Consider the following 41,301-nt stretch of genomic DNA (forward strand, 5'->3'; position numbering starts at 1 on the left):
GATCTCTGGTTTACCGTCTCCTCCCTCCACTTTGTCTCGGGGCTCCTCCAAAAGCGGTCCCACGCGGCCGGTTTTGCCGCTGGACCCAGTCGAGGATGACGCGAACCTCGTCGGGTATCCGCTCTTCCGGGTTGGTCCGGCGCTTGGAGTTGAAGGCCCACTCGCGCAGCGCCGTACGCACCCTGACCGGGTCGAACTGCTTCGGAGGCGTCCGGAGCAAGGCGACGGTCGCGGAGGTCATCGCCTTTGCCACGTTCTTCCGCTGGTTCGCAGAGAAATGCGGCCAGGACTTGTCGACGAACTCGACCGCGAAGTCATACCAGTTGCTATCCGCCGCCTTGCTGGAGTACGAGATCGGCATACCGGTCTCGGCGCTGAAAGGCTCGCCACGCTTGACTGCGGTCAACAGCTCGGAGCGTCGGGCATCCGCGAGTGCCTTGGTCGGGTATGTCTTGCTGTGCTTCTTCGTGCCAACCTTCCAGACTACCTTGTAGGTGTATCCGTTCGCTCGCGTCCGGCGCTCGATGTTGTAGATTCGTACGTCAAACGTGCCATCAATCAAGAGGCATCCTCACAATCACTAAGCCAGTTTTCGAAATCGCTGCGCCGTATCCGGAGACTGCCGTTGGGAAGTCGGATACAACGCGGCCCTCGCCCCTTCTGCCGCCAGTCATAGAAGGTGGATCGAGATATCCCCAGCTCCTCACACACGTCATCGACTGTCAGCTTTGCCCCGGGCCGCACCGCTACCGCCACGCCGTCACCTCGCAGACCCCGAGTGCAGGGCTCAGCGACATCTCGGAGTGGAAAAAGGCAGGGGGTATCCCGGATCGACGCATGGCAGGGTTTCCTTGCTGGGAAGCGAGAAGCGACAGGAGCGCGGCAGCATCACCTCGCGCGGTCGGCGCAAGGACTGCCGCCCGCCGGCGGCACGCGCTGCCTACGGCAAAGGCGCCGTAGCAAAGCTGCCCCGCGCCTCCTCTTGCCAACGCGAAGCTGCCTGCGTCCGCCCCGACTCCACCGCCAAGCGCAGCCGAAAAGCGAACACCTCAATAGTCGCGACGATCGCCGGTTTGGCTAACCGGCGATCGTCGGCTATGTTGCGCGCCCCGTCACGTACCCGACGTCTGCTTGGGCTCACCATCGGGAGGGGGGAAGAAGGTACGACCGCAAGGCTCCAGGCTCGCTGTCCGCGGCGACCACTAGAAGACCGTCGCCCGCGCAAGCCGGTCGAGATTCACCGTGCCGCGGCGCTCGGCAATTCCGAGGGCCTGTGCCACGTACGCAAGGACGACACGATTGCCCCGGTACCCTCGGTGCAATAGGTCTTCGCCGAAAAGGCCAGCCGCACAGACGCGGACACAGAGTCCGGTGGAGACCGCAAGGTAGTTGCCTGCCGCCTGATCGAACCAAGCATTCAGCCCTCCGAGGGCAAAGAGCACGGGTGGAGTGAAGCGGGCAGATCGGATAGCGGAATCAGACAGGAAGACCTCCGAACTAGCAGCCACACGAGAGGACCGATCCTCGCGACGCGTAATTCCGAGCAGTTTCGGAATCCGGATCGCACTCGAACGGAGGCACCGGCTGGCCTGGTGTTTTGCGGGACGTTGTACGTTGACATAGCCCTGACGCAACTATCCAGTTTTTCGGCGCGCATCCTTGTCTGCCGTGGGCGAATCCCTAGCTCACGATGAGGAGATGTAGATAGTTACGACCCTTTGGCGCGGGTATGCCGCCCCATCTCGCATTCGACCTTGAGGCACCGGGACAACACGACACATCCTCGTCCCACCCATGAGGCTCGATCAGGGCCGTACCCATTCTGGTTGCGGCAGAGCCTGGCAGCTGCACGCCCACGGAACGCCGCTGGATAGGGTCGGGTTACCCCCGGCTTGAGAGGCAGTGACATGACCGACATCGTGATCGCGCAGACGACCAGCGACGACGAGGAGGTGGCGAAGGCGCTGGCCCGGGGCGCGGTTGAGAGCAAGTTGGCAGCCGGCGTTCACATCGATGCGCCGGTCGCCGCGTACTACTGGTGGGAGGGCAAGATCGCGGCAGCGCAGGAGTGGCGGATCTCGTACATGACCACAACAGACCGCCTCCCAGCACTGGAAGCCTGGCTGCATGAGAAGCACCCGTACGACGTCCCCCAGTGGATCACGCTGCCCGTGACCGGAGGGTCGGAGACGTACCTCTCCTGGGTTGCTCAGGAAACAGCTCCGGGCTGAGTAGCGCCGAGCCCGCCGTACGGTGGCTTTCGCTGCCCAAGATCGTCCGCGTCGCCCATAGAGAGGCGCTTATGCTGCGAACTGTGCAAGGTGAAGGGCTAGTTCTTGTTCGCTGGCTGGGAGGGACGCGGCGATGGCTGACGCGCGCTCCTTCCCCATCGTGTTGGGTTTAGCCTGAGCCGCTACGGCGAATTGACGTGACACGTAGACGCCTTGGTCGACGTCGCCGCCGCGCAGAAGAGCTGAAGCAAGATCACCGAGAACCACGACGCCTCCGTCCGGAAGCTCCCTTCCGAGGCGGTCGAGTGCAGTGTCAGCTGTGGACGCGAGTTCGGGGCGCCCCAGCTGGCCTATACGGAGAGCACCAACGAGTCCATACGGTGCGGGGTCACAAACCGGACCTACGCCTGCTCGCTCGTGTGATCCGCGAAGTCATAGACGAACCGCGCCCGCTCCAACGCCCTGAGCGCCTCCGTCTCATCGCCGACCGCCGCAGCTTCTTCGGCATGCCTGCCGAGGACCCAGGCGGCAGCCGTTGCGTTGCCATGGCCTCGCACGTCCCTTGCAGCCGGGGAGAGGAGTTCAGCCTTCGCACTCGGAGTCGAAATGCCGTAGCTGGTGTAGGTCAAGGCCAGAGCTCGGAGTGGAGGGTGTCCAGCGGTCGACGCGCACTGCGACGTGACCTTGTAGTAGGCGTCGGCTTTGCCATGCTCCCCCAGGTCCCAGGCCACCCATCCGGCCAGGGCGGCGGTCTCCCCGGCCGCGATGGTGAGCGCGCGTTCGTACTCGCCGGCATGAGGTAAGGCCGCCGTGATCGCGTCAAGATGCGACTCAACCGTGTTCTGCAGCCGCCGGGCGCTGAGGCTGAGTTCCTGAACGTGCAGATCAGCGGCCCGATCGATGAGCGCGATGGCAGCGACCCTATCGATCTTGGCCCCCTTGCGGAGAGCGAATGCGAGGCGTCCCCAGGGCTCGGCAGCTGTGCTCACGCCGATCGCGGCGCCCCCCAGCAACGTGCGGCGCTTCACGACGTCCTGGCCCTCCCCCGCCTTGGCATGCCCTTTTCTCTTCCGAGTGCGGGCTGCCCTGGCCTCCCGCTGCAGCTCCTCGAAAGGGACACCGCAGGCCACCGCAATATGGCCAATCGTGTGGCTGGTGGGAATAGTTTCAAAGTTCTCATAACGGCTGATCTCTCGGCGGGTCACTGTGTCGCGGCCGGAGACAACGTTGATCGCCTCTGCCTGCTCCTCCTGCGTCCTGCCCGCATCCTGCCGAAGCCGGAGGAGCAAGTCAGCGAACGGATCTGGCATGAGTCTGACCTCTGTCGGTGGGCGGAATCCAATCATGGCCTCAATTCCCCCTCCCGTTTCCCCCCTTGACAAGTTTTTCCCCCTCCCGCTTCCCCTGGTCCGAGGCTGAGGCACACGGTGCGATGAACCCATGACGATGTTCCGCAGGGTGGCACCGATCCCGCTCGCGAGGGGGACCAACCTGGCGGGCAGCACTTGGCCCAGGAGTGGGCGACCCTGCAGCGCAGCCAAGCCGTCAGGCCATGACTGGCCCTTTACACACCGTCGTATGGCGGGGCGCTGGCGCTACCAAGCGTGGGAGCCGCTGATCGATTCCGGACACCCCAAGGAGGCGTGGTGATGACCTGTTCCGTACACGCCTGCTCGCAAGGCACGCTCAATGGGCGCCGCCTCGCACGATTGATCAAATCGGGTCCCAGTGGTACTGCTGCCTCAGCGTTCGGCAGCGTCTCGCCAGTAGTCGGCCAGCATCTCGCTCGGCCAAGAGGGCTGAGTAACGGGGCCGTGAGGAAGCATCTCCTCGAACACCGCCACCAGATCCACCACCGCTGTTCCCTCATCTGCGTCGAGATCGGTCACGTGCAGATCGCGCCCGTCAACACGGAGAAGCCGAGGAAAGGAGGTTGCCAGCCGGGCGGGCCGGCGGTGGTTGTGGTGTACGAAGGTCCCCGTTGCCGGCCAGGCCGGATTGTCACGGGGGCTGCGAGCGTGGAGTGCAACGTCGTCGGGGGACCCGAAGTTGAAGAACCAGGTGACCTGGAGATGGGAGAAGTCTTCGATCCCCTGCAGCGTCTCCACAGGGTAGGTCGGGTGCAACCGAATGATCGATTCCACGCCGCCCTTGAAATCATCGAGCCGCCCGGTGTGGCCTCCAACCACGGTGGCGATCACAGGCACTTCGATGGACGCTGCGGACACGGCTTTCCCCTTCTCGGTTTCGAGCAGAGCGGGAGGCACGGCTGCACCGTGCTCATCCTCGCCACCACGGTGCCGTCAGGCTACTCGTTCGAGTACCGCCTTGGCTCGCTCGTCGATCTCTGCTGCTGCGTGGATTCCGCGGTTCCGGAAGGGAGACAGCACACGGCGCATGTTCACGACGGCTTCACGGGCTCTTCCCGATTGGACGCCTTCCATTGCGTCCAGGGCTTGGGCCCACGTGTGGCAGGCTGCCTCGACGTTGCCCTGCTTGGCCTGGACGGTGCCCATGTAGCCCAGTGTTACGGCGTGGGTCCGGCTGAACTCGGCCTTCCTTGTCAGCACGCTGTTATTGAACTCGCGGAGCGCTCCTTCGAGGTCGCCGAGGGTCCACAGGGTGCGTGCCGTCTCGTGAGCCAGCGACGCCTGTTGGAAGAACCAGACCCGGTGGGGATCTTCGTCACCGGGCCGAGCGGCAGCGAGGTCGTCCTCGGCACGGAGAAGGGCTGCAATCGCCTCGCGTTTCTGTCCGTCAGTCGCGAGACTGCGTGCCTGTACGACGCCGAGCAGCGCGCGCTCTCGGGGTGTGGCCAGGGTGTATCGCTTTCGGTCCACGGAAGCCGCCGAGAGTCTCACTCCTGCCCTGGGGTGGCCCAAGTCGGTTGCCTGATGGGCCATGGCGCGCAGAATGTGACCCGCCAGCGGGGCTTCGTCGGCTTCGGCAGCAAGCTTCAGGGCAAGGGTGAAGTAGTGGCGCGCTGCCTCGTGTTGAGAGGCGTCGAAGCTCATCCACGCGGCCACATACACGGCTTCGGAGGCGGCAGCGAGAAGGTCTCGGCGTGTCTCTTCGCTCGTGAAGACCCCACCCACGTATCCGGCGACGTCATCGAGGATGTACTGCCGCAGAGCTGTACGGCCGTCCATCCCGCCATGTCGTTGGTCTCGCTTCGAGAAGAACTCGGTCATCTCGCGGACGGCGATGACCTCGCTAGCGCCGATCCGACGGCTGGTCGCCGCCGGACGGGACCTGGCTCGCTGGGGGGCGTCGTCCCACCACTGCTGCCCTGGCAGCACCAGACCACCTACCGAGTAGGCAGCCCCAGCCAGCAGTTGGCGGCGTTCCAAGTCCACGTCGCTCCTCCCCAGATCCACCAGCGCGGTCAGCGTATCGACGCGCCATTCGGATGCCGGGGCGGCCTCGGGAGTCGATCCCGAGAGTCCAATCTCCGCCAGCGTGACCGGGCGTTGCAGCCTCCGGGACAACGTCTCACACAAGATACGGGGCGCCCTGCCGGTGGGGCGGGTTCCGGAGATCCACATCGCGATGTGCGAACGGCTCGTGCTGAACAGTTCGTCCGCGCCAACCTCCGCCGCAACCCTGACTACCGCTGCGGCCACCTTGGGCTGCGACCAGCCGGTCTCCGCAATCACAGCGGCCAGTTGTTCGTTCCTGCGTGCCATCCTGCGTCCCCGTTCACAAGAGAACAATCTTTGACGGGTTTGACGGCATCAAGGACCGGCCGGGGATACCAACTCGCCGTCATTCACGGTTCGCTCAAGGCCAACGAAACCACCATCTGCCTTTGCCCGGGAGGAAATCCGGTGAAGACCAGCCACACGTCTGGTGCCGACGCCAGGACCCATCCCAGCGCCTCGACAACCGCTACCGCCGCCTCAGAGGCGAAAGAGGGCTGGGAGCCACCGTCCGCCGAGGGACGCGCCGTCAGGAGCCGGGCATGAATCAATCTCAGGCCCAAGACGACTGGGTCGACTCCCCCGAGCACCAGAAGAGTCTGACCCTGGCCGCTGACGACCATGCTCCTCGGATGGCCCGTTCCTTCACACGGGACGCGCTCAGCGCCTGGGGGATGGACGACCTCCTGGACGATGCCGTGCTCATCGTCAGCGAACTCACCACCAACGCCGAGCGCTATGGCCGGTCCAGCGAGGCTCCCGCGAGAGACCGGACCACGGGACAGGGTGAGCGCGACGAGGAGATCACGCTGACGCTCATGGTCCAGGCGGATGTGGTGACGATCGAGGTAGAGGACAACTCGCCTCACGTCCCGGTGGAGCAGGCTGCCGACGAGGACTCGATCAGCGGGCGCGGCCTCCACCTCGTGTCGGCGACGGCCGACAGCTGGACCACGTGTCCCACCGAGGACGGGACCGGCAAGCGGGTGCTCGCCTTCATCAGGCGCCCCGAGCCGGCTCCCGCTTCCTGAATCCTCGTCATCCCCTTGATCTCATTGGAGCCCTCCGTCATGCCCCCTCAGCTACCTTCCCTGACTTCGTCCCCCGCGACGGGGAGCAGCGCCGACGTCGACTCCGAGGGACCGCGCAGCCTTCTCCTGGACTTGGACGGGGTCCTCGTCGACACACTTCCCGTGATGGAGAGCGCGTGGCACGCGGTGCAGGAGGCCCATGGTCTCGATGTGCCGTTCACCGCGTACCAGGAGCATCTCGGCCGCCCCTTCGACGCCATCATGGAACGTCTCGGCCTGGCCAACGCCGAGGCGATTCACCGGACATACACCGAAGCGTCAACGGCCGTGGCCCACCTGGCCCGAGCGTTCGATGGCATCACAGACGTGCTGCTCGCCGTCGCTGCCGCCGGCTGGTCGCTCGGGGTCGTCACGTCCAAGCCGCTGGTCCGGGCAACGCCTCTTCTCGCGGAGCTGGGCTGCCCGTTCGCCGTGGTTCGCGGGCCCGACGGGCCGGGGCGCGGCAAGCCGGCACCGGACCCGATCCTGCTCGCCTTGATCGAGCTCGGCAGCGATCCGGCCAAGGCGACATACGTCGGCGACATGGCGGTCGACCAGGAGGCCGCACACCGAGCCGGCGTCCCCTATATCCACGCGGGTTGGGGATATGGCCGTCCGATCGGTCCGTCCACCGCGGTCGCCGAATCGCCCAGGGAACTGTTACACCTCCTCGGCGTCACCGCCGCTCCGGCCCCGTTCATCGAAGGGGGCCTGGTGTGAAGGCAGTTGGGCACAGCGCACTCGGCCTCGTGCAGACCGGTGCCGCGGGCCAGTCGTTGTGGGCTTTGGTAGGAGAGGGCTCTCTCGCCCACATGCGGGCGGAGCAGATCACCACTCGGGACCTGCAGGCTCTGCCACTGAATTCGGGCGAGGTAGACGAACACGTCGACCGGATCATGGGTGCCCTTGAGACACACGGCGCGCACCTCGTGGCGACACCGGGCGGTGCGAACTGGCTCCACGTGCAGCATGTGCCAGCCCGGCGCCTGGTGGCGCAGCTGGTACGCAAGCTCTCGGCGCTCAGTGCCTGGGAACCGTTCGCGAAGGCCCCGGGCTCGATGGCACTCGCGCCGTACGAGGGGCTCGTCGGGGTGCGGTCGAGCAGCTCGCGGGAGTACCGGTCCTACACCGTCAGCTGGTCCGGTGTGGCCTTCGTACTAGGCGCGGCAGCCCCGCACAACCCACTGCGGTCCGCGCCCTTGCGAACCCTTCCCGCTCCCGAGGTGGCCGCTGCTGTCCCGGCTGTTTGCGGGAACTTGAGCAGTGACGTGGTGGCGCTGTCATGGTCGTCGCGTCACGCGGCCACTCTGCTCCCCGTGCTCGACGTGCTCGCGCGTGACGGGCGAAGGAGCCTTCTGATCGACCTCGCCACCGATGCGGCGGAGCGGAGTCCGGCTCCAGATTCCGAGAACGTGAGACTGTGCTCGCCGCCGGATGGACTCTTCGGGCTGAGCGGTGCCGTGGAAGGGCTGCCGTCGACGGACGGTGCCGTCGTGCGGGTGAAGGAGCACAAGGTCCTGCTGGACCGGCTGCTCCTGCTCTTGTCGGTGCTGCTGGAGACGAGCGGGGGTTGCACCCAGCCGTCGTGGCGCTCCGTTGTGGAAGCGGAAGCCTGGCTGGACGACGTCCTTACCGCTGCCCGGCCGCACACTCTGCTGGTCAGCAACGACACCAGCCCGCTGGGAGCGCTCGCCGTGCACGCGGCTGAGCGCCGCGGCATCAGCACGGTGCACGTTCAGCACGGTGCGTGGACGGCCGAGTCGGTCGCGTGGCCTGCCCTGCACAGCCGTCACATCGTCGTCATGGGAGAACGCGACGTCGCCCTCGCGAACACCTGGGCGCGGCATCCTGTCGCCGAGGTCCACGTCCTGGGCCAGCCTCGCTTCGACGGCCTGTCTCATCTCGACCCCGAGACCCAACGGCGTTATCTGGAACGGCTGATGACCGCCACCACAGGGAGGGAGCCCGAGCGGATCGCGGTCTGGGCCTGTCAGCCCTTCGGTCCTGACCGACTCCGTGCCCAGGCCGACATGCTCATGGACGGACTCCGTGGAGGCGACGGCGACTGGGGACTCGTCATCGCCCCCCACCCCGCGCAGAGCGCCGACGCGTTCTCCTCCCTGACCCGGCAGAACGGCGGACCGCTCGTGGCCGTGGCCGACCCACAGGTCGGGGCCCGGGGGTGCTTTGCCGGTGCCGATGCTCTGGCCAGTGCGTACTCGACCTGCGGTATCGAGGCGGCCCTCCTGAACGTGCCAGTCCTCGAAATCGGCGCGGTCGGCGAGCGCACCCTCGGGCTGGCCGACCACGGCCTCGCCTCGCGCTGCACCAGTGCCGGGGAGGTCGCCGACGTTCTCTCCGCGCTGGCCCGGCCCGGCCAGCCCGTCGCCCTGACGGTGCCGGATGCGGTGTGCCGGTGGCGCGGCAGCAGCGCTGCCGACATCGCGTACCTCATCCTCGGCCGCGCCGACACCGCCGCGCGGCCTGCCCCCGTCCACCACGATGCCCCCGGCGCTGATCGCACGCAGGCGCGGGGCGAAGGAGTCCGTGCCCGATGACCCAGTTGACCGGCGACAGCGTCGCCGAACTCTTCGCCGGGGCCGTCACCCTGGCCAAGAGCGGCGTGAAGGTCGCGCCGCGCGGCATGGCGACCCGCGAGGTCCTCGACGTCCACATGCTGCTGACCCAGCCCCGGGCCCGTCTGCTGTCCGCGCCGCCGTCAAGGATCCTCAATCCGGCGTTCGCGGTGGCCGAGACCGTCTGGCACCTCTCCGGCTCCGATGCCGACTGGATCTTTGACTACAACGCCCGGTTGAGGCAGTACGCCGATGACGGCGTACTGCGGGGCGCGTACGGGCCACGGATGCGGAACTGGGCAGGGAAGGTCGACCAGTTGCGCCAGATCGTCGAAATCCTCACAGCGGATCCCGACTCCCGCCGGGCTCTGATCCAGCTGTACGACCCTGCCCTGGACGCCGCCGGGCACAAGGACGTGCCCTGCACGCTCGGCTTCGGCTTCCACCTTCGCGCCGGCCGCCTCCATATGACGACCACCATGCGCGGCCAGGACGTGTGGATCGGCATGCCGTACGACCTGTTCTTCTACACCGTCCTCCACGAGCTGGTCGCCGGGTGGCTCGGCGCCGAGCTCGGCGACTTCCACCACCACGTGGGTTCCCTGCACATCTACGAAGACCATCTCGACCAGGCCGACCAGCTCACCTCGCTCACCGCGAGCGAGATCATGCCCGACCTCCGCACCCCCTGGTCGGGCTTCGACGAACTGCTCCGGCACGTCCAGGCCCTGGACCTGACCGGGCATCCGGGCTGGGACGCCATGACCGCCACGATGCGCAGCTACCAGCTGTGGAAGAACGACCTGCGCGACGCGGCGCGGCGCCAAGCGGAACAGGTCGACGGCCCTCTCGGCCCGGCGCTGACGTCCTGGTACGGCGAGCTGAACCGCCGCGCCGCATCCTCGTCCGCCCGCACCACGGCAGGGGCCAGGTGACAACCGCCATGGACCACACCCCTGCCGTCGTCCTCGGCCTGTGCTCCTACACCCATGACTCGTCCGCCGCCCTGCTGGTCGAGGGGGAGCTGGGCGGATTCGTCGAGGAAGAGCGTTTGTCCGAGGACAAACACACCAAGGCGTTCCCGCAGCGTGCGGTCGACTGGCTGCTGAAGGAAGCCGGACTCACCCCCGGCGACGTGGACGCCGTCGCCTACAACTTCCATCCCGCCCACTACCTGGTCGAGTCCCCGGCCGCGCTGCGCCTGGCTCTGTCGGCGACGACCCGCGAGCGGGCGCTGCCCAGGGCCCACGGGTTCGCCAAGGTCGGGCTGCGTACCCAGCGGCGCGTCGGCGCCCTGGGCCGGCTGTTTCCCTCCGCCCGCGTGGTGCCGGTCCTCCACCATCGGGCCCACCAGCTGGCGGCCTTCTCCTGGTCGGGGTGGACGGAGTCCGCGGTGCTGGTCGTGGACAGCCTCGGAGAACGGCAGACCACCACCATCGCCCACGGCCACAACGCGCTGCGCCCGCGCACCCGCACCCTGGAATCGCTCTACGACCCGGCCTCGCTGGGCTACGTGTACGGCGCGGTCACCGAGCATCTGGGATGGCGTCGCGGTGATGAGGAAGGCACCGTGATGGCGCTCGCCGCGCTCGGCGACCCGAAACGGTTCCGGCACCTGTTCGCGCGGGCCGTGCGCACCACGCAGAGTGGTTTCTACGTCGACCCCTCGTATTTCCCCCCGCGCACGCTGTCCTCCGGCTACCCGCGGATCTCGCGTCGCTTCCTCGCCGAGACGTGTCCTGCGCGCCATGCGGCCGAGCCGGTCCTGGACGTCCATCAGGACCTGGCCGCGGCCCTCCAGGAGCGCACCGAGCAGGTCATGCTGCACCTGGCCCGCCGAGCGAGGTTGATCACCGGCTCGCGCCGGCTGTGCGCGGGTGGCGGGGTTGCCACGAACTGTGTGAGCATCGGCCGGATCATCGAGGCCGGCATCTTCGACGACGTCTTCGTGCCGCCTGCCCCCGGTGACGCCGGCACGGCGGTCGGTGCCGCGGTCGCCGTGCACATCGACAGCGGCAACCAGCGCCCCTTGTCGGGCATCGCGCGAAGCTGCTACCTCGGCCCGTCCTTTGAGAACCAGCCCCTCGACCTCACCGCCTGGCCCGGGCTGCAGCAGAAGACGCTAGGGATCGAGACCGCCGAGTTCCTCGCCGACCAGCTCGCCCACGGCATGATCGTCGGCTTGTTCCAAGGCCGGGTGGAAGCCGGCCCCCGCGCCCTGGGTAACCGCTCCATCCTCGCCTCGCCCCTGGAGCCGGGAGTGGTGGAACGGCTGAACGCGACCGTGAAGTACCGGGAGCCGTTTCGGCCCTTCGCCCCGATGGTGCTGGCCGCGCGCGCCAAGGAGTTCTTCACCCTCGGTCAGGAGGCCCCCTACATGTCGATGGCCTCCGGCGTCACGGACACCGCGCGCGAGCGGGTTCCGGCCATCGTCCACGCCAACAACACCTCCCGTCTGCAGACCGTCACCGCCGCGCAGAACCCGTTCATGCACGCGGTGCTGACCGCCTTCGCCCGCCGCACCGGGGTCCCGGTGCTGATCAACACCTCGCTCAACATCAAGGGCAAGCCGATCTGCGGGACACCGGCCATGGCCCTGGACTGCCTGACCGGCTCCGGCCTGGACGCCCTGCTGCTGGAAAGCCGGTGGATCACCAAATGAGGATCGGGTACAGCTTCTGGGGCTTCCTCGGCAACGGAATCACCGACACACCCGACGGGGGCCGCAGCCACCGTCGCCCCTTCATCGACGCCCTCCGCGCCCGCGGGCACGAGATCGTCTTCCTCCAGGCCAACCGCGACCTGCTCGAAGCAGGCGACGACCTCGGCGGTGCCTACGTTTTCGACAACGGCATCCCGGAAATCGACGTCCTGCTCCTGGAGTGGCGCTGGCTGATCAGCGGACGCAACACCAGCGTATGCGGCACCGAGGGGCACACCTGCGACCTGCACCGCCAGGGCGAACTCCTCATGCACTACGCCGTACGGCGCGGCATGCCGACCGTGATCTGGGACAAGGACCGGACACTGCGGATCGACAGCATATGGCGCCGCGCTCCGCGGACCGCCGTGTGCGAAGCCGCCCTCGCCCCCTCGCCCGGGGCCCACCGCCTGCTCTTCCCCGTCGACGACCAGCTCCTGGCCCAGGCGGATCCGCACGCGCTCGCCACGGCACCCCGCGACCTCGACCTCGGCTACGTGGGCAACCAGTACGACCGCGACCACCATTTCGACCACTACTTCGCCCCGGCCGCCGCCCATCGCTCACACCAGGTCGGCGGCAAGTGGACCCGGACCGAGCGCTGGCCGCACGTCCACTTCCTCGGCCGGATCCCCTTCCCACAAGCCCACGAGCTGTACAGCAGGTCCCTGGCCACCGTCCTCATGCTGCCCGAGCGGTACGCCGTCGTCGGGCAGATGACCCAGCGGATCTTCGAAGCGGTACTGGCCGGATGCCTGCCCCTGGCCCCGGCCGACATCCTCCGCGCCGAGCAGTTCGTGCCCGCCGACCTGATCGTGTCCTCCAGCCAGGAGGTGATCGAGCGCCTCGCCTTCCTCCGGCGGATCGCCGGCAGCCAGCAGCACACGGATCTGATCGCGGCCTGTCTTAACCACCTGGACCTGTTCCGCCTGAGCAGGCAGGTCGACGCCCTGGAGACCGTGCTGAACACGATCGTCGCCCCCTCGACCGAGCGAGGAGCGGCATGATGCGACAGACCACCCGGGCCGCCGTGCCCGGGTCATCCGAACGCGTTCCGGCGGCCCGTCCGCTCGGGCGCCCGAGCGACTCTAGGCTGGAGCACCATGGAGAAGGTCGCCATCGTCGGCTGCGGGGGCAGCGGCAAGTCCTACCTGGCCCGCACACTGGGGAAGATCATCGACGCCCCGGTGACGCACCTGGACGCCGCGTTCTACGACGACGAGTGGACCGCGCTGCCTACGGAGAAGTTCACCGAGCTGCAGCGGGAGCTGGTCGCGCAGCCGCGATGGGTGATCGACGGCAACTACAACTCGACGCTCCAGACGCGGCTCGAAGCCTGCGACACCGTGGTCCTGATGGACGTGTCCACGATTTCCGCGCTGTACGGGATCTTCTCCCGGCAGCTCCGGCACGGGGCCGGGCACAAGGGCAACGGGGTGCACAACCGTATCCACTGGGGTGTGATCCGGTACGTGGCGACGTACCGCCGCAAGATGCGCCCCCGCGTCATGGCCAAGATCGACCAGTTCGCCTCCGGTCGGGCCGACGTGGTGTTGCTGGCCAACCGGCGCCAGACGCGCCGCTGGCTGCAACAGGTGGCTGCCGAACGCAGCTGAGCCCTCCGCGCCCGCGAGGGGAGGGCGCGGCATGACCGAGGCCAACCCCTTCCTCGATCCCGTGCGGCAGGCGGAGCTCTACGGGGAACCCTCACGCCTGGCCGGACGGTCCAACGCCCTGATGCGGGCCAAGACCTCTGGCCGTCCCGTACCGGACACGATCGTCCAGCTGGTACGCGCCCACCACGGACGTGCCGACCGTCTCGGTGTGGTCCTCGACGTCGGCTGCGGTCGCGGGACGAGCAGCAAGACCCTCGCCGAACTCCTGAGCCCGCGCCGGGTCGTCGGCCTCGACGCCTCCGCGGCCCTGATCGGGCAGGCCCGCGCACGCACTCGGCGTCTGCCCGGCGTGCAGGTGAGCTTCCTCCAGGGAGACTTCCACGATCTGCCCCTGCCCACCGCCTCGTGTGATCTGGCAGTCGCCGCGTTCTGCCTCTACCACTCCACCCGCCCGCAGGCCGTGGTCGGGGAGATCAACCGTGTACTGGGCCCCGGCGGACTGGCCGTGCTGGTCACCAAGTCCCTCGACAGCTACCGGGAGTTGGACCACTTGGTCGCCGCATCCGGCCTCGACCCGAGGGCCGAGCACCACGAGAGCCTGTACATCTCCGCGCACAGCGGCAACCTCGCCGACCTCGCCGCCACCGCGCTCGACGTCGTGAACACCGAGGACGAGGAGCACCTGTTCACCTTCGACGGTCACGACCACGTCGCGGAGTACGTGGCCACCAACCCGAAATACGAACTGGCCCCCGGCCTGTACGGCAACCCGCAAGCGGTGGCCGCCGTCCTGCACGAGTTCCTGCCGGACCGGCCGGTCACCACCCACTCCACCATCACCTACATCGTGGCCAGAGCGGGGGGAGGAGCGGCGTGACAAGCGGGCATTTCACCAAGCACTACACCGACTCCTCCCGGGTCGCCGCCGCCGTTCGCCACCACTGGTGGCTCACCGAGCACGCACACCCCCTGCATCTGCCGATGCTTCAGGTGATCCGGTCGAACAGCGTGACTTATCAGTGGGTCAAGGGGCGCCCGGCCCGACCAGAGGACCTGCCCCGCCTGGCACAACTTCTGGGCGACGCCGACGGCACCGCCTGGGCCAGCGACCTCCAGACAGCCGACCTGCACGTACCGCATCGCTTCGACGACGGAACCGAGTTCGCCGACTACCTCAGCCCGCGCACCGCCGCACTGCGAGTACGGCTGGAGCAGGGATACCTGCCCAACAAGGCCGCCCTGCACGCGATGCTGTCGCTGCTGGAGAAGACCGCAGAGGGACCGGCCGTCTTCTACAAGGACAGCAACCCCCGCAACGTCCTGATCGCCGAGACGGGCGTGTTGTTCACCATCGACACCGACGACCTCACCCTGGCCCCGGCGGCGTACGACCTGGCGAAGCTGGTCCTGACGCTGCAGCTGACGTACGGGCCTCTGCGGCCCACAGTCATCGACGCCGCCCTGGTCCTTTACAACGAGGCCGCCGCACGCCACGACGTCACGCTCGGTGTCACGGACCGTGAGCGTCTCGACGACTTTCTCGCCCTGCACGCCGTCCTGACCGCGCCGTACCTGGGGCGCAACGGCTACCTCTACGGCTGGCCCGCCGACTGCCCCCGACCCCGAGGCTGATCATGATCACTACCGAACTTGTCTTCGTCCGTCACGGCGAGGCCCAGTGCAATGTCGACGGTCTGGTCGGCGGGCCGCGGACCTGCACCGGACTGACCAACCGCGGATACGACCAGGTCGAGCGGGCCACCTCCCGGCTCGCCGCCGAGCACCAGGAGCAGCCGTTCGACGCGCTCTACTGCGGACCACGCCTGCGCCTGATCCAGACCGGAGAGATCTTCAGCCAGGCCCTTCGCCTCCCCCTGACCATGGACGAGCGGCTCGACGGGCCTGTCCACGGCGATGCCGACGGCAAGCCCTGGCCGGAGGTGAAAACCGCCGCGGACGGCGGACCGCACGCCCACCCCGACACCCCCTGGGCGCTGGGATCCGACACCTGGAACGGGTACCTCGCCCGCGCCGGCGACTTCCTGTCGCAGCTGATAGACGAACACGAGGGCGACCGCGTCCTGTTCGCCACGCACGGCGAGACCGTGATCGCCGCCCACACTCTGCTCCTGGGCATCCCCCTCGGCGCTCCGGCGGGCTTCAGCGTCACCCACGGCTCCCTCACCTGCTGGCAGCACCACCGCAACCGGCTGGACCAGACCCGTTGGATCCTGGACCGGCACAACGACACCTCGCACCAGCTTCTCCCGGCGACGGAGGCGGCTTCGTGATCACGGCCTCCGTCGATCCGCGCCTCGAACTGGCCCGTCACACGCTCGGCGCCGTCCGCGTCCTGCCCGATCCCGGCCTTCCGCCCAGGCTGCTCCAACTGATAGATGGCCGGGGGCGACGGTACTTCGCCAAACAGCACACCGCCCGCACCCGGTACGCCCAGGAGGTCAAGGCGTACGGCACCTGGGCACGCCACCTGGCCGGGCATGCACCGGAGTTGGTCGGCTGGCACGACAGTACGCACACGCTGCTGGTGACCGCGCTGGACGGCACACGGGCGGACGCCGTGGCCCCGGGCTCGCCCGACGAGGAACGCGCGCATCATGAGGCCGGCCGTATCCTGCGGCTGCTGCACCAGGTCACCCTCATCCCGCGCTCCGGAGCTGTCGGCCCCGAACTGGCGCACCGCCTCGCCCACTGGATCGGCCGTGCCGAGCAGGCCGGCCTCATCACCGCCGACGAGCGCGGACTGCTGTCCGCGCATCAAGAGGTTCTGGCGAACACGCTCATGGACAGCGCTGTGTGCCACCTCGACTACCAGCCCCGGAACTGGATACTGGGCGAATCGTTCGGCCTGTACGACCTGGAGCACATGCGGCGCGACGCGCGGATCAGGGACTTCGCCCGTCTGGAGTTCCGCCGCTGGCAGGCAATACCCCCGCTACGGAACGCCTTCTACGCCGGATACGGCAGGCATCCCACCGACACCGAGCAGCGTCTCCTCGAATCCTTCGGAGCCATCGAGGCGATCACCGCCCTGGTCCGCGGACACGAGCAAGACGATCTCGCCCTCCTGGCCCACGGCCGCACCGTGCTGGCCCGGCTGCACTGACCCGTCAACACCACCGCTTCTGGAGACACCCCGTGACACAGCAGCTGAGCTCGCAGCACACCCCCGTGCCCCGCCGCGCCGTCGTGACCGGCTCGGCCGGCTTCATCGGCTCCCACCTCGCGCACGCCCTCGTCCAGGCCGGGACCACCGTCATCGGGGTCGACCGCCGCGACCCTGTTATGGACCCCATTGCCGCGGCCAACCTCGGCCCTCTGCTGTCGCTCCCGGGCTATGTGCACATCACCGCCGACCTGGTCGGCTGCGCCATCGACCCCCTCCTGATCGACGCGGACGCCGTCTTCCACCTCGCCGGCATCCCCGGAGTGCGCCCCTCCTGGGGACCGAAGTTCACCGACTACGTCGCCTCCAACATCCTTGCCACCAAACGGCTGTTGGACGCCGCCGCCCGCCTCCGCGTCCCCCGCCTGGTCGTCGCCTCCTCCTCCAGCGTCTACGGCACCACGGACGGCGGCCACAGCATCGAGACCGACCACCCGCACCCCGCATCGCCGTACGCCGTCACCAAGCTCGCCGAGGAACAGCTCTGCCTCGCCCACGCCGCGCAGCCCCACAGCACCATCAGCGTCGTCGCCCTGCGCTACTTCACCGTCTACGGCCCCCGCCAGCGCACCGACATGTTCACCCACCGCGCCCTGCTGACCGCGCTGACCGGACAGCCGCTGCGCCTGTACGGGGACGGCCACCAGCGCCGGGACTTCACCTACATCAACGACGCAGTCGCCGCGACCATCGCTGCGGCCACCACACCCGACGTCCACGGAGTGATCAACGTGGGAGGCGGCTCCAACGCCTCCCTCCTCGAAGTCGTCGGCATCGCGAACAGCCTGACCGGCCGCGACATCGACCTGCGCCACGAAAGCCCACGCCACGGCGACGTCCTCATCACCCGCGCCCACCCCGGCCGCGCCCACGAGGTCCTGGGCTGGAAGCCCCAGGTCGACCTTCCCACCGGCATGCGCGCCCACATGGAGTTCCTCGCCTCCGAACCCGCCGTGTACGGCCGAGCCGCCTAACCGGCGGAAGTCTGAAGGGAGTTGCTGTGGAGAGTCCTGAGCGAGCGCGGCTCGACGCCTTCTTCCGGCACGTCACCGAGCAGTTCCCCGCCGCCGGTCCGGTCACCTCGCTCATCGTCACGCACCTGCTCTCCGAGCGGCCGGCGTTCCTGCGCGCGATGGCCGCCGCCTCGACGATCGCCGCCGTGCTGCCCAAGCCCAAGTCCATCGACCAGCCCACGCTCGAAGCGGTCCAGGGCCTCTACCCCGTCCACGACCTCAGCCGGGAGCTGTTCGCCGACTCGACGCGTGCACTGGACTACATCGAGGAGGCCGCAGCCGGGCAGGACCTCGTCCTGGCGGACATCGGCGGCTACTTCGCCCCCGCTCTCAGCACGCTCGTCGAGAAGTTCTCCGGCCGCATCCTGGGCGTGGTGGAGGACACGGAGAACGGGCACCAGCGGTACGCGGCGCTCGACCAACTGGAGTGCCCCGTCATCTCGGTGGCCCGCTCACCGCTCAAGGACTGCGAGGACCACCTCGTGGGCAGGTCCATCGTCTTCTCCACCGACGCTCTGGTCCGTGCCCGCGGCGACATCCTGACCAGCCGCAACGCCTGCGTCCTGGGCTTCGGCAAGGTCGGCCGCTCCATCGCGCAGACCCTGCGCGGGCACGACCTGCGGGTCACCGTCTACGACAAGGACCCCATACGGCGCGTGCAGGCGCATTCGCACGGTTTCCGGACGACCGCGACCACCGCCGAGGCGGTCCGGGACGCCGAACTCGTCCTGTGCGCCACCGGGAACCTCGCCCTGCGCCAGCGCGACTTCGAGGCGCTGCGCAACGGCGCCTACCTCGCGTCGGTGACCTCGTCGGAGGACGAGCTGGAACTCGCGTCCCTCCACGAGCTTTACCAGCGCGTCCCGGCGGGAGAGCAGCTGACGCGCTACGAGGTCACCGGTCACTACTTCTACGTGCTCGCCGACGGCGGCGCCGTCAACTTTGTCCACGGAGCGGCTGTCGGCAGCTACATCCACCTTGTCCAGGCGGAGATCCTTGCCGCCACCGCCGCTCTCAGCCACGGCCGCTTCCAGCCCGGCCTGCACACGATGCCCACCACCGACCGCCAGGCCATCGCCGGCATCTGGCTCGACCACTTCGACAGGTGAACTCCATGCCGCCGTCCCCCGACCACATCCGGGCCACCGCCCAGGCGTACCTCAGCCGCCACCCCGGTGAACAGTCGCTTCTCGACTCGCTGTTCACCGCTCTGGACGACATGCAGGATCCCACGCACCGCAGGAACTTCCCTGCTCACGTCACCTGTAGTGCCATCGTCCTCGACGCCACCGACCGCGTGCTCCACATTCATCACAACGCGACCGGCAAGTACCTCGCACCCGGCGGACACGTCGAGAAAGACGACCAGGACCTCGTCCACGCCGCCCTCCGCGAACTCCGCGAGGAGGCCGGGATCCCCCATGACGCGGTCACCCCGCTCCCCGGGTTCGAGGCGGTTCCGCTGGACATCGACGTGCACGGCATCGACGCCAACCCCGCCAAAGGCGAACCGGCACACCAGCACGTCGACTTCCGCTTCGTCTTCCGGCTCACCGCGCCACACGCGGTGACGCTCCAGACCGAGGAAGTCAGCGGCTACGACTGGCGGTCGTTCCAGGAGACCGCCGCCCCGACCGTACGCGCCAAGTTGGCGCTCCTTGCGCGCCCTGCGCGTTCCTGACACGCCGACCATCCGGGGGTTTGCCATGTCTGACGCTTCACCAGCACAATCGCGCACCGTACGCCGCCACGTAGCGGTCATCCCCTGCCGGTGGGGGGCCTCGCGCTTCCCTGGCAAGCCGCTGGCCCTGCTCGGAGACAAGCCTCTGCTGTGGCATGTGTATCAGCGATGCCTGGAGGCCACGCGTCTCGACGGTGTGCTGGTCGCGACGGACGACGAACGCATTGAGGCTGCCTGCCACCGTCTGGGGATCGAGTGCATGCGCACCCGAGAGCACCTCACCGGCACCGACCGTGTCGCTGAGTGCGCCCAGCGCGTGCCTGCTGACGGCTATATCAACGTCCAGGGCGATGAGCCGTTCATCGCGCCGGCCGCGATCGACGCTGTCTCCGACGCTCTGCACCGTCTGGCGGCCGGCACCCTCGCGGTGAACGCCTACACGGAACTGGGCGATGCCGGCGCCGTCCTGGACCACAACGTCGTGAAGGTCGTGCTGACAACAGGGGGAGATGCCCTGATGTTCTCGCGCCAACCGATCCCCTATCCGCGAGCGGCCCGCCCGACGTATCTGCGGCAGCTGGGGCTGTACGGTTTCACCGGTGAGGCTCTCCGGCAGTTCCGGCAGCTCTCACAGGGGCCGCTGGAGCAAACCGAGGGCGTGGAGATGCTCCGCTTCATCGAGCACGGGCTCGGCGTTCGGATGCTTCGGGTCGCAGACGCGGGCATAGCCGTTGACACGCCGGAGGATCTCGTACGGGCTCTCACCATCCTGCGCAGCCGTGCGCACGACCCTGCTCCGGTCCCCAAGCTCGCCTCCCACCAGGTCACCGTGCAGCAGTAGGCGCATCCCGGTATTGATCACAGCCTGAATTGTCGAGCGACCACGGGACCGCCAGCCCTGCCGGGTTGACTCCACCCGGAGGAGAGCGAGAACCGTCCGGTCACCGGATGCCCCGCTCTCCGCGATGGCCAACTCAGGACTTCGACCAAGGCGATGGTTTCACCCTCGCGCAGTGAAAGGAAATTCATGCGTCACCCGACGCTCCTCGATGCGATCCTCGATAAGCGAGGGTGGCGGCGCTACGAGGTATTCGTGACGCAGCTTGCCAGTGCTGGAGCCAGGGCGGCCAAGCATTATGAGAATCCGCGTCTGGCCAGGGTGAAGAGTGTCACCAAGACCACGTACGGGCGGTGGTGCGCCGGTACGCAGGAACCGCGTGGTGACACGGCCACTGTCATGGAGTTCTGGTTCGGGCACAGCGTGAAGGAGCTTCTCGGCCCGGCACCGGAGCGGGAGTTGGTGCTCGCCAGGAGCCCCCATGACGCCTCCCTCGCTGCCGCGCACCGGCTGGACATCAGGTTCGACACCTCGTTCCTGTCCGTCGCGGCACCTGCGCCAGGAGCCGGCGGGGTGTGGCACATGGACGGCCTGCGGATCCTGGATGGGACGTCTGTCGCGGTCCAAATGTACGAGGCAGCCCTCCAGCCCGGCTCGGTAGTGATTGGTGCAGAGGACCTTGAGCACCTGAGGTACTTTACTCGGTCCACGCGCCGGGCCTTGCTCCTTGGATCCCTCGGTGCCCAAGGAGCCGACGATCTCTATGCGTTGGATGCGGCGCACGCACGCCGTCAGCTTGCGATGCCTGTGCAGCGGCTACCGATTCCCATGCCGTACCGGCTCGATGAGTTGACCTACGCTCTGCTGTGGGCCTGCTTGAACCTGGACGACAGTCTCCTCGCGGATGACGCTGCTCTCTACAGCGAGCAGCAACGGCTCGACTTCCATCTTGAGCAGGGCCGCTCAGCTGCGGCCCGAACTGCCTATTCGGATCTTTCTCAGGTTGGATCCCTGTGGCTTGGGTCGCATGCCTGCGCTGCGTTCGTCGAGCGGCATCTGAATATCGGCGATGTAAGTCCTGTTATGTGGTCGCGGGCCCAATTCGGGGAACAAGCCGCAGGATGGCTCCTGTTCCGCGAGCGCCACCGTGTTCTTCAGTCCATGCGTGACCGCTCCGCGGGCCTCGAAGGCACACCCGGATGCGCGCTGTGCGTGCCTGAATCCGCCGTGCACGGCAGCGAGCCGTATGAACGGCTGTTGCTGCTTCTCATGGTCGCGTTGATGGAGTCGTACGGCCTGACCGTCTGGGTCTGCACACAAGAGGACTACGCTCGGCTCCCGGAATTCCACCTGACCTCGGACCGGCGGGTCATTGTGGCCGACTGGCTCGGCGCCGACGCCGTATGGAACGTGGAGAGCATCGAGGGCACGGGTGCGACCGACGCCTTCACCCAGGCGATCAAGCATGCGCAGACAGGCACTATCGCCGACGGGGCCACGCCCGCCGAGCGGATACACGCGTTCGCCGACTACCTCGGCCTCGGCCAGGACTGGAACCGACTGATCGAGCGCTGCCGCGAACTCGGTTCATGCGGCACCGCCGGCCTGCTGCGGGCACGAAGCCGCCTGATCCACACAGCGGAAATCGACCGGGTACTGCGCTTTGTCGGAGAGTTCGACCTCACCTCCTGAAGCGCAAGCCCCACCATGACCCGCGGCACCACTTGGCACCAACAGAGCCAACGATGTGTACGGCGCCCCCTGCACCCGGAATAGGTGCGGTGCAGCGCGGCGTACTCCGCAGCGGTTGATCGTGCACTCTCATCGCCGTCGTACGCAGCAGCTTGCTGGCCGCCCCTCTCCCGCACAGCCTTCGGTTGAATCTGTGCCCCGGAACAGGGACGTACGGACATCGGGCGCCTCGACGAAGGCAGCGAAGCTGCAGAACACTCCGAGCAGGCCCGGTAATCAAGCGCCACCGCCGACACACGCCCTGCTCCCGTCCTCACGGGAGTCATCCAGCCGAAGGACACTTCCGCCCAGCCGGGGAAGTAACTCCGGCACCACATCCGCATCGTTGCCGTGTCGTCCCGGCCATCTCACTCTGATCCGACACGCCGATTTATTCGGAAAGCCCGAATGCGGCCCGGCCGGGCGTCCACGTGCACCTTGAAACGACTCACGAACGACTGCTCCAGGTGTAGCGACGACCGGTTGAATCGAGCAGGCTCTTCGTTACTCCTGATGCCGTTGGGAACAGGCTTTCCTGCGGGGCCATTTGGCTGTTGCCGAGGAGACATGTCGTTCGGACCTCGGCGGCGTGGCGGCGTCCAAGTGTCGTCCGCCGGACCCTGCCCGGTCGGCACTTTGATGCCGTCAGCAAGTCCGGTGCACGGCAGAGAGCTTCCTCGGCATCAGGCTGGTCAGCAATGCGTCGGCACCGCGCCGGAGCTCAATCCATCCTGTCGTTTCGAGGACATCGATGTCTGCATTCACCTCGCCCGCTGCCGACTCGCCGGGCCCGGTACGCAAGGGAGTCCGGCACCGCCGGATTCGCAAGGATCCAGCCCCGGGAGCCCGGGAGCTGCGCCGCCGGTTGATCTGGCTGGCGGTCGCTCCTACGGGCTCCGTGCTCCTGCTGACGGTGGTCGCCGGCCTGTACATCAGTGGGGAGCCCTCCTCCCCGAAGGCAGGCACCTTGGTAATCGCGGGACTCGCAGCGGCTGGCACCATCGCACTCGTGGCGGCTTGCTACCGCGCGTCCACCGTTGCCAGGGAAGTCGACGGAGAGACCCAACTCGTCGCGGAGTGGCTGGAGTACCTGGACAAACAAGTAGCCGCAGGTGGCGAGGAGGCCCGTCTCGGGGCGGTCCGGTTGCAGAGGGGGCAGCGCCCCGTCGTGACCGCTGCCGTGTCTGCCATTGAGGGCGACCACCCGTTCGCCCAGCTGGCGCGTGACCTGCATGCCTACCGGACAGTGGTGGGAAACGCCATGACGCAGGCCGCAGGCCAGCGTGTGCAGGTCTTCGTCAACTTCTCCGATCGGCTCAAGAGCCTGGGCAACGCGGCACTGGCGAAACTGGACGATGTGGAGCGGGACGTCGAGGAGCCCGACCATCTCGCAGCCCTGTACAGCGTGGATCACGACATCACCCGCATCAAACGGGCGGCAGAGAGCATGGCGGTGATGGGCGGTGTCCCGTCTTCACGCGCCGAGGGCCCTCAGTCCATCAAGGCCGTGCTCCGGCTGAGCATCCAGGAGATCCACACCTACACGCGGGCCAAGGTGGTCACGGCTCCGGTCGCCTACCTTCCCGGATATGCCGTGGCCTCGGTGACCCACCTGCTGGCCGAGCTGTTGGAGAACGCGACCGCCTTCTCCAATCCGTCCACCCGGGTAGACGTGAACGCCTCGCTCGTTCCTTCCGGACTGCTGGTCGAGATCGACGACAAGGGCGTGAGCATGGAGCCCGAGAGGCTCACCGAGATGAACGCCTTGCTCGCCGACCACGAACACTCGGACGTCGGCGCGCAGTTGATCACGGCGGGCCAGAACGGACTGTTCGTCGTCGCATCCCTCGCCCGCCGCTACGGCGTCACCGTCCAACTGCGGAAGAACATGTACGGCGGCATACAGGCAGCGGTAATCGTGCCACGCACGCTCTTGGAGGACGGCCACCTGGAGGTCTCCGAGCTACAGCGGCAAGCCTCTCGCACGCCGGTGCCCCGTAGCCCCGCATTCCGACCGCAAGCGACAGCGCCTGCCGGTCAGAACTCCGCGGCCTCAGCCGGTCAGGACTCTGCCGCCCACCCGCCCACGTCGGCGGATCGGCCCGCCCGCCACGCACCTGGAGATGTGGTATCGGGTCCTCCGGAGACGGCCACCCTGTACCTCGTCGACAGCGGTACGCACAGCGGAGCCAGGGCGTTGCGCCCACTTCCCGTACGCCCCGACGATCTATCGGCCCCCGAGACGACCGAACCGCTGGAACCCTCCCCAGCCGGCGCTGTGCGGCGCGACGCGCCTCCGACCGAACACAACTGGCAGCTGGCCGCGCAATTCACGAGCGGATGGCACTCGGCGCCGGATGAAGGCGGGGAACCCGAGCACCCTGCCCCCGCCAGCTGACCCCCCACCCTTTGATCCAAGGAGAAGATCACAGTGACCTCGGACACCTCGACCGACGGCAACGGCGGCCTGGACTGGCTGCTCTCCGACCTCGTCGACCGCGTGCCCTCGGCGACCGCCGCCACGGTGTCGTCCTCGGACGGCATGCTCAAGCACTACTACGGCATCAGCAAGGACGACGCGGACCGGCTGGGTGCGCTCGCAACCGGAGCCTTCTCACTCTGCGGCCAGGTGAGTTCGCTCCTGCCGGATGCCAAGGGCGGCTTGGGAATCCAGGTGATCATGGAGACCGAGGCCGGAATGATGTTCGCCGCGCGAGTAGGCGCCAACAGCGTGCTGGCGGTACTCGGTACGAAGGGCATCGACGTGAGCGTGATCGGCTACGAGATGCGGATGCTGGCCACTCGGGCCGCGCCGATCCTGGCTACCGCGGTGCGGACCGCAGTGGCCGGCTGATGCCGGCCGCCGAGCACGCTCCACAGCTCTCCGGCAGCGGTCCGACCAGGCTGCGTCCGTACGCCGTCAATGAAGGCCGCACCCGCCCACGTCTGGACCTGGAGCGCACCACGCTGGTCAAGGCGTGCCGCACCGCCCCGCATCCGCCCCAGGGGGCGCCAGAACGTTCGGACGCCTTCGCGCTGTGCCGGACCAAACTCACGATCACCGAGATCGCCGGACGGATGCGACTGCCGGTGCAGGCCGTCAAGGTCCTCGTCGCCGACCTGATCACCGAGAAATTCCTGATGGAAATCCCGGCCCAACAAGCCGACGCCAAAGACCCGGACACCTTGAGGAGAGTCCTTGCAGGTCTCGAAGCCCTCTGACCAGCCGCTAAGCCAGTTGAAGGTCGTCATCGCCGGCGGTTTCGGCGCGGGCAAGACCACCCTCATCGGCACGACGAGCGAGATCGAGCCGATCTCGACCGATGAACAGCTGACCGAGGCCGCGATCGGCACGGACAAGATCGACGGTGTGGAGGGCAAGACCACCACCACGGTGGCCTTCGATTTCGGCCGCATCAGCCTCGACAGCCAGAACCTGGCCCTCTACCTCTTCGGTACCCCGGGGCAGGAGCGCTACCAGTTCATGTGGAACGACATCGTCGAAGGCGCCATAGGCGCTGTGGTCCTGGCCGACACCCGTCGTCTGGAGGACTGCTTCGACTCCATCAACTACTTCCTGAGGCTGGGCCTGCCCTTCATCGTCGCCGTCAACCTGTTCGAGGGTGCTGATCGCTACCCGCTCGATTGGGTTCACACGGCACTGCGCCTTGAGGCAGGCACACCCGTCGTCGGGTGCGACGCCCGTGACTCCCGTTCGGCCCGACATGTGCTGATCACCCTGGTCAAGCACGCGCACGCTATCGCCGTCCGCGCACGCCACTCACCTCCTTCCCCCGCCCGGAGACAGCATGTCTGACCTCACACGTACCCAGCGCACCCTGCACGCCCAGACTCCGCATCGGATGGCACGGCTGTACCAGCTCGCCCTCGCCGACCGTCCCGACGAGGAGTTCGACCGCTTCACCAAGAGCCTGGCCCGTGATTCAGGGATCCCCGGGGCACTGGCGATGTCCAACGCGATTTCGGACCGGCAGTTCTTCACCGGCATACACCTGCCCTCGGCAGACGAACTCGGCTCCGTCGCCGAGGCCGAGGCCCTGGCCGCCGCCGTGGGACGGGTCATGCCGCTGGAACACGGCTACTGCCCCGAGACGCTGGACCGGACGAAAGCCCTGATCCTTCCCGACGTCTGCATGAAGCCCGACTTCGCGGGCAACGATGTCGTCGACCTGGTCGGCATCCGCACGTACATGGGTATCCGGCTAATGGACAAGGAGATGGGGATCCCCCTCATGACGATCTGCGTCGTCGGCCGTGATATCCGCCCGATGGAAGACGGCCGACGGATGCTCGCCTACATGAAGGAGCGCGGGGCGCAGGGCCAGTACCTCCTCGACCGGCGCATCGACGCACTCTCCTGATTCACGACGGCGCGGGGGCAGCGAACCGCTGGGACCACTGCGCTCCCGCCGTCGCACCCCGCGCCAGGCGGGCCAGCCGCAACCGCTGCACATCAGAAGTCCCGGCCGGCGCGAAAATCGGCTGGGCATCGCGGAAGAACCGCTCCAGCGGCCGGTCGGTGAACAGCCCGCACGCAGCGTGCACCTCCAAGGCCAACCGCGCCGACTTCACGCCGAGTTCGTAGTTCATCAGCTTCGCCGTCATCAGCGCACCGTCGCAGGCCAGGCCGCGATCCTGCATGTCGGCCGCTGCATAGGCGAGGGTCCCCGCCGTCTCCAGGTTGGCGACCATCTGACCCAGCCGCTGCTCCACGGTACTCAACTGGCTCAGGGGCTGGCCGTAGCGCTCGATCTCGTCTGCGAAGCGCAGGGTCTCCTCCACGGTCGCCCGGTGCACACCGAGTGACACCGCGGCCAGATTCGCCCGCCCGTACAGGACGCTGGAGGAGTCGGCCACGTCCTCGCCTTCGCCCACCCTCCCCAGCAGGTTCTCCTCCGGCACCCAGACGTTCTCCATGACCACGGTGCCGAAGGAGAACCCGTTCAGCCCGAGGGCCGGCACCTGAGGGCGTAGGGAGACGCCGTCGCACTCCTTCTCCACGAGGAATGCCGACAGGTCACCTCGCCCCGAACCAGTTCGTACGACCACGCAGTGCAGGTCGCCGACGTGGCTGTTGCCCACGTGCGCCTTCTCCGCGTTCAGCAGCCACCCGCCCCGTCTCCGGCGGGCCCGCCCCTGGATTCCCGCGATCTGGCTTCCTGAGACCCGCTCGGTCACCGCGATCGTAGGAAGGCACTCTCCTCGGCAGATGGCCGGGAGCCAGCGGGCCTTTTGCTCCGCACTGCCGTAGTTGATGATCATGGCGACCGGGATCAGTGACGCCTGGACCGCGGCTCCCATCGCCCCACAGGCACGGGCGAGTTCCTCGATGACGATCGTCTTCGCGAGATAGCCCGCGCCCATCCCGCGGTAAGCCGGATCGACGGTCACGCCGATCCAACCTCGCCGGGCAGCCTCCCGGATCAGCTCGTCATCGACGCTCCGGGTCTGCTCCCACACAGGTATTCGCGGCAGTACTTCGGCCTCGGCGAACGCCCGGACCTCAGCCCGCAGCTCATCGTGGCGCTCCGTGGTGACGCGACCGAACACCAACGACCTCCCTCGACAGGCCCCGACGGCCGCAGCCCGCACGTACGACGGCGTACGTCGGCCACGGCCTCGGGGGCCGACTACCGTTCCCACGATGCCCGCCGACCCGGCGACCGGCCCGGGCGGACACGGCCCACGCAGGTCGGCGCCGCTCATCCGGGCCTCGTTGGTGATACCGCGCTACCACCGTGACGATTTATCGCCTTCGTTGCACCACCATCGTTGAATCGTTCAAGTGTCGTTTCGCCCGGTGGGCCGATCTCGCAGCATCCCTGGCGAGGCGGAAAGTAGTAGTTTGCCGGGCTCTTCTGAACAGCGCTTCACCCAAACGACCGCCGAACGATCCCACTGCCGCGTAGCAGCGATAAGGACCTTCGGCCAGAGTTGTACCGCCCCGGGCAGCCGTGCTGACGCACCGGTCTTCGGTGCACGCGCTCGGCGTCGCGGTTGCCCTGGGGCACTTGGGAAGTCCCGCTTCCCGTACGCCGGTGGGGCGGGTGCCCGCCGTCCGGTGTTCCCGGGATTCTGCCGGGAATCACGCCCCGACATCGGTGCCGCGCAGGGTTCGGCTTGCCCGGTAACTGCTCCGCCGCCAAACAGCCTGGATGTCTCCCCGCTCGACAGAGCGTAAACGCTCGTTCAACGGTCCACACGCTTAGGGAAGGTCATGTCAACTGCTCGGCGAATCAAGGTCGTCAGCTGCAACTTCGAACTCAACGGCAACGGAGACTACGAGAAGTGGCTGGCCATGCAGCAGCGGCTGGCAGGGCTTCGCCCGACGATCCTGTGCCGTCAGGAGACCTTCGGCTATGCCCCGACCGGGCGCGGATCCACCCTGTTCGGTGAGTCCAAGCGCACCACGAAACTCGCCGGCGACCTCGGCCCGGGCAAGCACGCCACTGCCCTGTACTACGACCCCGCAGTGTTCGAGCAGATCACCCTGTGGGACACCGAGTGGCCCGGCTGGCTGCTGCACCCCACCGCGATGACCCTCCGCCTGCGCGGTACGCGGGACGTCGACGTGGTGGCGGGCTGCGCCCACCTCTCCTACAACTCACCCAGCAAGCGCAAGGCCGAGGCCGAGGACCTGACGCGGCTCGCTGATCGTGTCGAGGCGTACGAGAACGAGCGGGGTGTGGGGAAGAGGAAGCTCCCCGTGCTCGCGATCGGGATGGACTGCAACAGTTACATCGCCCCCGACCGGCTCGTCCCCGGCGAGCTGCCGGTTCCCCGGCTTGACGAGATCAATGACCTGCCGCACCGGGCCCATCGCAGCTATGAGGTCGCTCCCGGACAGCGGGTGATGGATTCCGAGCCGGACCGCATTCTGCTGACCGCGGGTCTGGAGGACGTCGCCCGGCACACTGCCCTTTCGCCCGGCGGAACCGGCCTGGCGGCCGTCGCGCCGACCGTGGATGCATGCGACACGCATGGCCCGGCACACCGTGTGGACCGCGTCTACACCACCAGCTGGCTGCTGCCCGCCGTGGTGGACGTCGAGGTCGTCGACATGTCGGGCTTGAGCGATCACCACACGGTGGTCGTGACGTACAGCCTCGACACGGTCATCGATCTCTACCATGACCGTTTCGCTCTCACCGACTGATCTATCCCCGCCGGAGCCGTCCGGCCCCAGGACCGCCAGTTCCGTCCGTGCCCCCCGTCGCGGGCGGAGCTGGCCTCCCCCTTTCGCCACACATGCCGACAGACCGCACCGAGAGCGCCCGACAGCGAAACTCATGACCCTAGCCTGCGAACACCTCAACGACCTGCCTGGTGATCCGGCCGGCGCCACGACCGTGGCGCCGCCCGCCGGTGCGCCGGTTCTCCTGGAGGAGGACCTGACGATCCTTCGTCTGATCGCGGCCGGGCGACGCCGTATCGACATCGCCGGAGCCACCTTCAACAGCGTCACCAAGATCGACGCACGGACGCGGCGACTGCGCCACGTGCTCGCGGCAGACAGCCGACAGCATCTCGCAGCTCTCAGCGCCGTGTATGGCCTGGTCGCCAGCGAGCGACTGCCCGGTATGCCCGGCATGCAGCCTCACGTGTCCGAGTACGATCAGAAGGTTCTCGATCTGATCGTGGCCGGGTTGAGTGCATCGCGCATCGCGGCCCGGTTCCAGTGCGACGTCGACCCCGTGAACACCGCCATTGCGCGGCTCGCCTTCGAGTTCGGCGCGGACAATCGGTGCCAACTCGCTGCTCACGCCGTACTGGTGGAGGCGGTGACCTGCCGCGCCGTCTCTCCGCGCTTCCCCGCCACAGCGCTTTCCGGCCTGCCTCCGTTCCACGTGACGACTACGGGCACCGGCGTCCTCCTGCATGCCACGCCGCCGCTGCCGTCGGCGCAATCCGCCCGCAGGAGCCCGGTCAGCAGCGCCCCGGATGTCCGGACACCTGACCCGACCGAGTCAGGCCGAGGCAAGGGACCAGTGACGGGATCACGAGGGGGCCCGGCGCCGTTCCCGCCGGAGCTGGCCACCTGGGTCAACAATTACGTGGGACGCCATCCGACGTGGGCGCTGCCCAACGACAGTTCCGGTGCCCGCGGTTGGCGGATGTCCTCGCCGGAAGGGATCATCGAGCTGCGGGTTCCCCGGACCCACGGTGACCTCCAGCGCGAGGTGTCCGCGCACCGGCACGCCATCGGCCGGCTGGGCGCCGGACAGGCACCGCGCCTGCTCGGGTTCGACCCCGGACTGCGGGCGCTGCTGGCGAGGCAGCCACGCGGCGAACGCGTGGATGACGCGCCCGACAGGGGCCTTCATCTGAGCGAATCCGTGCAGGAGCAGGCTGGGCAGCTGCTGCGCATCCTTCACGAGAGCACACTCGGGGCCGGCGATCGGCATGCTCAGGCGGCAGAGAACACTCGGCGGTACATCGACTACGTCGACCGCGTACTAGAACGGATCGATTCCCCGGCGCTGGCCGGGCACCGTGCGGTCATCGGGCACCGCCTGATCGTCCTGCGCGAGGCCCTGCCACAGCTACCGGTTGCCTTCTGCCACGGCTCGTTCGGTTTCGGCGCCTGGCGATGGCAGCGGGCGACACGGTCCCTGGCCCTGACCGGGTTCGAGCGCTCGCAGGTGATGGCCGCCGTGGTCGACTTCGCCCGGCCGTCACTGCTGTGGGCTGAGTATCCCGCTCTGCAGGACGCCTTCACCCACGGATACGGCCGGTCACTGGATGAGGGGGAGCGACGGCTGCTGGGCGACTTCGCCGTCCTTGCCGCCATCGAGGATCTGTGGCACACGAACCCGAAGGACGACGCCAAGACCTACGCACGCCTTGCCGGTGCTCTGCGTACGGCGGCGGGCCGGCTACCGGTCCCCGAGATCGTCACCGCCGTTCGCAGCATAGAGGCGACGACCGGATGAGGGACTCGCGCTGTGCCGCCGTCATCGTCTGCCAGACCCATCAGGTGCCGGAGTGGTTCCTAGCCACCGCGTCCCGCCTTGGTCCGGGCGTGGGGCCAACTCCATCCGTAATAGCCCCGAATGCGGTGATTGCCCTATGAACGCGTCGGCCCACCTCAGCGATGACGAGACGCGCTTGCTCGATCCGAAGCGAGCCGGGCAGGCCGGCCGGGTACACCGCGGCCTGCAGGAAGCGATCATCGAGGGAATCATCCCGTCCGGCGTCCTCCTGGTGTCCGCGGATCTGGCCAGCGGCTACAAAGTGGACTCCCACGTTGTGGCAGTCGCCCTGCGCGGTCTGGCCCACAACGGCTTGGTTCACCTGCACCATCTAGGCGCAACGGTATCGGATGCCCCAGCTGCTGCTCCGATTCCGCACCGGAGCCCCGGCCAGGCCCGCAGCCACATCGAGCTCACGATCCGTCGGCGTCTTGCGACGAGGATCTACCAGCCCGGGAGCATGCTCCCTCGCCAAAAGGTGCTCGCCAAGGAGTTCGGTGTATCCACTGCCGCCTACCGCCGCGCCGTCCAACCCCTGGTCGAAGAAGGCTTCCTGATCCCCTCCGTGAATCCCAGGGGCACACGGGCCAGCGATCGCCTACCGCAGGTTGAGACCGTGCCTTGCTGACTGTGCCGCAGGAGGCCACCACCACCGGTTGTCTCCCGGCCGCGCACAGTGCCCACCGGCTCCGCGCGGCCTCTGCCGACCAGCCCGTTCTGTCTTCCATCAGGTACGCGACCGGCGCCCAATCCCGTTTGTCCCTGGCCCCGAAGGATTCCCATGCCGATAGCCCGGCCGTCCTCCCTCGTCCCGTCGAAAGCGTCCTACCGCGAGCGAGTCGTGCGACTGGTGCAGTCGAACGTCAAGAACGACGCCGGCCCCGACGAAGAACCCGGAGCCCTTCCCCTCCTGTGGCATCAGAACTACGGGGAGCGGCTGGCTCCGCTGGAGGCCGACTGGCTGGGGCTGGCGGAGCTGACGTACTCGCAGGCCAGGCCCGATGCGAGCGCCGAGGTCAAGGAGGCCGCCGAACGGCGATGGCGGGCTCTGCAGCAAACCGTCGGGATGCGCGGCTTCCGCGCCCGTATGGGCCAGGGCCGCAACCCGACGGGTCTCCTGGTGAGGGAGTCCACGTTCACCGTTGGTCGTCAACACCATCTCCCCAAGGTGTTCCGGACACCCCCCACCAATGTGCCGCTGACGCTTCCGGAAGTGCCTGACGTGCCCATCGTGACGGCCGCCTTCCACAGTTCGTTCTGCTCGCCGGTCGGTCGGGCGGCCGAGGCGTACGAGCTGTCGGCGCTGGCGGACAAGGTCAAAGCCCAGCACGGCGCCGACGCTGAGCGCTCGCGGGCGGCCTGCTGGCTGTTCGGCGACACGAACGAGTACCCGCTGCCCGTCGGCGAGTCGGTACCGGAGATCGACTGGACCACGGTCACGGACCTCGTGCACCGTCGCCACCGCGCCCTCAAACAGGCGGACGGAACGTGGCGGAGCTGCACGATGCTGGACGACCTGATGCTGGACTGCAACATGCACGACCCGGCCCGGTTCGCCGCGCGGCGACTCGCTCAGCATGACGCCCTGGCACCGACGGCGGGGTTCGCCGCCGTCGGCCAGGGCGGCGACTCCCGGATCGACCGGGGCTACATGGACCCGTGGAGCGTCCAGGCCGTGCTGGGCGTCACCGTGCTGGACATGACCGGACTGAGTGATCACCACGTCCTGGTCGTCGACCTCTCCCATCGCAAGCTCATCGAAGCTCTGCGTCGGGCCTTCCCCCCGCTGGCCGCCTGGGACCTGGTCACCTGACCCGCACGGCGGGCTCATCTCCCACGGATCGCGGTATGTCTACGAACCGCTCGGCGCATCCCGAGCGGCCTACACAACAAGGAGCACCCGACTGGTGTCCACCCCCACCGAACTCCCGACCGCACCGCAGTCGTTCGTTCCCATTCCCGTGCAGCGCGAGGCCGACGAGATGGCCCGGCAAACGGGAGCTCAGCCGGAAATCACCTATGACGGCCCGACCATCAGGCTCACTCATGACAGCGGCACTGCGCGGATCGAGATGGTCTTCCGGTACGGCAGCCGGGGATGGACAAGAGCTGACTGCCGCTTGTTCTGCAACAACGTTCCCGTCGATGAGACCCCTTCTTGGGAGCTGTACGGGGCGCTCGCCAAGGGGCAGTCCACTCCCGGTACCGCGTCACTGCCCGTCCTGACTCCCTACGGCGACCACGACACACTGCCAACGGAGATCCGGCAGCAACTCGCCGTGCTGCAACACCGCTTGGGTGGCCGGACAGACATCACCGTCCACGTCGGGCGGGACGACGAGGGCCACCACGTGATCGCTCTCGCATCTCCGAAGGTAACGATGCACATGGTCTTCGAATGCCGACGCCGCCACGGCAGGCCGTACGCCGTTCCCGCCGGCATCGACCCGATCCGCGTGGTCACCGCGGACGGCAAGGACCTCACCAGAGAGATCCAGGGCAAGCTACGTCACGCACTCGCCCAGTTGCTTGCCGCGCCTCCTGGGACCAGCTCGGCTGACGGCGGCGACGGCCAGGCACAAGGGGCGCAGTCCGGTGGGCCGACTTCCCGCAAGGGCACCGTCCTGCGGCTGTAGCCCCCTGAGACTGCGCCGGTCCCCGTTCCGTATCGGGGCGTGACAAGGCCAGACGCGGGCCAGCCGGAGCACAGCAATCCCTCGATGGGGTGACGATCCCCTGTGCGAGTGAATCGAACATCGCGCCATGGTCGCACCACCCAGTTCCCCCAAGGCGGTCCGGCCCTCGTCGAACTTTCGACCGACCCATCGCTCCCCGGCAGCCGTAACTGCTTGTCCAGCAGGGCAGTTGTCAAGTCGCTCCACCCACGCGGCCCTTCACAGGAGGAATCCATGAATCCCGGCATTGCACTCCTCTGCGTTCCTCCTGCTCTCGAACAGCGGGGCCAGGCCGCCTCGCCCGGCCAGGCCCTCGATGCGCACGGTGTTGACGCTGTGCGCGTGTTCACCGCGGATATCTCAGACCTGGATCCGAGGTGGCGGGCATGAGCGTCGTCCAACCGATTCCGCCCATCCTCGGACTCCCCAAGGAGAAGCAGCTGGCGTCGCGCAGGCTGTCGGCGCTGGACGCGGCGAGCGCCATCTCCCGAAGCGTGCCCAACGGAGACGACAACATCATCGAGCGCGGGCGCGCGACGCTGGCCCGGCTGGAGGTGCCGGGCGCGTGAACGATCCGTACACGAGCCCGGTGAACGTGATGGTTCTACTGGTACGCGACGACGGCCGCCTCCTGGCGGTGCGGCACAAGGCGACGTCCAAGACTTCGCCGAATCAAGTCACGGTCAGCGGCGGCAAGTTGGAGGCCGGTGAGTTCGTGCACGAGGGTGCGCTGCGTGAGCTCGCCGAGGAAACCGGTGTCCGCGTCGCGCCCGAGGACCTGGAGTTCTGCCAGCTGGTGCACTACGAGGGACCGGACGGGGTGCGGGTGATCGGGACGGTGTTCACGGGACAGCGCTGGCAGGGCGAGGCTCACAACGCCGAGCCCGGCAAGCACGCCGCGGTCTTGTGGATCGATCCCGGAAGTCCTCCCCGAGACTGCCACCCCTATACCCGGGAGGTCCTGGAGAGTTTCACCGCCGGGCGGCTGTACACCACCCTCACCGTGCCGGCGGTCGGGGGCACACCATGACACGGCCGACCGTGCCCACGCAGGGCTCACGACCCGCGACCGACACCACGGGGAAGACGGTTGCGGCGCCTGCGCCCGCGGAAATCAAGTACACCGGGCAGTACTCGGTCAACCCCATGGACGGGGTGTCGTTCCGCGCCCTGTGCGCCCGGATCCCGTCGGTGCTGAAGAGGATCGCGGGCATGTCGTGGGCGGTCGACCGGGCGGCCGTCGTCCTGCTGCTGGTCTGCCAGGTGACGGTCGGCCTGACAGCGGCCGGACAGCTGACCGCCACGTCGAAGGTCATGCGCTCGCTCCTCGGGGACGGCACTGTTGAGGAGCGGCTGCACCAGGCGCTGCCGGCGCTGATCTTCGTCGCGGTGATGGCCGCCTTGTCACGTGCCGCGAGCGCGGTCTCGGCCTACGGAGACCGGCGGATCACTCCGAAGCTGACCACGGAGGCCGACACGGCGCTGGTCTCCTCGGTGTGCCGGGTGGAGGCCGCCGCCTACAGCGAGGACGGGTTCCACGACCGGCAGGAAGCAGCCGAGATGGGCGTGATCCGCACCCATGTGATGGTGGCCGACGCCCAGCAGCTGATGTCCTCGCTGATCCAGCTGGTCACGGCGTGCGGGGTTCTGGCGGTGCTGGACTGGCGGCTGCTGCCGTTCCTGCTGCTGGCCGTGCTCCCGGCCGGCGTCGGCTCGGTGCTGACCGCGCGCGTGGACTATGAGATCCACTACGCGAACATTGCCAACCGCAACGCCCGCGGGATGATGCGCTGGTGGGCGACGAGCCCGAAGTACGGGGACGAGGTCCGCGCCAACTCGATGTCCGGCTACCTGCTGTACTGGTACCGGACGCTGTCGCAGCAGGCGGACGACCGCTCGCTGGCCGCGGCTCCCCGGATCCTGCGGATCAACCTCGGGTCGGCGGCGTGCGGCGGGCTGTTCCTGGTGGCCACCTGGGGAGCGCTGTACTGGCTGGCGGCCACCGGCCAGATCGCGGTGGCGATCGCCGCGACCGCGGTCTTCGCCGTGCGAACCACCTTGGGCGCGCTGACGCAGCTGGTGCGTAGCGCCGCCGCGGTCTTCCACACCAGTCTCTACCTCGGCGACATGACCACCTTCCTCGACGAGGCGAAGGAACGTGCCCCGCACCGTGGCGAGTTGACGGTGCAGGCGCCCATCGAGGAGGTCCGTGTCCAGGGCGCGGTGTACCGCTACCCGGGCAAGGAGAAGCCGGCTGTCGACGGGGTGTCGTTGACCCTGCGGCGCGGGCAGATCCTGGCGCTGGTCGGGGTCAACGGCTCCGGCAAGACCACCCTGACCCGCCTGCTCGCCGGGATTCTCCTGGCCGACAAGGGCACGGTGACCTGGAACGGGATGGACCTTGCCGAGGTGGATCCGGACAGCGTGTGGGCGCTGACCGGTCTGGTGCCGCAGGTCTTCGCGCAGTGGCCGCTTCGGCTGCGGGAGAACATCAACCTCGGCCAGCCCCGTCCCGGCGGCGACGGGCCGGTGTGGGAGGCGATCGACGCCGTCGGACTGCGCGAGGCGGTCGAGGACCTGCCCGACCAGCTCGACACCCTGCTGGCGCGGGAGATCTTCAGCGGCGTGGAACTCTCCGGAGGACAGTGGCAGCGGGTGGCATGCGCCCGGGGCCTGCACCGGCTCCCGGAGCTGCTGATCATGGACGAGCCGACCTCCCAGGTCGATCCGGAAGGCGAGCACCGGGCGTTCGAAACGCTCAAAGCCATGGCGGCGGACCGCATCACGATCGTGGTGACACACCGGCTGGAAAATACCAAGATCGCTGACGCGATCGTGGTAATGGAGGAGGGCCGGGTCACCGAGCACGGCACCTACGAGGACCTCGCCGCCGGAGGCGGAACCTTCGCCCGCCTCCTCGCCCTGTCACAAGACCGCTGACCGCCAGGTGCCGCCCCGTATATGCCCGGGGCGGCACCCGCCTCCGTTCCGATCTCGGATTTCCCCCTTTCCCGAAGGAACTGTGATGACGACTGAATGCCGTGAGCCCGAGGCCGGGCAGCCCCAACCGGGCTTCGCCATGTCGACACCGGCCGGGAGGACGACGCGATGACATCCGAGGAGACGACCAACACCGAGGCGTGGACCGCCTATGGCCACCACCACATGCAGCGCGGCACGCCCCTGCCCGAAGTCGAGCGGATCGACTGGGGTCCCGGCGGCGCCGGTCCGGGGGATGCGATCCTCGGTGATCTCCGCGGCCGGCGGGTGCTGGACCTGGGCTGCGGGCCTGCCCGGCATGCCGCTCACCTTGCCCGCGTCCACCGCGCGCTCGTGGACGCCGTGGATTCCTCACCCACGCAGGTCGAGCGTGCCCGCACTCGCTACGACCAGCTGCCCGGTCTGAACGTGCTGCTCGCGGACGCCGTCGATCACCTGCGCTCCGCCGCACCGTACGACGTGATCTACTCCGTCCACTCCGTCCCGTACATCGACCCGCACCGGCTGCTGCCCGCCCTGAGTACGGCACTCAAGCCCGGCGGCAGGCTGTGCTTCACCGTTCTGCACACCAACTCCCATGGCAATGGCCCCTCCACCGCGTTCGTGGCGCGGCCGGAGACTCTGCGGCTGGCCGACGGTCCGGAACTGACCGTCCAGATGTGGGTGCTCACGCCCGAACTGTGGGAGGACCTGCTGGTCCAGTACGGGCTGCGCGTGGAGAGCATCACGGTCCTCGACGCCCCGGAAGAGGACAACCACGCCTCCTACCGGCTCTTCCAGGTCCGCCGCCCCGTACGCGTCACGTCCCGCCCGCGCACCACGCGGCCACCCGTGGCCCACGCGGCACTCGGCGTCGGCATCATCCTGTCCGGGCCGGACGGCGTACTGCTGGGCCGGCACCGCCGGCGCACGATCGAGTTGCCGGGCGGCACCGTGGAGCCCGGAGAGTCACTGTCCGGGGCTGTCGTGCGCGAACTGGCCGAGGAGACCGGTCTTACGGCCCTCCCGGAGGACGTACGCCTGCTCGGCATGCTCGTCGACCACGTCGGCGATGTCGTCCGCGTCACCGTGGCCGCCCTCGTCACCAGCTGGCAGGGAACGCCCGCCGACCAGCCCGACGAGAGCGTGACCGGCTGGCGCTGGTGGCCTCTGGACGCCCTGCCGTCCGGTCTGTTCGAGTGCAGCGCCCAAGTCCTGGCCGCTTGGCGGCCCGACTTGACCATCGACCACCCGCCCGCGCACTTCACCCCGTTTGCCGACCCGGCGACCGCCGCCGCGGAATGACCGTGGCAGACGGCAGCCCGCCTCACGGTCCGGCCAGCAGCCCGCGCCACCGACGAACTACGTCCGGGCCGCCTCCTGGACAAGCACCATCCCCGTCTCGTCCTCACCTGGAACCTGCAAACGCCCAGCTCTCCCTCAGCTGACTACCCCCGCAGGTGGCACGTCCTTGTGCGTCGCCGCCTGCATGCCAAGTCCGGTACGCCTCTCGATGATTCGGAGCCCGTATGACCTCTCCACCGCCCAGCGACCCCGCGCCGCACGGCACCGCGATGCCGGCCGCCGCGTACGGAGCCTCCCGGGCCACCCTGTGGACCGGTGTGTCCGTGCTCATCACCGACACAGCCGGCCGCGTCCTGCTTGAGCGCGTGACCTACCGCACCACGCGGCTTCTGCCCGGCGGCGCAGTGGACACCAAGGAAGCCCCCACCTGGGCCACCGCTCGCGAGGTCCTGGAGGAACTCGGCGTCCGCCTGCCGATCGGCCGGGCCCTGGCTGTGGACTGGGTCCCGTCCACCACCCCCGGCTTCGACCCCGCCACATTCCCCGGCGAGATCATCTACGTCTTCGACGGCGGTATCTGGGACAGCGACCAGATCGCCGCGATCCGCCCGCGCCAGGGCGAGATCGAAGGCGTCGACTTCGTCGACCCCGCAGACCTCCCTGCTCTGATGGCGCCCGGGAACGCCCGCCGCGCCCTGGCCGCTCTCCACGCCCGCGAAACCGACGGCGCGGTGGTGCTGGAAGACGGCTACCCGATCGGACCGCCGCCACCTACTTCCTGCTGAACCTGCCAGGTCAACTCACGGACTGTGAAAGGACATTCGCGTTGCTGAAGATAGGCAACTACAACGCCTACAAGCTCCGCTTCGACGGCCGCGGCACCGACGCCTGGAAAGCCCGCGTCGCCGCAGTCCGCGAACTCGACCCGGACATTCTCGGTGTCCAGGAGATCGTGGTCGATGCCCCTAACACCCCGCGCAAGCAGTGGGATGCCGTGGCCGCCGATACGGTGGCAGCGTTCGCCGACGACTGCGGACTGACCGCCGAGATCACTCCCACCGACGGGTATCCGCACGGCGTGGCGATGGCCGCCGACGGCCACCCCCACCGAGCCTGGTACACGGCCGCATTGTGGAAACCAGGTGCGGTCGGCTATGTCCCGGACAGCTACCGGCCGCTGGGGGTTCCGGATTTCTGGCACGGACTGACCACCATCGCCTTCGACGTCGGCTCCGGCGAGCCCGTCGTCCTGGTCGTGTACCACGGTGACCCCTTCCGACCGGACTGGCGTTTCCAGGAAGCGCTACGGATCAAGGGCCTTCTGCGCCGCACCGGAGGGGTCAAGCCCGCCATCGTGGTCGGCGATTTCAACGCCCTGTCCGCCGCCCAAGCCCAAGTGCCAGGCCCGGACGGGGCACTGGTCTTCTACGACGGCGAGGCGTACGCCGAGCAGGATCACGACGATCTCGAATACCAGGTGCAGGCCGGCACCATCGGCGGGGCGCAGCTGGCCGACCGGCGCCAGAGCGACGTCCTGCTGCGCCGCGGGTACATGGTGGACGTGGCAGCCCATCTCGGCGTTCCGTGGCAGGCGACGACCGGGCACTGGGAGGACGGGGAGGGCGACCCCGACCCGTGGGGCCCGCGGAGGATCGACTTGATCCTTGCCACCCGTCCCGTCGCTCCGGCCGTGACCGCGTACGGCGTCCTGGACAGCGAGACTGCGCTGGCCGGTTCGGACCACCGGATCATCTGGGCCACCGTAGATCCCGCGCTGATCGCGGTTCAGGGGGGTGGCCGGTGAGACGGTTCCTGAGCCAGCAGCGGCTGTGGACGACGACGGACGGGCCGGACGAGGACCGGGTCAAGCCGCATGTGCTGTGGCTGCCGCACGGCCAGCCGCAGGTGCTGGCCTACTTCGCGCGCCTCCGTGAAGTCCTGGCCCCCTACCAGGACATCATCACTCCCGTCGCCGAGCCCGACCTCCACATGACGGTCCAGAAGATGGAGTCCGCCGACCGTGACGGTCGGCGTATCGACACCGCGCGCCTGCTGAGTGCCGCACCGGCCGTCCAGGAGGCGCTCGCCACGGTGGCGCCGGTCAGGGTCGAGATCGGCCCGCCCCGCGCGTCCGGGTCCGCCGCCCTCACCGACGTGTGGCCCGAGGACGAGCTGCGCCAGCTCTACCTCACCGTACGGGCCGGGCTCGACGCCGCCGGCCTGGCCCTGCCAGGGCCGGCCGACTGGTTCTGGGGTCACATGACCGGCGGCTACGGCCTCCAGGACACCGACACACCCGCGTTGGCGGCGCGTTCGGACCGTCTCGCCTCCGAACTCGGCCGCGTCCTTCGCCCCGGCGCCCGCGTCGCGGCCACCGTCTCCTCCCTCTGGCTGGTCCTGGAACGGCAGGATCCCGACGCGAACCGCTACACGTTCGACCGTGTCCAGGAGATTCACCTCGGCCGCACCGCACCAGGAGAAGGATCATGAAGCAGTTCGTGCCGGCCTTCCGTGGCCGGGACTGGGAGTCGGGGGCCGGAGCACTCCATCTCTATGTGCGGCCCGAACCGGCGGACCGGGAGTTCTACGACCTGGCCGCGGCCTGCCGGGAGGCGATGAGCGAGTATCCGATCTGGTGCGTGCCCGACGACCTCGTGCACATCACCGTCGAGATGGACGCCTCCGCCCCCAGCGCCGATATCAACGCCGCCGAGCGCACCCGCCTGATCACCGCCCTCAAGGGCGAACTCACACGTATCGAACCGTTCACCCTGTGGTGCGGCAGTCCCATCGCGAACCGTACTGGGGCCATCCTCGACACCCATCCCGACCAGGGTCTCGTAGCCCTGCAGAATCTGGTCCGGTCCGCGCTGTGGAAGGCCCGCGACACCTCGGCCATCGCCCACGAGGGAGGACGCGGGCACGCCTCTCTCGGCTACGCCTACGACCGTGCCGACTCTGATCCGCTCCAGAGCGCCCTGCGCCGGATCAGCCCCAGCCACGCCCCGCTGACCCTCTCCCGCCTGCATCTGCTCGACGTGCGCTGGACTGCCCACCCACGAGCGGCCGGCGGGGTCCGGTGGGAGATGGACTGGGACCCCATCGCGGTCCTCCCGCTCGGAACTGAGTAACCGCCCCCAGGAGACGACACCTGAAGGAAGGCACGTGGCACCAGGGTGCCCGTGGGGCAGAGACTAGTGTCCTGCGCCAGTAGTTGATCGTTAGTAGTGGTATGACTTCTGCTGCTGGTGCGTCAGTTCCTCGTCGGGGCCCGAGGCTGGAGCCGTTG

Annotated in this window: 41 protein-coding genes; 35 read left to right on the top strand and 6 right to left on the bottom strand. The window is 68.2% G+C overall.

The window, feature by feature from the left end; all coding sequences use genetic code 11:
• Positions 1–10 precede the first annotated feature (10 nt).
• Together ABZT12_RS35300 and ABZT12_RS35305 are read right to left on the bottom strand one after the other, a co-directional pair.
• Positions 11–562: a hypothetical protein gene (locus tag ABZT12_RS35300; protein WP_356392624.1), complete on the bottom strand. Its 552-nt coding sequence runs from the start codon at positions 560–562 to the stop codon at positions 11–13.
• The gene (locus ABZT12_RS35305) at positions 559–756 is read right to left on the bottom strand and encodes a helix-turn-helix domain-containing protein (protein WP_356392626.1); all 198 of its coding nucleotides are present in this window, start codon (positions 754–756) and stop codon (positions 559–561) included. Before ABZT12_RS35305 ends, ABZT12_RS35300 begins: the two co-directional genes overlap by 4 nt.
• Positions 757–1,907: 1,151 nt before the next feature.
• Here ABZT12_RS35305 and cutA point away from each other — a divergent pair.
• Positions 1,908–2,231: a divalent-cation tolerance protein CutA gene (cutA, locus tag ABZT12_RS35310; RefSeq protein WP_356392629.1), complete on the top strand. Its 324-nt coding sequence runs from the start codon at positions 1,908–1,910 to the stop codon at positions 2,229–2,231.
• Positions 2,232–2,632: 401 nt separating this feature from the next.
• Here the strand turns inward: cutA and ABZT12_RS35315 are convergent, their stop codons facing one another.
• The 3 genes from ABZT12_RS35315 to ABZT12_RS35325 all read right to left on the bottom strand — a co-directional run bounded on the left by ABZT12_RS35315 (position 2,633) and on the right by ABZT12_RS35325 (position 5,917).
• Entirely contained in the window at positions 2,633–3,541 is a 909-nt protein-coding gene (locus ABZT12_RS35315; RefSeq protein WP_356392632.1) for a helix-turn-helix transcriptional regulator, read from the bottom strand.
• Positions 3,542–3,973: 432 nt separating this feature from the next.
• Complete coding sequence (locus tag ABZT12_RS35320; protein WP_356392735.1) at positions 3,974–4,459, bottom strand: TrmO family methyltransferase; 486 nt, start codon at positions 4,457–4,459, stop codon at positions 3,974–3,976.
• A gap of 75 nt (positions 4,460–4,534) precedes the next feature.
• Complete coding sequence (locus ABZT12_RS35325) at positions 4,535–5,917, bottom strand: Tat pathway signal protein (RefSeq protein ID WP_356392635.1); 1,383 nt, start codon at positions 5,915–5,917, stop codon at positions 4,535–4,537.
• Positions 5,918–6,192: 275 nt separating this feature from the next.
• Between ABZT12_RS35325 and ABZT12_RS35330 the strand changes: the two genes are divergently transcribed.
• The 21 genes from ABZT12_RS35330 to ABZT12_RS35430 all read left to right on the top strand — a co-directional run bounded on the left by ABZT12_RS35330 (position 6,193) and on the right by ABZT12_RS35430 (position 26,442).
• Complete coding sequence (locus tag ABZT12_RS35330; RefSeq protein ID WP_356392638.1) at positions 6,193–6,681, top strand: ATP-binding protein; 489 nt, start codon at positions 6,193–6,195, stop codon at positions 6,679–6,681.
• A gap of 39 nt (positions 6,682–6,720) precedes the next feature.
• Positions 6,721–7,440, top strand: a complete 720-nt coding sequence (locus ABZT12_RS35335; protein WP_356392641.1) for an HAD family hydrolase — start codon at positions 6,721–6,723, stop codon at positions 7,438–7,440.
• A gap of 92 nt (positions 7,441–7,532) precedes the next feature.
• On the top strand, positions 7,533–9,278 hold the full coding sequence (locus ABZT12_RS35340) for a hypothetical protein (protein WP_356392643.1): 1,746 nt from the start codon (positions 7,533–7,535) through the stop codon (positions 9,276–9,278).
• A complete protein-coding gene (locus ABZT12_RS35345; protein WP_356392646.1) occupies positions 9,275–10,231 on the top strand; it encodes a thymidylate synthase in 957 nt (318 codons plus the stop codon). The genes ABZT12_RS35340 and ABZT12_RS35345 overlap by 4 nt, the downstream gene beginning before the upstream one ends.
• 8 nt (positions 10,232–10,239) lie before the next feature.
• A complete protein-coding gene (locus ABZT12_RS35350) occupies positions 10,240–11,958 on the top strand; it encodes a carbamoyltransferase C-terminal domain-containing protein (RefSeq protein ID WP_356392649.1) in 1,719 nt (572 codons plus the stop codon).
• Positions 11,955–13,004, top strand: a complete 1,050-nt coding sequence (locus tag ABZT12_RS35355; RefSeq protein WP_356392653.1) for a hypothetical protein — start codon at positions 11,955–11,957, stop codon at positions 13,002–13,004. The genes ABZT12_RS35350 and ABZT12_RS35355 overlap by 4 nt, the downstream gene beginning before the upstream one ends.
• Before the next feature lie 96 nt (positions 13,005–13,100).
• Positions 13,101–13,613, top strand: a complete 513-nt coding sequence (locus ABZT12_RS35360; protein WP_356392656.1) for a topology modulation protein — start codon at positions 13,101–13,103, stop codon at positions 13,611–13,613.
• A 31-nt stretch (positions 13,614–13,644) separates the two neighbouring features.
• Complete coding sequence (locus tag ABZT12_RS35365; protein ID WP_356392658.1) at positions 13,645–14,490, top strand: class I SAM-dependent methyltransferase; 846 nt, start codon at positions 13,645–13,647, stop codon at positions 14,488–14,490.
• Positions 14,487–15,245, top strand: a complete 759-nt coding sequence (locus tag ABZT12_RS35370) for a phosphotransferase (RefSeq protein WP_356392661.1) — start codon at positions 14,487–14,489, stop codon at positions 15,243–15,245. The genes ABZT12_RS35365 and ABZT12_RS35370 overlap by 4 nt, the downstream gene beginning before the upstream one ends.
• 2 nt (positions 15,246–15,247) lie before the next feature.
• Positions 15,248–15,904 (top strand): histidine phosphatase family protein, encoded by a 657-nt coding sequence (locus tag ABZT12_RS35375; protein ID WP_356392664.1) that lies wholly within the window; start codon positions 15,248–15,250, stop codon positions 15,902–15,904.
• Complete coding sequence (locus ABZT12_RS35380) at positions 15,901–16,737, top strand: phosphotransferase (RefSeq protein ID WP_356392667.1); 837 nt, start codon at positions 15,901–15,903, stop codon at positions 16,735–16,737. Before ABZT12_RS35375 ends, ABZT12_RS35380 begins: the two co-directional genes overlap by 4 nt.
• A 32-nt stretch (positions 16,738–16,769) precedes the next feature.
• Positions 16,770–17,771 (top strand): NAD-dependent epimerase/dehydratase family protein, encoded by a 1,002-nt coding sequence (locus ABZT12_RS35385; protein WP_356392669.1) that lies wholly within the window; start codon positions 16,770–16,772, stop codon positions 17,769–17,771.
• 26 nt (positions 17,772–17,797) lie between these two features.
• On the top strand, positions 17,798–18,919 hold the full coding sequence (locus tag ABZT12_RS35390; protein ID WP_356392672.1) for an adenosylhomocysteinase: 1,122 nt from the start codon (positions 17,798–17,800) through the stop codon (positions 18,917–18,919).
• Between the two features lie 5 nt (positions 18,920–18,924).
• On the top strand, positions 18,925–19,491 hold the full coding sequence (locus ABZT12_RS35395; protein ID WP_356392675.1) for an NUDIX domain-containing protein: 567 nt from the start codon (positions 18,925–18,927) through the stop codon (positions 19,489–19,491).
• Positions 19,469–20,332, top strand: a complete 864-nt coding sequence (locus ABZT12_RS35400; protein WP_356392678.1) for a 3-deoxy-manno-octulosonate cytidylyltransferase — start codon at positions 19,469–19,471, stop codon at positions 20,330–20,332. The genes ABZT12_RS35395 and ABZT12_RS35400 overlap by 23 nt, the downstream gene beginning before the upstream one ends.
• A gap of 186 nt (positions 20,333–20,518) precedes the next feature.
• Positions 20,519–22,021 (top strand): hypothetical protein, encoded by a 1,503-nt coding sequence (locus ABZT12_RS35405; RefSeq protein ID WP_356392681.1) that lies wholly within the window; start codon positions 20,519–20,521, stop codon positions 22,019–22,021.
• 790 nt (positions 22,022–22,811) lie between these two features.
• Positions 22,812–24,458 (top strand): ATP-binding protein, encoded by a 1,647-nt coding sequence (locus tag ABZT12_RS35410; protein WP_356392684.1) that lies wholly within the window; start codon positions 22,812–22,814, stop codon positions 24,456–24,458.
• 33 nt (positions 24,459–24,491) lie between these two features.
• Positions 24,492–24,914, top strand: coding sequence for a roadblock/LC7 domain-containing protein (locus tag ABZT12_RS35415; RefSeq protein ID WP_356392687.1), 423 nt, complete (start codon positions 24,492–24,494; stop codon positions 24,912–24,914).
• Positions 24,914–25,282, top strand: a complete 369-nt coding sequence (locus tag ABZT12_RS35420) for a DUF742 domain-containing protein (protein ID WP_356392690.1) — start codon at positions 24,914–24,916, stop codon at positions 25,280–25,282. The genes ABZT12_RS35415 and ABZT12_RS35420 overlap by 1 nt, the downstream gene beginning before the upstream one ends.
• Entirely contained in the window at positions 25,260–25,877 is a 618-nt protein-coding gene (locus ABZT12_RS35425; protein ID WP_356392693.1) for an ATP/GTP-binding protein, read from the top strand. Before ABZT12_RS35420 ends, ABZT12_RS35425 begins: the two co-directional genes overlap by 23 nt.
• Entirely contained in the window at positions 25,870–26,442 is a 573-nt protein-coding gene (locus ABZT12_RS35430; protein WP_356392696.1) for a GAF domain-containing protein, read from the top strand. Before ABZT12_RS35425 ends, ABZT12_RS35430 begins: the two co-directional genes overlap by 8 nt.
• A 1-nt stretch (position 26,443) precedes the next feature.
• Here ABZT12_RS35430 and ABZT12_RS35435 read toward each other — a convergent pair whose 3' ends face one another.
• A complete protein-coding gene (locus ABZT12_RS35435; RefSeq protein ID WP_356392699.1) occupies positions 26,444–27,631 on the bottom strand; it encodes an acyl-CoA dehydrogenase family protein in 1,188 nt (395 codons plus the stop codon).
• Between the two features lie 667 nt (positions 27,632–28,298).
• Here ABZT12_RS35435 and ABZT12_RS35440 point away from each other — a divergent pair.
• The 13 genes from ABZT12_RS35440 (at position 28,299) to ABZT12_RS35500 (ending at position 41,143) form a co-directional block, all read left to right on the top strand.
• Entirely contained in the window at positions 28,299–29,237 is a 939-nt protein-coding gene (locus ABZT12_RS35440) for a hypothetical protein (protein WP_356392702.1), read from the top strand.
• A gap of 133 nt (positions 29,238–29,370) precedes the next feature.
• Entirely contained in the window at positions 29,371–31,014 is a 1,644-nt protein-coding gene (locus ABZT12_RS35445; protein ID WP_356392705.1) for a hypothetical protein, read from the top strand.
• Positions 31,015–31,150: 136 nt separating this feature from the next.
• Complete coding sequence (locus ABZT12_RS35450) at positions 31,151–31,681, top strand: GntR family transcriptional regulator (RefSeq protein ID WP_356392708.1); 531 nt, start codon at positions 31,151–31,153, stop codon at positions 31,679–31,681.
• Positions 31,682–31,834: 153 nt separating this feature from the next.
• On the top strand, positions 31,835–32,866 hold the full coding sequence (locus tag ABZT12_RS35455; RefSeq protein WP_356392710.1) for an endonuclease/exonuclease/phosphatase family protein: 1,032 nt from the start codon (positions 31,835–31,837) through the stop codon (positions 32,864–32,866).
• Between the two features lie 94 nt (positions 32,867–32,960).
• Positions 32,961–33,689 (top strand): hypothetical protein, encoded by a 729-nt coding sequence (locus ABZT12_RS35460; protein ID WP_356392713.1) that lies wholly within the window; start codon positions 32,961–32,963, stop codon positions 33,687–33,689.
• A gap of 425 nt (positions 33,690–34,114) precedes the next feature.
• Positions 34,115–34,297 (top strand): hypothetical protein, encoded by a 183-nt coding sequence (locus tag ABZT12_RS35465; RefSeq protein ID WP_356392716.1) that lies wholly within the window; start codon positions 34,115–34,117, stop codon positions 34,295–34,297.
• On the top strand, positions 34,294–34,758 hold the full coding sequence (locus tag ABZT12_RS35470; protein ID WP_356392719.1) for an NUDIX domain-containing protein: 465 nt from the start codon (positions 34,294–34,296) through the stop codon (positions 34,756–34,758). Before ABZT12_RS35465 ends, ABZT12_RS35470 begins: the two co-directional genes overlap by 4 nt.
• A 116-nt stretch (positions 34,759–34,874) precedes the next feature.
• Complete coding sequence (locus tag ABZT12_RS35475; protein WP_356392737.1) at positions 34,875–36,668, top strand: ABC transporter ATP-binding protein; 1,794 nt, start codon at positions 34,875–34,877, stop codon at positions 36,666–36,668.
• Between the two features lie 168 nt (positions 36,669–36,836).
• Positions 36,837–38,012 carry an NUDIX domain-containing protein gene (locus ABZT12_RS35480; protein WP_356392721.1) on the top strand — a complete coding sequence of 392 codons (1,176 nt, stop codon included), beginning with the start codon at positions 36,837–36,839 and terminating at the stop codon, positions 38,010–38,012.
• A gap of 224 nt (positions 38,013–38,236) precedes the next feature.
• Positions 38,237–38,797 (top strand): NUDIX domain-containing protein, encoded by a 561-nt coding sequence (locus ABZT12_RS35485; RefSeq protein ID WP_356392723.1) that lies wholly within the window; start codon positions 38,237–38,239, stop codon positions 38,795–38,797.
• 41 nt (positions 38,798–38,838) lie between these two features.
• Positions 38,839–39,816: an endonuclease/exonuclease/phosphatase family protein gene (locus ABZT12_RS35490; protein WP_356392726.1), complete on the top strand. Its 978-nt coding sequence runs from the start codon at positions 38,839–38,841 to the stop codon at positions 39,814–39,816.
• The gene (locus ABZT12_RS35495; protein ID WP_356392729.1) at positions 39,813–40,502 is read left to right on the top strand and encodes a 2'-5' RNA ligase family protein; all 690 of its coding nucleotides are present in this window, start codon (positions 39,813–39,815) and stop codon (positions 40,500–40,502) included. Before ABZT12_RS35490 ends, ABZT12_RS35495 begins: the two co-directional genes overlap by 4 nt.
• Positions 40,499–41,143 (top strand): 2'-5' RNA ligase family protein, encoded by a 645-nt coding sequence (locus tag ABZT12_RS35500; RefSeq protein ID WP_356392732.1) that lies wholly within the window; start codon positions 40,499–40,501, stop codon positions 41,141–41,143. The genes ABZT12_RS35495 and ABZT12_RS35500 overlap by 4 nt, the downstream gene beginning before the upstream one ends.
• The last annotated feature ends 158 nt before the right edge of the window (positions 41,144–41,301 follow it).

The sequence above is a fragment of the Streptomyces sp. NPDC005423 genome (genome assembly GCF_040606415.1).
Lineage (GTDB): Bacteria > Actinomycetota > Actinomycetes > Streptomycetales > Streptomycetaceae > Streptomyces.

Coding starts and splice junctions, on each gene's coding strand:
- cutA (WP_356392629.1), top strand. CDS start 1,908: ATGACCGACATCGTGATCGCGCAGACGACCAGCGACGACGAGGAGGTG.
- ABZT12_RS35315 (WP_356392632.1), bottom strand. CDS start 3,541: ATGCCAGATCCGTTCGCTGACTTGCTCCTCCGGCTTCGGCAGGATGCG.
- ABZT12_RS35325 (WP_356392635.1), bottom strand. CDS start 5,917: ATGGCACGCAGGAACGAACAACTGGCCGCTGTGATTGCGGAGACCGGC.
- ABZT12_RS35330 (WP_356392638.1), top strand. CDS start 6,193: ATGAATCAATCTCAGGCCCAAGACGACTGGGTCGACTCCCCCGAGCAC.
- ABZT12_RS35335 (WP_356392641.1), top strand. CDS start 6,721: ATGCCCCCTCAGCTACCTTCCCTGACTTCGTCCCCCGCGACGGGGAGC.
- ABZT12_RS35340 (WP_356392643.1), top strand. CDS start 7,533: ATGCGGGCGGAGCAGATCACCACTCGGGACCTGCAGGCTCTGCCACTG.
- ABZT12_RS35345 (WP_356392646.1), top strand. CDS start 9,275: ATGACCCAGTTGACCGGCGACAGCGTCGCCGAACTCTTCGCCGGGGCC.
- ABZT12_RS35350 (WP_356392649.1), top strand. CDS start 10,240: ATGGACCACACCCCTGCCGTCGTCCTCGGCCTGTGCTCCTACACCCAT.
- ABZT12_RS35355 (WP_356392653.1), top strand. CDS start 11,955: ATGAGGATCGGGTACAGCTTCTGGGGCTTCCTCGGCAACGGAATCACC.
- ABZT12_RS35360 (WP_356392656.1), top strand. CDS start 13,101: ATGGAGAAGGTCGCCATCGTCGGCTGCGGGGGCAGCGGCAAGTCCTAC.
- ABZT12_RS35365 (WP_356392658.1), top strand. CDS start 13,645: ATGACCGAGGCCAACCCCTTCCTCGATCCCGTGCGGCAGGCGGAGCTC.
- ABZT12_RS35375 (WP_356392664.1), top strand. CDS start 15,248: ATGATCACTACCGAACTTGTCTTCGTCCGTCACGGCGAGGCCCAGTGC.
- ABZT12_RS35395 (WP_356392675.1), top strand. CDS start 18,925: ATGCCGCCGTCCCCCGACCACATCCGGGCCACCGCCCAGGCGTACCTC.
- ABZT12_RS35405 (WP_356392681.1), top strand. CDS start 20,519: ATGCGTCACCCGACGCTCCTCGATGCGATCCTCGATAAGCGAGGGTGG.
- ABZT12_RS35410 (WP_356392684.1), top strand. CDS start 22,812: ATGTCTGCATTCACCTCGCCCGCTGCCGACTCGCCGGGCCCGGTACGC.
- ABZT12_RS35420 (WP_356392690.1), top strand. CDS start 24,914: ATGCCGGCCGCCGAGCACGCTCCACAGCTCTCCGGCAGCGGTCCGACC.
- ABZT12_RS35430 (WP_356392696.1), top strand. CDS start 25,870: ATGTCTGACCTCACACGTACCCAGCGCACCCTGCACGCCCAGACTCCG.
- ABZT12_RS35440 (WP_356392702.1), top strand. CDS start 28,299: ATGTCAACTGCTCGGCGAATCAAGGTCGTCAGCTGCAACTTCGAACTC.
- ABZT12_RS35445 (WP_356392705.1), top strand. CDS start 29,371: ATGACCCTAGCCTGCGAACACCTCAACGACCTGCCTGGTGATCCGGCC.
- ABZT12_RS35450 (WP_356392708.1), top strand. CDS start 31,151: ATGAACGCGTCGGCCCACCTCAGCGATGACGAGACGCGCTTGCTCGAT.
- ABZT12_RS35455 (WP_356392710.1), top strand. CDS start 31,835: ATGCCGATAGCCCGGCCGTCCTCCCTCGTCCCGTCGAAAGCGTCCTAC.
- ABZT12_RS35465 (WP_356392716.1), top strand. CDS start 34,115: ATGAGCGTCGTCCAACCGATTCCGCCCATCCTCGGACTCCCCAAGGAG.
- ABZT12_RS35475 (WP_356392737.1), top strand. CDS start 34,875: ATGGACGGGGTGTCGTTCCGCGCCCTGTGCGCCCGGATCCCGTCGGTG.
- ABZT12_RS35480 (WP_356392721.1), top strand. CDS start 36,837: ATGACATCCGAGGAGACGACCAACACCGAGGCGTGGACCGCCTATGGC.
- ABZT12_RS35485 (WP_356392723.1), top strand. CDS start 38,237: ATGACCTCTCCACCGCCCAGCGACCCCGCGCCGCACGGCACCGCGATG.
- ABZT12_RS35500 (WP_356392732.1), top strand. CDS start 40,499: ATGAAGCAGTTCGTGCCGGCCTTCCGTGGCCGGGACTGGGAGTCGGGG.